A 57671-nucleotide genomic window follows, 5' to 3' on the forward strand; every position below is an offset into this window, starting at 1 on the left:
GCTAGGGTAAAACCGCTGGCGGAGTTCATTTCTATTCGGAATCGCTCACTTTAGGTAAAACCATAAAGCAGAATTTAAACATAAAGAAGTTCTTCGGAACATCCAGAAATGCTGTGATGACTCAGATATGGATCGCATTGATTGCATTCTTGTTGCTCCAACAATTGAAAATGCTGTCTACCAGAACATGGACTCATTTTTCGCTTATGAAATTGATTCCGACTATTCTGAACTCCCGAAAAGATATATGGACTATTCTTAATAAACCACCACCAAAGGGTAGAGTAACAAAATCTGTCAATCTTCAGATGGTGATGTTATGATTGTTTTGGACAGCTATGATGTGAGAGATATCTATTATGATTGGGACGCGCCATATAACGAGGACATTGGAGACCGAACAGATACTGGAGACTGGCCGGCATGGTTTACTGATACAACAATTCAGGGCAACGGAGAAACCCAGCGAGACAACATAATGAACGCTGTTTACACCACAGCAAACAAGAATGCGACGTATACGGCTATCGCCGATCCAGGTGGGGAGAATGACATCATAATGTTCAAGTCCTGTTATCCGTTAAGCGAAGTCGGTTCAAGTATTGACGATGAGAAGGCTATATACAATGAGATATTGAGCTACTTTGAGCTAAGACAGGATAAACTGTTCATACTCGTAACTCCTCCCGGAGAGACTGTAGTTTCAAGCTATGTACTTACTCGTGAACTGTGTGAATGGCTGGTGGACGAAGAGAATGGCTGGCTCTCAGGTTACTCTGGAAATAACGTTGGTGTATTCGATTTCTACTGTGTCCTCTCGGAAACGGGTTCCCATCATACCATTGAGGATGGAGAGCTGGTCTACACCTACGCACCTGACTACGATGGAACATCGCCGTATCATGACGGAAATAATCATCCTAACAGCACAGGGAACCAGAAATCGACTGACGAGTTTGTTCCTCTGCTGAACTACTATTACAACAGATGGAAATGTAATTAGTTTGGAAAAATAAAAGGCGGCCCGGAATTAAATCAAAAAATGTTAAGCGATGTATCGTTGGCGTTGTGTTCTTTTTTTTCACTCTCCAACTCTTCACCGATACCTCCGAACTCTCCCTTGGAGCTGGCATCAGCATTGACGTAGCTCCTTACGGTATCGAACAGACATTCATTACTATCTATTCAACCTATAGGCCGGGGAATGCTCCCTGGTTAATGGCAAAAGCATCTTTTTCGTTTAACCGTTCTGCAGTAATTGCAGGATTTCCTCTCTGCCTGATTGTTCCTCTGAGTAATGGTGATGACAATCCGGGCTTGGAAGCCTGGATGGGTGGGGGATTTGAATACTTCCACAGCCGGGAACTATCTGCCTTTTTACCTCTATTATCCGCTGGAGGCAGGCTGATGCTCAGAAACGTTTTTTTCGATATACTTGTAGAATCTGTATTCCGGACAGATAAAAATGACATCGATTCAAGCATCGGGTTTTCCGCAGGATATCTTCTCAGTTTTTAATTCCAAAATGAATTACACTGAGATACACTATACCTATTCGGCTGGTGTAAACCGGATCCAGTCAATCTGATAAATACACTCCACATCCGCTTCCGGTGGACCATTGATCCAGTTTTCCTTGCTCCAGACGTTGAGCTTTAACTGGTAGGGTTCAGTGATGTTTATATCACCTTCACTATACGTATAGGTTCGAAGAGTAATATCATCGACAAACCAACGGATAAACTCAGGAGTAATTTCAAATCCCCAAGTGTGAAAATCATCGGATGGATTGAAATCAAGGGCAATGTCCGGTACTGACTCATAACTGTTATATCCCTCTGCGTGTACTGCATAATGCACTCTTCCAAAATCTTCTGCGAATGTATAGGTCAAGAATTCGATGTCGATTTCCTGTTTGGTTCCATCACTGGTTGAAGAAGAAGTACTCATATCGTCCCAGTCAATTGTGAAGAAAGAGTTGAGAACACCAGGAACGGAGGAAGGTTTAAGACTAGCCTCCCAGGTTCCGTAGAGGTATTCCTCTCTGGTTTGCAGTGCAGCATTCAAGTACCCATCTACGCTGTCATTGATGAATATCATATTGAGCTTGCCATCCTCAACAAAACACCGATCATAACCGGTTTGGCCACCATGTTCACTCCAAGTGGCGACCTGCCATACTGAAGTGTCCAGGGTGTCAAAGGTTTCTAAGAATACATTTGGATTAGATTCTCCCTCATTTTCTTCCTCAGCTTCGTCTTGTTCTGTAAGCTGTTCATTCTCATCTACAGCATCAACTGGAAGGTCAAGTGCACATCCAATAGTTCCAATCGAAACGATTAATATAATCGTAGCAATGAGGAGTAATGTATGTTTAGTCATACTACCACCTTGATATAAAAGATATTAATACAAAGCAAAAAGTATGCCAGAATGAATTATTTTAGGAAAGAAAATATAATTCTTAACAATATAAGTATTTATCTATCAAACAATCTTTTTCAAATATAAATATGTGCACAAAATCATACATATTTATTATTGTATCCATTTATAATAGTCCAATAAATCCATTTTCGCGCATTTCAATGCCATGTAGTTCGCTTTGGCACAGACAGGATGTTGGGATACCTATTGCATTGCGGCTGGATTTGTTCTAATATCTTCCCCCATACAAGCCATTTCAAGGTAATGAGGAAGAAGATGCCAACCTATGATTATGAGTGCCAGTCCTGCGGACACGTTTTTGAGTATTTTCAGAGCATGTCCGACGACCCCCTCAAGGAATGTCCAAAGTGCGGCAAAGAGGTAAAACGCCTTATCGGCGGCGGCATGGGCATAATCTTCAAGGGGAGCGGTTTCTATGTTACCGATAACCGCTCGGGTTCCAGCGGCTCCGGGGGCGGGGCTAAAAAGTCCTCGTCCGGCGGCGGAGACTCAAAGTCTTCCGATCCTTCGTCGGCCGGAAGCCCCGCCGGGGATAAAAAAAGCGGTAACAGCAAGGAGAGCGCCTGATTCACCATCGGGCGCTTTTTTTTTTGCTCTTTTGCTTCCTGCCCGCTATTCGTTCTCCGGGTACGGCGGAATGTAAATCCGCTCACTCTCCTCATAGGCTTCGGTCAGCTCGTTTTCAAGTCCTGCCTGCCGGTATATCCCCAGGATTTTGCTGAAATTCGGCGATGTCAGGGGGTGTTTCGGCGAGAATATTGTGCAGCAGTCCTCGTAGGGCAGTATGGAGGTCTCATAGGTTCCGATTCTCTCTGCCGTGCGGATAATCTCTTCCTTGTCCATGCCGATAAGGGGCCGGAACACAGGGTAATCCGTTACGCTCCCGGTAAAGCGCATGCTGCCTGCTGTCTGGCTGGCAACCTGGCTCAAGGCCTCACCGCTTACAAGGGCGCCGGCTCCACGCTCTTCCGCGGCCATATGGGCTACCTGCATCATTCCCGCCCGCATTATCAGGGTAACCGCCTCCTTGGGGACCCTCTCCTTTATTTTAAGCTGAGTTTTCGTAAAGGGTACCACAAAAAGGTTCATTCCCCCATTCCAGGGGGCCAGGATGCGGGCCAGCTGCACAACCTTTTCCTTTGCCTCGTCGGAGGTGTAGGGGTAGGCATGAAAATAGACAGCATCCAGCTTTAATCCCCGCTTGGCCATCATCCAGCCAGCCACGGGTGAGTCGATTCCCCCGGAAAGGAGCAGTATTCCCTTGCCGGCGCAGCTTACAGGGAGTCCCCCGGGTCCCGCGGACTGGGGACCCCAGATGTACACCTTGTCCCGGACCTCGATCTGAAGGGATACATCCGGATTCTTAACATCCACCGTCAATCCGGGTATGTCACGGGTAAGCCTGTCTCCGAGCTCCACGGCAATCTGGTAGGAGTTCAGAGGAAAACTCTTGTCTGTCCGTTTGGCGTTTATCTTGAAGCTGAGTGTTCCCGAGGCCGAAGCCCTTACTTCTTTCTGTAAAAGCTCTGCCGCGGTAGCCCTGATTGCTTCCATATCCTTTTCGCTGACACGAACCCGGGCAAAGGCGACGATACCGAAGGTTGATGCAAGTACCTCCTCAGCAACCGCCGGATTGCCGGAAAACAATTCCAGAAAAAAGCGTCCCCGTCCGCCGGTAACCCGTGCCTCAAGTCCTTTAAGGCGGCGCTTTATGTTTTCCTTGAGCTGCTGTTCGAACATCCTGCGGTTGTTGCCCTTGAGTCCGATTTCTCCAACCCGGATCAGGTAGTGGGCAGTTAGCTCCCTGTTCATCCCAGCTGCTCCTTGATGGTTCCGATTTCCCTTGTGGCTGTTTCTACAAAGGCTTCGATTTCTTCATCCCGTGTCGCCGGACCCAGAGAAATCCGAATTGAGGATTCGGCAGCCTGCGGGCTGACTCCAAGGACCTTCAATACCCGGTTGATCTTCTCTTTTTTCCGTCCCCTGTCTGCGCTGCTGGAACAGGCCGATCCGGTGGATACGGCGTAGCCGCAGTCGCTTAAGACTCGCTGCAGTACCTCTCCCGGTACGGGAGGAAAGGAGCACTTCAATATAAAAGGCGATATATGCGAATCTGTGCCCGCAGCCTGTTCAGGAATAAAAAGTACTCCTGGTATTTCCGAAAGCCCCTCCATAAGACGGGTCTTTTGTCGGCGGGCCTGTTCCCGATGCTCCTCTATTAAGGGAAGGCGTTTTTCCATGACCCTGGCAAGGGCCGCTATTCCGGGAAGGTTTTCCGTCCCGGGGCGGACGCCTTTCTCCTGTCCGCCACCTTTAAAAAGTCCCTGAATGGGGCGTCTCAGGTAAAGTATACCGATGCCCCTGGGGGCGCCTATTTTATGGCCGGAAAAAGAGGCCGAATCCACCCCCAGATCTTCAAGATCGATCTTCTCTTTTCCCAGGGCCTGAACGGCGTCGGTATGAATATGGGGCGGTTTTTTCCCCCCGCGGGCATCCCGTAAGGCTGCGGCAATGCTTTTTACGTCCTGGACAATTCCTGTCTCATTGTTAAGGAGCATTATGCTTATAAGCTCTGTTTCAGAGCTAAAAGCGTGCAGGGCCACATCCGGACTGATGCGTCCGTCCTTTCCCGGTTTTACCTCGTGTACCGGATAGCCGAGTTCGGAATAGACTCTGGCCGTTTCCCATACCGAGGGGTGTTCCGTGGCGCCAATCAGAATCGATCCCTTCCTTACGCTTAATAGGAGCTGGGAAAAAACGATGGAGGTCGACTCGCTTCCTCCTGAGGTAAAATAAATCTGCTCCGGTTTGCAGTTCAGCAGTTCTGCGATTCTTTTTCGGGATTCAGCGAGGAGTTCCGCGGCTTTTTTCCCGTAAGAATGCAGGGATGAGGGGTTTCCGAAGTATTCCAGGGCCACCTGCCGCGCGTAATCCAATGCATCCGGATCTGGTGGGGCGGTGGCTGCCCAGTCCAGGTAAGTAGAAATCATTCTGCCATAATAAGAATTAGCCCATTATTACTCAAGGGCACAGAAATGTTACGGATTATGGAATCGTTATATATGAAATCAATACTTGATTTTGATTCCCTTCTAGGTGTACAGTTGCCTAACATGAATCAAGCAACCTGTTGTCCAGATTCTCTGATTGAGTCCTATGCCGAACGTCTCAAGGTCTGCGGGCATCCGGTACGGCTGAAGATACTCTGTCTTATAGAAAAAGAGAACGCCTGCGTAAGCGAACTCTGGCAGTGTCTTCAACAGTCCCAGCCGGTTATCTCCCAGCATCTCGCGGTGCTGAAAAACAAGGGGATAGTCAGCTCCGCCGTCGACGGTAATCGGCGGATCTATTCAATCAGCGATGATTTTGTAAAGGCTATTATTAAGAGTTTTCCCCATCAGGTGTAGGGTGGATCGATCTTTTACCCTTGGTCTTCGCAGAACTCGGGTCCGGTCTTTCGACTCCGGGAGTATCGATCCGGATAATCTGCCTTCGAGTAGGGCAGCACTCTGGGTCTGCGACGAGGCAACCCGACAGTTCCTCCCTTCCGGGGCTGATCCTGTGCTTGTGCTTTCCCGGGGGGAGGCCGCCAAGAACTGGGACTCTGTGTTAAAGATCATCGATGCCGCTCTTTCCGTACCCCTCGGCCGGGATGATCTGGTCATCGCCCTGGGCGGCGGTGTCGTCTGTGATACCGCGGCTTTCGCAGCTTCCATCTACATGCGGGGTTGCGGACTGGTTCTGATTCCTTCCACCCTTCTTTCCATGATCGATGCCTCCCTGGGCGGAAAAACCGGTATCGATTACGGCACTTACAAGAATATAATAGGCAGCTTCTATCCCGCCGGTGAAATCCTCATCTATCCATTCCTGCTCAAGAGCCTTCCGGAATCCGAGTATCTCTCCGGCCTGGCGGAGGTGTTAAAGCACGCCCTTCTGGAAGACAGCGATCTGTTTTCAGACCTCTCTGCCCGGAAGAGTGATGTGCTGTCACGGGACGTTCGGGTGTTGAACGATCTTATTCCCCGTTCCCTGGCGGTTAAGGGCAGAATCGTCGAGGCGGATCCCACCGAAGAGGGTATCCGGGCGCAGTTGAATCTGGGACACACCTTTGGTCATGCTCTGGAGAGTCTTCTGGGTCTGGGGGTCCTGCCCCACGGTCATGCCGTCGCCTGGGGGATCGCTCGGGCAATGGAGGCCGGAGTGTCTCTGGGAGCGACGGATCCTGACTACGCTGCGGAAGTAAAGAAGTTTTTCACATCCTACGGTTACGATCTTGGCTACCGTATTCCCGACCTTGGCGTCTACCTGGATGTCCTCGAGCGGGACAAGAAGCGGAAAAACGGGGAGGTCCATTTTGTCCTTCAGCACCGCAGGGGCGACACCTTCTTTACTCCTCTTTCTGAGGAACTCCTCAAACAAGTGCTTGCCCCTTTTTCTGACGGCTAATCTTTATTACTGTCCCGAATCGTGGGGATGGATAGCAATTAAGGCTGCTTGCTCAAAGGAATTATCCAACCCGATGTTACATATTGCGGGGAATTTTCCATTGTATCGGTAACATCCGGCTGCATGGTACTTATATCCCCACGATTCGGAACAGTATGCAACTGGGATCCCGTCTTACTCCTCGTAGAGCCTGGATAAAAAGCGGTAGCGGTCGTTCACCGTCTTGGCGTACTTCTTGTTGGCTTTGGGGTCAAGTTCGTCTATAAGGACCTCCAGGCTTGCCAGGCTCATCTCTACGGCGGTGCTGAAGCGTTTGGCGGGTTTGAGCCAGTAGTTTCCTTCGCCGTTGGTATAGAGGGCCAGAAAGCCCAGGACGGAGCTGTTCTTTTTTGACGGCGCCAGCAGAAGGAGCTTCTCCAGTATTCCCGCCAGTTCTTCCATTCCCTGATAAGAGTTGAAGGTCTTTCCCTGGGGCCAGTCGCTGGTCAGCATCTGGGGAAGCTCTATGTGCTTCATCCAGCGGACGATCTTGCGGAGCTTCTCTCCGTTCAAAAACTCCCGGCCTTCGTAGACGACTACTCCTCGCAGGTTTCCCAGGTTGCTGCCGGAAAGGTCTCCCCGGCTGCGCTTTATGGCTTTTTTCAGGTCCTGGTAGGGGAGGAGAGCCAGTTTCTTCTTTCCTTTTCCCTTGCCTGAGCCCTGTTTCAGCATGAAGGTAACCCCGGCAATCTGGACCTCCCAGGTGGTGTCCCGCTGTTTTTCCCGGGTGCTCCGTTCCTCCTTGCCGCCCTTTCCCGGGGCAAGTCCCTTGGCCAGCAGGGGAGATATCCGGGCGAGCCACTCCTTCTTCAGGGGAGAGACGGAGCGGGCAAAGGTCCGGGAGGTTTTGACGATCTCTCCCGCGACGATGTACTGGGGGTTCTCACGGAACATCACCGATCCGGGATGAATCTGGATCTGCTCCGCCGTCAGGCTGTGGTAGACCCCGCGGCCTGAGCGGGCGCAGACAAACTGGATAAGTCCGGTGGATACGGCGCAGAGGTAGTCCTCCATGCTGCCGCCGGAGGATATGGGGACTCCCATGTCGCTGACGATCTGGGAGAGCTGCTGCTGGATATTGACTATCTCGTGGACGATCCGCTCGTCCAGGTAGTGGTGTTCGCAGAAACGTTTTTTGTTCTTTGAGGCTGTAAAGGCCCGGAAGAGCTTCAGGTAGGAGACGAAGTCTCCTGCAGCGTCGGCGAACTGATGGTGCGCCCGTCGGGCTTCCATCTCTTCCCCCTGGGGCAGCAGGAAGGGGGTGTTGGCGGAAAGAAAGGCCGCGGCGATCAGTATCTCCTCCAGGACATCGGGATGGCGCATGATTCCTTCGACGATCATCCGGGAGTGCCGGGGGAGCAGGGGGAACTGGACCATCATTTCTCCCACCCGGGAAAGATGACGTTCACCGTCCAGGGCTTCCAGGGTGTAGAGGGTCTCCACGGCGGATCGAATTCCCTGGATTCCCGGGGAAGAGATAAAATCGAACTCCTCGAAGTCGCTTATTCCCAGTTCCGCCATCCTCAGGACTACCTCGGAGAGGTCTGTGCGGTAGATCTCTTCCATGGTAAAAAGGGGCCGCTCCCGGAAGTCTTTTTTCGAGTAGAGACGGAAGCAGGTTCCCGGCTGGGTTCGTCCGGCCCGACCTTTTCGCTGGTTGCAGGAGGCCTGGGAAATGGGGTTCTCCACCAGGGAGGACGTAAAAGTTTTTGGATTGTAGTAGTTGATCTTGGCAAGTCCCGAATCGATCACCGTGGTTATCCCGTCGATGGTTACGCTGGTTTCGGCAATGTTCGTAGCCACAACGACCTTGTATTTTCCTTCCGGGGTTTCATCGAATACCCGCTCCTGTTCCTCCTTGCTCAGGCGCCCGTAGAGGGGCAGAACCTTGAGCCTCGGGGAAAAAGAGGAGCTCTCCAGGGCGTTGACGCACTCCTTGATGTTCCGTTCTCCCTGCAGAAAGATCAGTACGTCCCCCGGGCTCTTCTGCTGGATCTTTTTCCGTACGATATCCACGATGGTCTGAACCAGGGTCTCTTCAGAGGAGCGTTCCGGCAAAGGTTCATAGATCTCCTTGATGGGATAGATCCGGGTGTCGATATGAATGATCGGAGCACCGCTGAAGTACTCGGAAAAGACCACCGGATTTATGGTTGCCGAGGAGACCACCACCTTGAAGTCCTTTCTGGCTTCCAGCACCTGCTTGAGGAGGCCCAGGATAAAGTCGATATTGAGGCTCCGTTCGTGGGCCTCGTCGACGATAATCGCCGAGTAGCGGCTCAGGTAGCGGTCCGCCTTCATCTCCTGAAGCAGAATGCCGTCGGTCATGATCTTGATGCGGGTCTCCGGCAGGGTCTGGTCGTCAAAGCGCATCTTGTAGCCCACCTCGCCGGGGATCTCCGATCCGATCTGTTTGGCGATGTAGTCGCTCACCGACAGGGCCGCGATGCGCCGCGGCTGGGTTACCCCAATGGTTCCCCCGTCGGAGTATCCCGCTCGATGGAGAATCAGGGGAAGCTGTGTCGTCTTTCCCGATCCCGTGGGACTTTCCACTATGATCACCTGGTTCTCTTTGAGGGCGTCCAGGATTTTCTCTTTCTGCTGGTAAACCGGCAGGTTTTCCGGGCTTATACGCAAATCAGTTCCGTTCCTTTTTTGTCAGTTCTCTGACCAGTTTAATGGCTTCCTCGGGAGAAAGACCCCCGTGGTTTTTTCTGGCGGCCAGGTCTTTTACGGTTACCGTTCCCGCCTTTCTCTCTTCCTCTCCCAGAAGAACCGCCGCCAGGGCCCCTTTCTTTTCCGCAAAACTGAACTGGGCTCCCAGCTTGCGGGGATCCGGATACACCTCGGCACGGATACCTGCGGCACGCAGTCTGCGGGCTAAGGCGTGGAAGTCGCCGGTACCCTCTTCATCCATACAGAGCACCATGGCTTCCACCGGGGCCTCTTTCCGTCCGGAGCTTCCGATCTCCTCCAGGGCGGCCATCAGCCGGTCCAGTCCGATGGAGGCTCCCACTCCGGGCAGTTCCTGCTTTGTGTAGAGGGATGCCAGGTTGTTGTAGCGCCCGCCGGAGCAGACCGAGCCGATCTGGGGAAGCTCATCCAGAAAAGTCTCAAAGACCACCCCGGTATAGTAATCCAGGCCCCGGGTTATGGAGGGGTCGAGCACAAAGCTTTCCTGGATTCCGCACCTTGCCATCGCCGCCTTCAGATCCTTGAGGCGGCGGGTATCCTCGTCTTCCCCGCCTGCAAGATCCTCCATCTTTTCCAGAACCGCCGAAAAATCCCCCTCCGCGCCGATGAAATCCAGAATTGCCCTGGCATTCTCCTTCCCGGATAGCTCCTCAAGGAGTTCCAGCACCGCGTCGGAACCGATCTTGGAGAGCTTGTCCACGGTCCTGAGAATCTCCGCCGAATCCTTCGCAATGCCCCGGTGGGCAAGAAAGCGGTTGAATATTCCACGATGAGAGAGGCGGATCGTAACACCTGATACCCCCAGGGCGTGGAAAGAGTCGTGCATCATGGTCAGGATCTCGAAATCCGCCGAAGCGGTATCTGTCCCGACGATGTCGAAATCGCACTGCATGAACTCCCGGTAACGTCCCCGCTGGGTGTTCTCGCCGCGGAATACTTTTGCCATGTGGTAGCGCTTGAAAGGAAGGTAGAGTTCGTTTACATGGGCGGCCATGAAACGGGCAAAGGGAACGGTAAGGTCGAAGCGCATGGCCACATCCCGGCCGCCGTGGTCTTCAAAGCGGTAGACCTGCTTGTCCGTCTCTCCGCCTCCCTTGCCTAAAAGAACCTCGGTGTATTCCAGTATGGGGGTATCGATGGGAACAAAACCGAAAAGACGGAACTGCTCCTCCAGTATCTTTACAATGCCCCGGCGCTGGATTTCCGTTTCCGGCAGAAAATCACGGAAGCCTTTCAGGACCCGGGGTTGGATTATGGACGCCATTGGAGTACCTCGCTTGCAGAAGTATAGTGCTGCTTCTACTATGAACTACTGGGCTTTCATTTTCAAGCGTTCATACGGTGCTTGAAATTAAGTATAAAACACGTTATATCTAAGAGTTGTACACAAAAACAAACAATGCATTTTCGTAAGCAGGTACACCATTGCTGATCCGGTACGGTATTGACAAAGCAGGAAAGCGCTATGAACGCGCCCGCATCTACACGCTTGAAGAACACAGAATTTCACGACAAAAGATAGACAAAGAGGCCCTCATTATAACCGATCGTCTCCAGCGGGAGGGCTATCACGCCTATATCGTCGGCGGGGCAGTCCGGGACCTTCTGATCGGGAAAACCCCCAAGGATTTTGATATTACCACCGACGCACAACCTAAAAAGGTGCGCAGGCTCTTCTGGAATTCCCGGATAATCGGCCGCCGCTTCCGGCTGGTGCACGTTCATTTCAAGGATGGAAAGATTATCGAGGTTTCCACCTTTCGTTCCAACGAACCCGGTGCGGACAATAATGATTTCGGTACCCTGGAAGAGGATGTGGAGCGCCGGGATTTTTCCATTAACGCCCTTTATTACGATCCCAAAAAAGAGTACGTCTACGATTTTGTCTCTGCCATGAAGGATGTACGCAGTAAACGCATGCGTTCACTGCTGCCTTTGGAGACGACCTTTCAGGATGATCCGGTCCGGATGATCCGGGCGGTAAAATACGCTGCCGCCGGCCAGTTTTCCATTCCCTTCGGCTTGAGAAAGGCCATCAGGAAAAACGCAGGAGAGCTGGAGAACATATCCAGTTCCAGGATGACCGAAGAGGTCTTCAAGGTTCTGGAGGGCGGGTCCTCCGCGGCGATTATACGACTGGCGGAGCAGTACGGCCTGCTTTCTTTCATGATCCCCTCCCTTCTTGAGGAGATCAGCGGAATCGGAGGTAAAAAGGCATTCCGTGAGTTTCTCAGTCTTCTCGATGAACTGGATAAAAGAATCGCCGGGGCCGGGGAACCCTTGAGCAGGGGCGAGCTTATCCAGCGGATCTTTGGTCCTTACCTGCGTCTTCCCGGAGACGAGGGGTATGATCAGCTCTTCAAAACAGCCTTCCGCGGTTTCAAGGGGCTTCTCTCGCCTCTGACACCCCCCAATCTGGACGTCGAAAACGCCGTCAAACTGCTTTTTGATGAGCGGGGGATTGTCAAGGAAAAGAAGAAGAAAAAGAAGCGCCGCCGTCGGAAACGTACAAAAAAGGCCCCCTCCGAAGAGGGGACCAGGTTACAGGAGGAGTCTGTTCAGGCTCCTGCATCGGGTTCTGATTCATCGGATACGGGGTCATCAGGTTCCTCGGGGTCCTGAACCGCTTCTTCCCCGTCGGGAGCTGTTTTCTCTGGCTCATCCGTTTCCAGTCTGGTCAGGAGCTCCCGGGCCTTTACGCCGTAGCCTTCGGGGTCTTCTTCTATTACATAGCTGAGCAGCTCTTTTGCCTCATCGTCCCTGCGGGCGGAGTAGGCGGTAATGCCCCTGGCATAATAAATGAGTCCCGCAGCCCCGCCTCTGTCCATGGCGAGCTGGTAGTAGTTATCGGAGGCGCTGTAATCCTGCCGGGCGTATTCAATAAGCCCCAGGTAGTAGTAGGGGATGTAATGGTTCTGTCTGAGTTCCAGGGAACGGGTGAAGAGTTCTTCCGCTGTTGTGTAATCCTCACGGTTATAGGCGACAATTCCTTCCTGAACCAGCTCCGGAAATGTCTTTATGTTCCGTACGTACTCCTCGAAGTCTTCAAGAAAACGGTCCTTGTCCACCCAGCCGAAGCCCTTCTCAATAACGATGGTCTCGTTCTCCTGGCGGCTTGCGTCCTTTTTGAGGGATGAGAGGGTATCCCAGATAATACGGTTATACTCTTTATCACCGCTGTTCAAAAGAAAATGGATGAGTCCCCAGCTCTGGGCATAGAAGCTTTCTATCCGGCTGTTGGCGGCCGCCACGTCCATGGTAAGCAGAATCGAGACGGGGATCACTTCGCTTTCGAGGGCAATATAGGTCTTCAGGCTTTTAAGCCATGCCAGGTTCTCCCGGTATTCAGCGCGATCCTGCTCGGGCACATAACGGGAGTTTTCCAGGTAGATCGCCATGCCCTTTTGGAGCCAGAGGGGAGGGTGGGGAACAAAACTCTTGAGATACTGGATAAAGGAGTGGTGCACCAGGGAGCTTTCGAAGCCCGGACCGGTTTCATAGCCCACCAGTTCATTCATGCCCGGATCGCTGTACTGGAGATACACAAAGGAGTCCCTGGGCTCGCCGATGATCTTTTCGAGATAGCCGGCATAGCTCTCCCGGTCGGAGAAAATTCTCACCTTCAGTTTTTCCTTTAATCCTGTTCGTTCAAAATGGAGATACTCTTCAAAGAGCTCCCCGTAGGCGTCCAGCTGGCGTGCAAGATTCTGAGCTCTGGATACCGGCCCGGTGTAGAATGCCCGGTAGTAATCGCTCCCGGCCTGGGAAAACTCCGGGGCCTGGGCGAGCAGAGTTCCCGCTGTCAGCAGTAAGCTTATTATCAGAGCCGTCTTTGCGACTCCGCTGTGTGTGACCCGCTTCATCTGTCCTGATCCCTCCTTCCTGTTACTTCCCATATTATCTATCGACAGGCACCCCTATAATCTCAAATTCTCCTCATTTCCCGGGAACTGAAGTCCTCGATGATCACATTTACCTTCTGGATCATGATTCCGGCGTAGCGTTCCAGGTTGTCGATGAGGTACTCCTGAAAGCCGTGGAGGTTTCCCGAGAGCTGCACCCCGTAGGGAACATGGATGTGCAGGGTCAGAATATAGCCGTGGGAGTCGATACGGGCATGGACCTTTTTCAGGGTGATGGTGGAGTCGTATTCCTCCGCACAGTGGAGCACCATCTGGGTAAGGGCGGCCTTGGAGATGGAAACCCTTCCCCGTTTGGAGAATTCCGGCCGTACAACGGTTTTTTCAAAAACCTGCTGCCTGCTGGAGGTCAGAAAGGGGAGCTTGTTTTTCAGGAATATCTTGACTGAATCATAGACAATGTGGGAGTAGTTGCGGGCTATTTCCACCGAGGGGACGGGTATTATATGCTTTCCTTCGATCTTTCGGGATCGGATGGCCGTCTCGATCTCGTCGGTGGTGGCGATGTCCTCTATCTTGATCATCTTCGAGATTGACGGCAGGCGCAGCCGCTTGCAGATCTTCTCCACCATCCGTTCACTGGTGCCTATAAGGAGTATGCGCTTGAACTTTGTTTCGTGCAGGGCTGACAGAACCTCCGCCCGGTGTTCGTGATCGTCAAAGAGGGCGGTTTTAATGGCTCCCAGGTAGGCCTTCTCTTTCTTTGCCGATTTTCCGGCGATGATCTTCTGGTCATGTATAAGGAGACCGTCGTCGATTATGAGCTCTATGCCGTACTTCTGGGCCACGAGTTTTGCCCTGAAGCTTTTTCCGGTACCGCTGCGTCCCACCAGGGCAAATACCTTGATCCCTTTAAGGAGGAACTGGATGTGGTTGAATATGCGTTTCACATCCAAACTATACTCTTTTCGTCCTGCCTTGACAAATGGCGGGGAGGCGGGGAAAATACCTTCAGCATGATCGCCTGCGGGGTAAGTTAAGTGTATCGCCTTCTCAGTCATCCAGTTTTTTTATCGGCGATCTTCGGCTGGTTTATGGCTCAGTTCGTCAAGGCCGCCGTTGAATTGTTCAAACCCCGTTCCCTCAAATCCCGGGATGTAGTCTACAGTCTTCTGTGGCGTACCGGAGGGATGCCTTCGAGCCACTCCTCGACGACTGCTGCGCTGACCACCTCCCTCGGATTCATCGAGGGAATGGATTCCCCGATTTTCATTTCCATGCTCTTCTTTTCCATGCTTGTCATCCGCGACGCCCTTGGTGTGCGCCGTTCGGCGGGGCTGCAGGCCAGAGCCCTGAACAATCTTGGTGCGGAGCTGCAGAAACGCTATAAAATCCCCTTTCATCCGGTAAAAGAGGTTCACGGACACACCCCGGCGGAGGTTTTTATCGGGGCGCTTCTCGGCTTCTTTATCGCAGTTGCGTTCTGCAAACTGTAAGGGGTGGTGCTTCCCATGAAGCTGTTTGTTCGTGCGGGATTATTTGTTCTCCTCTATCTGGCTGTCTGTATCATGCTGGCAGCGGGAAAACCCGCCGAAGGTCCCCTGAAGATCTGGCCCGACTGGTATACCCTGGTTGCCAGAAACGGCAGGGATGTACAGGAACGGCTTTCTCCGGAGCTGGATATACTCTCTCCCCGCACCCTTGAGGTGGACATCAACGGTTTTTCTTCAATGCTGCAGATTCCCCTGGATCAGGTGGAAACCAGTCTTTCGCCCCTGGATCCGCGGATCGATCCCTTTATCCGGACCCTGCCTTTTCTTTTCCGGGCCGACTGGCAGGGAGAAGAGGCGGACGTGCTGTATATTCCCCGGAGTCTTCCTCCCCGTGATGTGGAAGTCCTGCTTCGGGAAAAGGGTATCGGCTCCGAAGATGCCCTCCTTGTGGATACGAGTCGTCCCTCTAATCTGCCCCTGGTGCTTACCTTTCTGTTGGTCGCTCTGCCTGTACTTATCCTGCAGCCTTCCCGGCGTCTGCTGTCCGCTCTTATGCTGCTCCCCTGGGGTATCGGCATACTTTTTTCCGGCAGGGACGCCGCTTTTCTGGCCCTCCTGGCCCTCTTTGTCATTCCCCGGCTGCTTTCCCTGGTTCTGCCTTTTCTGCTTCGCCGGTATCACGACAGGGAGACGGCTCTGGAACCGGCTTTTCGCTTCGAAGCAGCCCTGCTGGCCCTCGGGCTCTTTACCGGTATGGCCATGTACGGGGCCTTTGTCTCCTTTGCCGATTTTCTGCGTTTTCCCTTTTCCGCGGCCCTTGCAGCCCTTGCCCTGCTGCGCTTCAGGCTGCTGATCGAGGAACACCGGCAGAAGCAGCTTCTGCATTCCCTCTTTGTACCGGTCTCTCTGGGGAGCCCGCGGGAGAAGGGCGGAAAGATGACCCTCCAGGCAGCGGCTGCGGCCTGCGGGATGTTGATAGTACTTCTGCTGCCAGCGGGGCTGGAAGAGACGGATCTCAAGCTGCCCGTCCCGGTGGAACTTGCCCTTCCTGCGAAGGACCTTGACCGGAGTCTTGCCGCCCTGGAGGAGCTTGGGCGGAAACAGGACGCCCCGTCGCTGCCCCTCTACCTGACCCACCGGTATTTCCAGGAGAATTACCTTTACCATCCGGATTTTTCCCTTCCAAAATTGAACGGCGAGCTTGCCATCGAGAACTATCGGGAGGCCGAGGGCCGGATTCTCTCGGAAAGAAATACTGTATGGCGGTTTACATATACTTGGTATACAGATATAATCAGTGACGATACCGACCGAATAAAAGATTTTTTCATTCACGAAGGCATACCGAAAGGTATTCTGCGCACTACGATTACCTTCGGCCGAACTCCTGTCTATGGCGTCTATACGGGCTTCGGACTCCTGTTCTCCTTTGCAGCCATACGTCTGTTCCAGGGCGCAAGGGGAAGAAGGCGATTAATCGGCTGCAGCACTAGAAGATTCGAATCAAGGAGAATGAGCCAAACTGCATGAAAACAATAAACGAAAATAAGACCGTTTTTACCTTCACCAGGGGGGGGATCCATCCTCCGGATAACAAGCATTACAGCGAGGGCATCGCCATCACGGACGCGCCGGTCCCCGAACTCTTCATCGTACCCCTCTCTCAGCACCTGGGAAGCCCCGCGGAGCCGGTGGTTGAAGCGGGTGATACCGTGGCCTACGGCGATCTTCTGGCAAAATCCAGCGGGTTTATCTCCGCGAATATACACAGCCCCTGTGCGGGGGAGGTGAAGGAGTTTACCGAGATATTTCTGCCCCATGGCGGAAGATCCAAAGCTGTGGTAATCGCCTCCGACGGTTCCGCTCCTCCGGATTTTCCCGAGACCGATGACTGGAAGTCCATGGGCAAGGAGGACATCCTCAAGGCCATAGCAGACTACGGTATCGTCGGAATGGGCGGAGCGACCTTTCCTGCCCATGTAAAGTTTTCCCTTCCCAAAGGGTACAGTGCCGAATACCTGGTAATAAACGGAACAGAGTGCGAACCCTATCTGACCTCCGACCACCGTCTGATGCTGGAGAAAACCGAGGAGCTTTTCAAGGGGATGAGGATCCTCCATTCCGTGCTGGAACCGAAGGAGGTCCGCATCGGCATAGAGAAGAACAAACCCGACGCCATCGCACGCATGCAGGAGTTCGCCGCTAAAGCCGATTTTCCGGTCCGGGTCTTCCCCCTGAAGGTAAAATACCCCCAGGGAGATGAAAAGCAGCTTTTGAAGGCGGTAATCAACAGGGAGGTCCCGTCAGGAGCACTCCCCATTGAAGTCGGTGCCGTGGTTGCCAACATCGGAACGGTAAACGCCGTATACGAAGCAGTTGCCTGTAAAAAGGCCCTCTACGAACGGATTGTCACCGTATCCGGCGGCGGTATTAAAAAGCCGGTGAACCTGAAGGCGAGGGTAGGTACTCCCGTGAGCATGCTGATCGAGGAGGCAGGCGGAACCGTTGATGAAACCGTCAAGCTCGTAGCCGGCGGCCCCATGATGGGTTTTGCCTTCTTTGATCCCGAAACCCCGGTAACCAAGGGTACATCGGGCATCCTGGCCCTTACGGAAAAGGAGCTGCGCCGCAGCAGGGAGACCGCCTGTATTTCCTGCGGCCGCTGTGTAGCCGCCTGTCCCATGGGACTGAATCCCAGTCGGCTCTTCAAGTTTCTGGACCATCAGGAATATGAAGAGGCCATGGCCATCGGTCTTCTGGACTGCAAGGAGTGCGGCTGCTGCGGTTTTTCCTGTCCCGCCCATATACCCCTCGTTCAGGGCATGAAGGGCGGTAAGTACGAACTGCGGCGACGCAAAGCGCGCAAGGATGCGGCGGCCAGGGCATGAGGCCCCTGGTTGATGCATGAACTCCATATAGATATGAGGTTAGGATGAACACCGATTCCCTTATAATCACGACATCGCCCCACATCCATCACCGGGACACCACCGCATCGATCATGTGGCGTGTCTCCGCCGCCCTTGCACCGGCGGCACTGTGGGGAGTATACCAGTTCGGGCTTTCGAGCCTGACGGTACTGCTGGTTTCCATTGCAAGTTGTCTGCTCTTTGAATACTTTGCCGGACGCGCGACCGGTCGTTTTACCCTGAACGACGGCAGCGCCTTCCTTACCGGGCTTCTGGTGGGAATGAACATGCCCGGCACCATTCCCCTCTTTATTCCGGTTATCGCATCGGCCTTTGCCATCCTGGTGGTCAAGTGGACCTTCGGCGGGCTCGGCCGCAACTGGATGAATCCGGCCCTGGCGGGGCGGGTTTTCGTCTTTTTCTCCTGGACCGGAGATATGACCACCTGGCCGGTCCCCAGGGCCCTGCGTCTTGACGCCGTGACCATGTCGACCCCCTTGAGCAGCATAAAAACGGGCCTCCTGGAGCTGACGGAGCCTGTATCCGGCCCCATGGCCCTGCTGCGGGATCTCGGGTTTCCGGTGAGCGATCTGGATATGAACCTGACAGCCTCTTTCCGGGGTATCTTCCCCGGCCTGGAGAACGGCTATTTTGATCTCTTTCTCGGGAACATTCCCGGCTGCATAGGCGAGGCCTCGGCCCTGCTGCTCCTTGCAGGCGGCATTTACCTGATGCTGGTCAAGATCGTCAACTGGGAGATTGTCGCCTCCTACGCGGCGAGTTTTGTCGTCCTCATCTTTCTCTTTGCGGGAATCCCTTTTGGCTCCGGTCTTTTTGCCGGAGACGTGCTGTTCCATATCCTTTCCGGGGGCTTCATGCTGGGACTCCTTTTTATGGCCACCGATATGGTCTCTTCGCCCCTTACGAAGAAGGGCATGCTGATCTACGGAGCAGGTATCGGTTTCCTGACCTTCCTCATCCGCATTTTCGGTTCCTTCCCGGAAGGGGTTTCCCTGGCGATTATCCTTATGAACATCTTTGTTCCCATGATCAACCGCTATACCCAGCCGAAGCTTTTCGGTGAAGTCCGCGAGGAGGCCGCCAAATGAAGACTATTACAGTAATCGGCGGTAAGCTCGCCCTGATCTGCGCTGTGGCCGCCTTCAGTCTCGGACTTGTCAATGCCGTAACTGCACCGCGCATAGAGGAATTGAGGCGCGCACGCCTTCAGGCAGCCCTGGCTGCTGTCGTTCCCGAAGGCTCCGCCGGAGAGTACGAAGAGGTTGCCGAAAGCGGCGTTGTCCGGGGGTACTATCCGGTAACCAGCGCCTCGGGTGAAAAGGTCGGTTATGTCCTGCGCCTGGTCGGCTCAGGCTACGGCGGCGACCTTAACATGATCGCCAGCTACCTCAAGGACGGTACGGTGCACTCCGCTGTTCTTATGGACAACCAGGAGACCCCCGGGCTGGGAAAAGAGGCGGAGAAGCCTGAATACATGCGCATGTTCAAAGGAACCGGCGGAGAAAAAGAGGTTCCCTACCGTAAGAGCCAGCTTCCGCAGGACCAGGCGGATGCCATCTCCGGCGCAACCATAACATTCAGCGGCATTGGCAAGGCCCTTAATACGGGCAGCGAGTTCGCCGCTGAAATGGGAGGAACAGAATGATACGCGAGTTTACCAAGGGACTCTTCAAGGAGAATCCCATATTTGTAGTCCTTCTCGGACTCTGCCCCGCCCTTGGGGTCTCCACAAAAGTCATAAACGCCCTGGGTATGGGAGCGGGCACCCTCTTTGTACTCGTCGGGTCAAACATCTTTGTCTCCCTTCTTAAAGGCTTTATCCCCGAGAAGGTCCGCATCCCGGCCTACATTGTAATAATCGCCTCCTTTGTTACCATCGTGGAGATGGTCATGCAGGCCTACGCTCCTGACCTGTACAACAGTCTCGGGGTTTTTGTTCCCCTTATAGTTGTCAACTGTATTATTCTCGGCCGTGCGGAGGCCTTCGCCAGCAAGAACAGGCTGCTTCCTTCGGTCATGGATGCCCTGGGGATGGGACTGGGATTTACCCTTGGTCTTTCGGCGATCTCCCTGGTGCGCGAGTTCTTCGGTAACGGTACCATTACCATTTTCCCGATTGCACCTTTGGGATTCGACGGTATCATCAGGATTCCCCTGATTTACCAGTCCCCCGCCAGAATTATGACCCTGGCCGCCGGGGCCCTCCTGGTAATCGGCTATCTGAAGGCTCTTCTCAACTACTACGAAGAAAAGAAGAAAGATGCGCCGAAAAGCGAAAAAGCTGTAAAGGAGGCCGCTTTAGCGGAATAGTCCATGATCTACATCGGAATATTTATAACCTTTGTTTTTATCAATAATTTCATTCTGACCCAGTTCCTGGGTATCTGTCCCTTTATCGGGGTCTCGAAAAACGTCGAATCCGCTGTGGGAATGGGTTTCGCGGTCATCTTTGTCATGTCCATCGCCACCCTGGCAACCTGGATCATCTATCACTGGATTCTGGTTCCCCTGGATCTTACTTTCTTGAGGACCATCTCCTTTATCCTGGTGATTGCCTCCCTGGTTCAGCTGGTGGAGATGGTGATTCAGAAGGTCTCTCCCGCTCTGTATAAGGCCCTGGGTATCTATCTACCCCTGATAACCACCAACTGCGCCGTAATGGGTATGGCGGTTATCGCGGTACAGAACAACTATAATGCCCTGGAAAGCTTTATCGCCGGTTTCTCCGCGGGGGTGGGCTTCCTGCTCGCCATCGTGCTGATGTCCACGATACGGGAAAAGCTGGATAGCGAATGGATTCCCAAACCCTTTCAGGGAGTCTCCATCGCTTTTATTACCGGCGGGCTGATGGCAATGGCCTTCATGGCCTTCGATAAAACCCTCCTGAACAACCTGTTCCCCGGACTATAGGAAGTAAGCATGAGTATTATTTCTGCATTGTATGCATTAGCTGTTGTCGGAGTTCTCGGACTGCTGTTTGGGGCAGGTCTCGCTGTGGCTTCACGGGTTCTGTCGGTTGAAAAGGACCGGCGAATCGAAGAGGTTGAAGCTGTACTCCCGGGAATCAACTGCGGCGCCTGCGGTTTCGCCGGATGCGCAGCCTATGCTGAGGGCATGGTCAAACAGGATGCCGAAATCAGCCTCTGTTCTCCCGGTGGTCAGGAAGTCATGGTTGCTCTGGGAAAAATTCTCGGCAAAGAGGTCGATCTTACAAAGGAAAAGATGGTAGCCCAGGTACACTGCAGGGGCAACCGTGAAAGATCAGTGTACAAGTATGACTATAAGGGCGTGGAAGACTGTGTCAGTGCCCATATACTCTACGGTGGCGACAAGGTATGCCCCTACGGCTGCCTGGGACTCGGCAGCTGCATAAAGATCTGTCCGGTAGACGCGATCTCCTATGACGAGGATAACTGCGTCTGGGTGGACAAGGACAAGTGCATCTCCTGCGGCAAATGTGTCGATATATGCCCCACCGGTGTTATCCGGATGATTCCCTATTCGGCAGACAGGATTGTCGCCTGTAATTCCACCGACAAGGGTGGAGTTACAAAGAAATACTGTACAGTCGGGTGTATCGGGTGTAAGCTATGCGAGAAGAAGTCTCCTGAAGGGGGATTTCAGGTGGAGAATTTCCTGGCTAAAATCGACTATGCCCACAAGGGTGAACGTGAGGAGGCCGCCAAGGCCTGTCCTCCGAAGTGTATAATAGCCGCGGATAAAAAATAAAAAAAGGAAAAACTATTTCTGTAATGCCGATTCAAAAGTTGGTGCTTGGAATACGAAACAGTCTTCCTGTCGGAACATCGGAGGAGGAGTTCGAAGAGAATTATCAGAAGGTCCTGAAACCCTTCATGACTCTCCTCTACAACCATCCGGGAGTGTATCTCTGGAATTACTTCTCAGGGAACCTCCTGGAGTGGCTTGAAGAGCGGCACCCCGAGTTCATAATGCTTTTGAATGACATGTCCAAGCGAAAACAGATCGAGCTTTTGGGGGGGGTGCATTACGAGGCGTTCCTTCCCCTGATACCGAGTCCTGACCGCCTGGGGCAGATTGAATATCTTACAACCTTCATACGAAAGCGCTTTGGCCGTCGTCCCAGAGGAGGGGTCCTTCCCGGAGACGTATGGGAACCCTCCCTGGCGAGTACCCTCAAGAGCGCCGGTTTCGACTACATCCTGCTGCCTGACAGCTACTTCGCCAATGCCGGGTGCCGGGGAAAAGAGCTCTATATGCCCTGTTATACCGAGGATCTGGGAAAGAACCTGATTGTCTATCCCGTATCCACCGGGCTTTCCGGACGTATCGGTACCATCGACCCGGGCACTTTTATCGATGAGCTCTCTCTTATCTATCGGAATACCGGCACCGAGGTTATCTGTCTCTATCTGAATCCTCTGGGGCTTCAGGACTGGTACGACGAGTTTTTCAGCCTCCTTGAAGAGCGCAGCAATGAGATGTCCACGTTCAGACCTGTCCGTTGTACACGGAATCTGGAGAACCTCGGTAAACGGTACTTTTCCAGCGTCACCTTTCAGAGCATGATGCGCTGGATCGAACGCCGACCTGCAGGAAAGGACCAGGAAGATCTGGATGCCTCGGTCCTGCCCGCCGGATCCTACCGTCATTTTCTTACCCGTTACCCGGAAGGAAACGCTCTCTACAGCAAAATGATGTATACCAGCCTTCTGGTAAACCAGATCCGTGGCGACCGCTCACGGAAAAAGACCGCCCGGGAGGAACTCTGGAAGGCCCAGTGCCACTCCGCCTACTGGCACGGAAGGGATGGTGGAATCTATCGCCGTGCTTTCCGTCAGGCCGCCTATTACTCCCTCCTGGAATCAGAGAAGGTCACCAAGGAACGGGGAATCTTCAAGCCCTCGATCTTTACCACTGATTTTGATATGGACGGCAACCAGGAGTACCTGTATCGCGGAACCAATATAAACGCCTATGTCCACCGCTTTGGCGGGGGACTCATCGAGCTTGATTATTTCCCCGCCTCCTGGAATTACTGCGCCACCATGGCCCGGCACGAAGAACTGTACCTCAACGATGAGCTGCCCACCGACAGCGTTCCCAGGTACTCCTTTCTTGATCACATAAGCGACAGAGCCCTGGTTCAGGAAGATCTGAAACATGGGGTGGTCCCGGATATCGCTGATCTGTCCAGGAAGGTGTACGAACAGGATGCTTTCCACCGCGAAACCCGGGAAGTCAAACTCAAGGTGGACGGCAGCATCAAGACAGAAGAGGGCGAGCTGCCTGTAGTTCTCCATAAACAGTACAGCTTCAAAAAGAATATCTTCATGGTTGGCTATCACCTGTCAACCGGTGCCCCCAACAGCAGGGAGTTCTATTTCAATACGGAATTGAATTTCGCGTTTACTTCTCCGGGGAACCTCCGGATCCAGCTGAATGAAAATTCTGCCGAGGGAATGACACTGCTGCTGGAAGACCGGGGCATCAACAGCCGAATAAGCCTGAGCTGTCAGACTCCCTTTACATGGCACAGCCTTCCCATGAATATTCCCTACCTTACGGAAGGTGGAATCGTGGAAGAGTATCAGCAGCACATGCTGGTCCTGGGCTGGAAGATTCTCCCGGATATGGAGATCCCCTGGACGGTCGAGGTCCAGGTAAAGCTGGACAAGATATAGGGTTTTTTTAAAAGCTGCTGTTTCCTGTTTGACCATGGGACACCGGGTTTTAGAGGTGTCCAGGGCTGGCTACGACAGGAACGTTTCCTAGGGGGAAGTCGCAAGACGCGGATAGATCCTGTCGATCCACGGCTGGGATTCGGCGTAATAATCCTCTTCAGCCGTCAGGAACTGATAAAGGGCCTCCCGATAATTACCGGTAAAGTAGTATGCCTGTCCCAAGTAAAAACGGGCTGCATGATCCACTGAATCTTCCCGTCTGATGGAAAGGAATTCCTCCAGGGCCGCCGCCGTTTCCTCGTATTCTCCTTTGGAAAAACGTTCCCTCAGAATGAGCGAGAGGGTATAGGCCGCACCGCTGAAATCACCGTGAAGGTGGGACGGGAGAATTTCCGCTTCGGCGGGCTTCTCGTGCTTCTCGGGAATATCGGCAAGCAGCTGGTCCACAACGGCCGCGGCTGCCGCTCCCATGGGACGCGGGGCCGGACTTATCTGGTTCAGGGAAGGAGCGAGCTGGTCTCCTGAGACTACGCTGCGCTGGAGCATCAGCCTGGGAAGGGGCGGGGAGCGGAGGCTTATACTTGGAGCAGCCAGGCCTGTGCGCCGGGCTTCCTCTCCTATTTTAACCGGCTGCACGCTGATATTCTGACCGGGATTGAAAACAAAGGTACCGGTCTGGATCAGCTTGGTATCGAAAATGCCGTAATAGTAGGGGATCCCCGGAATGGGATAATCGGTAAATGTGGTCTGATCGCTTTCGATCATGCCGATGCTGCTGGCACCCAGCAGCCCGTCCACGTCGGCGATGGGGTCGGTATGCCGGTAGATTGTCAGGCTCCGGTCTTTCCTGTCTGCCTGGAAGCGAAGCTGAATTCCCTCTCCCCGGACTTCCGCTTTCAGCCCGGTGACCGAGGCGGCAAGCTCTTTTTCGGAGACCACCGGGAGAGCCGATACGGGGTATACCGTCTTGTTTCGAAAGGGAATAAAGAGTTCGAAGAGTCCTCCGTCGGGATCCTCCAGGAGAACGGCATAATAATATTCCTGCCTGTCTCCGGGATAATCGACAAAGGTGGAAATCCCGGGAGGAACGGCAGCTATCTCCTTCGCATCGCTGAAATTCCCTTCCTCTATCTCGGTGCTGTGGCGGAAAATATGATAGGTTCCCAGAACGTCCGGGGAATCCCTCCAGGTAAGGCGGATTCCTTCGCCTGCTTCCACGGCCCGCAGGCTGGATGGAAAAGGGGAGAAGATGGTTCCGGACTGTGAGTACAGCGGAAGGCTGTACAGGAAGAGACCCATAACTGCAATTGTCAGGGGAAATCGAAAACCTTTCATATGCCTACCAGTATTATCGGAAAACGCTGGTATAATCCATAGTCCTTTCCCTCTTCTGTAGGTCCATCAGTGTATATCTGCTTGCCCAGAAAGGCTTTTTCCCTGTACACTGACTTCAATGTTTGTTGCCGTTGCCTGTGATTTTGCCAATGACGATCATTCCCGGGAGGTAATCAAGCTGCTTGGCTGGTACGGATTCGAAAAGGTCCAGGAAGGAGTGTGGGAGACCGCCTCGATTCCGGAGAACACCCTGGCTCGTTTAAAACGCGATATCGATCGCAACTGCGATTCCTTCGATTCCATCCGGTTTTACCAGTTCCCCATGGAAGAGACCATGGTCATTACCTCGTTAAAGGGAAAACGCTGGCGGCGTATTATTCTTGAATAGCTGATTGAAAAGGAGAACATGAACATGCTGAGTGAACTTGACGATGCAATACAGTCCCTGAACACCGAAATCCTCGAAATCTGGAGGGGTCTTTGACCCGGAACGGATAGAACACCAGATTCGTGAAAAAGAGGCGGTGACGGCGGAACCGGATTTCTGGAACGACCGTGAGGGAGCGGAAAAGCTCATGTCGGAGATTACCGCACTGAAACGCTCCTACGAGCCCTGGAAGGATCTCAAAGGGAAGATCGAAGATCTTTCGGAGCTGTACAGCCTGGCTCTCGAGGAGGGAGATGACTCTGTCGAAACTGAGCTGAAGTCGGGGATCGATGAACTCGGCGCCGAGCTTCAACAGCTGCGGCTGATGGACATGCTCTCCGACGAGTTCGACCGTAATCCGGTCTTCCTGACCATCCACTCCGGGGCCGGCGGAACCGAAGCCTGCGACTGGGTCAGTATGCTGTACCGGATGTACAGCCGCTGGATAGAACGGCGGGGGTTCAAGTCGGAGATTCTGGATCTGCAGGAGGCCGAGGGGGGCATAAAATCGGTAACCCTTCAGGTAAAGGGAGATTATGCCCACGGCTATCTCAAATGTGAAACCGGCATTCACCGGCTGGTACGGATCTCACCTTTCGACTCCTCGAGCCGAAGGCATACCTCCTTTGCTTCGGTCTATGTCTCTCCGGTTATCGAGGATGATATCGAGGTTGATATCAGGCCCGAAGACCTGAGGGTCGATACCTATCGTGCCCAGGGGGCCGGAGGTCAGCACGTAAACAAGACGGATTCAGCAGTGCGAATGACCCACCTGGCTACCGGAATTGTCGTGCAGTGTCAGAACGAACGGAGCCAGCACAAAAACCGGGACATGGCCATGAAGATGCTGAAATCCCGGTTGTACGAATACTACAAGGCTGAGAAAGAGGCGGAAAAGGAGAAGAGTGCCCAGGAAAAAAAGGATATCTCCTGGGGTAACCAGATCCGGTCCTATGTTTTTCATCCCTACAACATGGTCAAGGACCACAGAACGAAGCACGAAACAGGGAATGTCCAGGCTGTCATGGACGGAGATCTGGATCCCTTCATCGAAAGTTATCTCAATTTTATGTGGAAACAGAAGAAGGAATGAACGGGGTCCTCATCGTCGACGATCTGGAGTTTATGCGAACCGCGCTGCGGGAGATACTCGATAAAGCAGGAATTCCTGTTGTCGGCGAGGCCTGTAACGGCATCCAGGGGGTGGAGTTCTACTCCCGGCTGAATCCCGAGGTTGTCCTTCTTGATATAACCATGCCGGAGATGGACGGTCTCGCTGCCCTCAGGAGAATCCGAAAGGATGACCCTTCCGCCCGGATTATCATGTGCTCAGCCCTGGGGCAGGAGTCCACTATTCTCAAGGCTATCCGCTACGGGGCCAGGGATTTTGTTGTCAAACCCTTCAAGCCTGAACGGATCGTCTCCGCCGTCAAAAAGGCACTGCCCGGATAAAAATGAAACGAGGAGCACTGTCCGGAGGGATTTTCCCGGTACTGCTTAATCTCCTGCTCCTGATTCCGCAGTATGCAGGTGCTGCCGAGGATCCCCGGGAGGAGTACAGGATCGCCCTTACCGGTTTTACCGCCCTCGGTCTGCCCCGGGAACATGCGTATCTGGCCCAGGCCCTTCCGCGCCTTATGCTGCATACCCTTGCGGGACTGGATTCCCGCTATATCAGCGATAAGGAGAAGTCTGCTTATATCTGGAGAATCGAGAGGGAAGTCCGGCGGGAAGCTGCGCTCAAGTCGGCGAAAGCCAGAGAGGAGAACTCCTTCGACGCGATAAAAAGCGGGAGTCTTGAGAGCCGGCTCAATGACGAGACTGCCGAAACCGAGGAGGAACTCCTTCCTGCGGAAATTCAGGACTATAAACGGATAGAACTCTTCAATGGTCCGGGAGAGATTCCGGATCTTCCGGTTGATCCTGCGCAGTACTGCAGGAAGAATAACCTGGACATGCTGATATCCGGCCGGATAGAATCGATCGGCGAGCTGGTTTACTTTTCCCTGGAGGCCTACACCTTTGCAGAGGCCCGCTGGGATGAGTTCTTCTTTTCCGCTTCCGGATTCACCACCCTGGAGGATGCCCTTCTTCAGGCCCGGGGAGCCCTCAGAGAAAAGGTCCTGGGAAGACCCTGGAGTTCCCTCTCTATTATCACCCGGCGGGATGCCTGGATCTATCTGGACGGGGAACTCCGAGGTGTCGGGGGGCTGAATAATCTGATTCTCTCTCCGGGCGGGCACAGGATCCGAATCGAGGCGGAGGCTGCTGAAACCCTGGAAGAATCAGTATTCCTTAAAGCCGGGGAAGAACAGCGTCTTGAGTTCAGCCTGACCGAATCCCCGGTGCCGGAGGTGGAAATCGTCAGTGATCCTGAGGGCGCTGAAGTATATCTTTCCTCCCTGTGGGCAGGAACGACCCCTCTGCTTCTTCCGGATACCGGGCGCAGCGGAACCCTCAGACTTGTGCTGGAGGGCTACAGGGATGTTCTTGTTCCCGCAGCGGAGCTTGAAACCGGGAAAAACAGTTTTATCCTGGAGCGGCAGCTCTACGATCCTGACCTTCGGCTCAGGGCAAAGCGGGACCGTCTGTATACGGCGGTGGGGCTTTTTACCCTTTCTCTGCCGGTGACCATGTTCAGCTATTCCCTGTACCGGGATTACTGGAACCAGGCGGCCCTGTACAATGACAGCGGTTTTTCCGACCGTTCCTTTTTGTACAACGGCGCTTTTTATGGTAGTCTTTTCGGGTCTTCCATGCTGTTTGTACATATGGTACGGTCCCTTATCGATTACCGGGTTGCCGGCGCGGAGACATTTTAATCACACATAAATAAGGAAACAGACAAGATGCGGGGAATAGGCGCAAGGCTCAAGAGTATTTTTTCCGGGAACCGGATAGACGACGAGACCTTTGAGGATATAGAGGACCTGCTGGTGGAAGCCGATATCGGCGCCGCTGCGGCCATGGAGACGGTGGATCAGCTGAGGAAGGAACGGGGAGTAAAAAGCCGGGAGGAACTTGTTCTCATTCTGCGGAACAGACTGAAGGCCTATCTCCTGGAGGGAGAACTTGCCCTGGAGCCGGATAAACTCAATGTCGTGCTGGTTCTTGGTGTAAACGGTGTGGGAAAAACCACCAGTATCGCCAAGATGGCCTCCCTGCTGCACAAAGAGCAGGGGATTGAACCGATGCTGGCGGCGGGAGATACCTTCCGTGCTGCTGCCATTGACCAGCTGATGCTTCATGGTGAGCGTCTCGGCTTCAAGGTTGTACACCAGCACCCGGGAGCGGATCCCGGCGCAGTGGTCTGGGATGCCATTGAGAGCGCCCAGGCAAAAGGCTGCTCCCTGGTTCTGGCGGACACCGCCGGACGAATGCACAACAAGCAGAACCTGGTAAACGAGCTGAAAAAGATCGACGGAATAGTGCAGAAACGTAAGGTCAACGGGGCCTATCGAAAGGTGCTGGTTATTGACGCTACAACCGGACAGAACGGTCTCAGACAGGCGGAGATTTTCCACGAAGCCGTCGGACTTGACGGGGTTATCCTGACCAAGTTCGACTCCGCTGCCAAGGGGGGAATAATCCTTTCGGTCTGCCGGAACCTGAAGATACCCTTTCTGTACCTCTGCGACGGCGAGTCCTATGACAGTATCCGACCCTTCCGGACAGATGAATTCCTGGATGCCCTTCTGGCGGAGAATTGATGCGTCGATATTTCCTTTTGCTATGCTTTTTTCCCCTGCTTGTTCCGGAACTTACCGCCGACTGGTACCGGTCCGATGCCCTGGGAAGACCCGCGGAATTCCTGCAGGAGGGAGATCGTATTGATGAGAGCCTGAAGGAGAATGAGGAGTACCTCCTTTACCGCAACGAAAGCCCGGAAGGATTCAGGGAAGAACTCTATCGGTACGGTATTCCAGTAAGGGAAAAGACTGTCCGTAATCTTTCCGCAGGCAGAAGGGAAGAGACGGTACTGGAGGGTTCTGAACGCCGGATAAGCCTCTACGAAGGCAGCCTCCCTGTCCGGGAGGAGATCTACCTCGAGGATACCCTCGAGCGGGTCCTCGTTTACGGCTGGGAGGGGATACAGCTGAAATTTCTCGAAGCAGGCAACGGCGCAGAGCTCCTCTATCGTCAGGAATATTTCCGTGACCCCCGGGGCCGACTGCGTACCCTGCTGCGTCATATAGCCGGGGATAAAGATCCGGAGGCTGAAGGAGTCAGGGTTATTCAGTACGGCTATCGGGAGGGAAGTCTTGCAGAGACCTGGGTCGGAGATTACAACGAAGGGGTTCGGACCCGCTTTGCAGGGCTTCAGGCGCTGGAGGAGACCAGAATGTCCGGGACATCGGTTGTCGGCCGGATAGAACGGGAGACCCTGGGGGAGAACCAGGTGGAACGCAGTTACGCCCTTGACGGATCCCTGGTTTCAATGACAATCCGGGGCCCCGGGGGAAGAACCCTAATGGAGACTATCTACCTCGATGGCGGCAGGGTACGGGAAAGGGAGTACCGTTATAGGGGAGATCTTCTGATGGAGATGGTTATTCGCGAACCCGAGAGGCTCGAGCGCCGGGTCTATACCTATCAGAATGATACACTCCGGAAGGAGGAGGTCTTTGTGAACCGCCGGCTGGTCAAGGTATCCATGTTTGAAGGAGACCGGAGACTGGAGGAGTTTTATCGGCGGGGCGAGGTGATTACACGCCGCCGCTACGAAGGGGATAGCCTGGTCTCAGAGGAGAGTTATGAATAGGATTGGCTGGGTACTTTTTGTTGCCCGTAGGTACCGCAGGGAACGGCGCTCGGGTAAGGCCAGCGCGGCGGGTTTTCTCTCCACCGCCGGCATCGCCCTGGGGGTCATAACCCTGGTGGTGGTAATCGGAGTCATGAACGGTTTTCAGCTGGGCTTTATTGAGGACATTCTGGAGATCCGTTCCTTTGATCTTCAGGTGTCGTCCCTGGATATGGATACCGCTCTGCGGGCCGCTGATTCGGCCAGGACGCTCTCTTCTGTCCGGACAGCACTCCCCTTCCTGGAGACCCAGACCCTGGTGCAGGGGCGTTTCAGCGAGTTCGAAGCCGTGGTTCTGCGGGGACTTCCATCAGATACCGAAGAGCTGGATCCCGGACTGGTATCCCAGCTTTCCATGGACCGGGGGGAGTTTGATCTTGCCGGGGGACTCGTTCTTGGCGGGGAGCTCGCACGGGCGCTGGGGGTTCGCATCGGGGACACCGTTACCCTGGCCGCCCTTACGGGCGATGGCTTCGCAGGGCTGGTTCCCGCCTCCCGCGAGCTTCCGGTAACAGGGACATTTACCAGCGGTTTTTATGAATACGACCGTGGTCTGGCTTTTACCTCCCTGGATCGTATACAGGAATTTGCCTCCGTGAACGACAGGCCCGCTCTGGGGATCAAGCTCAGGAACAGGTACCGGATCGACACGGCCCTTGCGGCACTCAATGCGGAGTTTTCCTCACTGCCTGGGTTCCGGAGCGGGGATGCTGAGATTGTCTCCTGGCGGGAGAGCAATCGTGCCTTTTTTGGCGCTCTTCGTATGGAAAAACTCATGATGTCCCTGCTGATCGGTGTCATGTTTCTGGTAACCGCCGGCAATATTTATCACTCCCTGCGCCGGGGGGTGCAGGAAAAACGCTCCGCCATTGCAGTGCTCCGGGCCCTGGGTGGAGGGCAGCGGGAGATTCAGCTGGTTTTCGTTCTGGAAGGCGGTCTCATGGGGCTTACCGGGACCTTCTGGGGACTTTCTTTGGGACTCCTTCTGGTGAATCATATAAACAGCCTGTTCTCCTTTCTGGAACTCCTTTCCGGCTGGACTGCCGCTTTTCTGAACAGCCTTTTCGGGGTCCAGTCCCTGGGAGGGCTCGCCATAACCCCGGCGGCTTTTTATCTCTCCGAGGTTCCGGTGCGAATCCTTCCCATGGAGATTTTTCTGATCGCCTTTTTCGCGATCTCCGTCTCCCTGCTTTCCGCCTGGGGGGCATCACGGGATGTTTCCGGAATGAATCCAAGTACAATACTGAGGTATGAATAATGGAACTGCTGCGATTGGAGGGACTCACAAAACGTTATGTCTCCGGGACGGAGGTTCTGACTATACTGGACAAGGTCGATCTTTCCATTCCCGCCGGCAGTGTTACTGTCTTTACCGGTGAGAGCGGCTCGGGAAAAAGCACCCTGCTCAACATAATCGGGGCCCTGGACAATCCGGATTCCGGGCAGATCCAGGTGGACGGTATCCGGGTTGATCAGCTCTCTGAGACAGAAACCAACAGGTACCGGTCAGAGACCGTGGGCTTTGTCTTTCAGTTCCATTATCTCCTCGAGGGCTTCAGCGCACTGGAAAACACCATGCTTCCCGCCTATATGCGCGGACTTCCTCTGACCGAAGCCCGGGAACGGGCCCGGACCCTGCTGTCCCGGGTCGGTCTTGAAAAGCGGCTGGATCACACCCCGGCCATGCTGTCGGGAGGGGAACGGCAGCGGGTTGCCCTTGCCAGGGCCCTGATAAACGATCCCAAACTGCTGCTTGCCGACGAACCCACGGGTAACCTGGACGAAGGAAACACCCGGAGGGTCAAGGAGCTGCTTTTTTCCCTTGTCCGGGACACCGGCAGGACCCTGCTGCTGGTTACTCATGAGAGCGCCTTTATCCCTGAAGGAGACCGGGCTTACCGGCTTCATGCCGGCGGACTGGAGACCCTGTAATGTTCTCAGCGCCCCTCATGATAGCCCGCCGGCTCGTATTCCGTCGTGAACGACGCATAAGCTCCCACCTGAAGGGCACCGTTCTGGGGATATCCCTTTCTCTGATTCCCCTGATACTGGTAATGATTGTCTCTTCAGGAATGATAAAGGGAATTACCGCCCGCTTCCTTGAACTGGGAACCTTTCATCTCCAGGCACGCAGCTATAATCAGGATGTCCCCTGGCAGGACATCGGGAACCAGCTGGCTGAGGAGCACGGAATCAAAGCTGCTTTTCCCGTTATTCAGGGACTGGGCATGCTCTATTCCCCCCGGGGAAGGGTGGGGGTTACCCTCAAGGGGTTTACCCCCGATATGTGGGAAAAGGATCAGGGGTTCCGGGATTTCATGATTGTAGAGGCCGGGGAGTTCGATCTTTCCGATCCTGAGGGAATAGTCGTGACCTCCGGGGTCGCCGAGTCCCTGGGGGTGGAAGTCGGGGACCGGGTCAAGCTGCTGACCTCCCGGACATCCTCATCCGGGGCGCTTTTCCTGAGGCCGAGCTTTTTTACCCTGAAGGGGATCTGTTCCACCGGCTATTACGAACTGGATGCATTGACCGCCTACATTCCCTATACCCGGGCAGATTCGATTTTGCGGGGACAGGGGACACACTATATCGGCATGAAGATTGAGGAGCCTTTTTCAGGAATCCGGGAAATCAAGGGACGGCTGGCAGGTGATCTTGGAATGGACTGGTATATCCTGGACTGGCAGGAGCTGCAGCGTCCGATGTACAGTTCCTTTGAGACCTCCCGAAATCTTATCCTGCTTATCATGGCCCTTATTGTTCTGGTGGCTACCCTGAATATATCCGCCACCCTGGGCATGCTGGTGTTGGAAAACCAGGAACAGATAGCCATACTGAAGGCCACAGGAAGTTCCGGCTTTCAGGTAGGTCTTGTGTTTATTATCGCGGGACTCCTTACCGGACTCGCCGGGGTGCTCCCGGGACTTGCCTTCGGACTCCTTCTGGCGGTGAATATAAACGGTATCATCTTTGCCCTTGAAAGCACCCTGAACTTTACCGTTCTTATAATAAGCCGCCTGTCTCCCCTTTCCGGTGCTCCTGTTTCACTGGACCTTTTCGATTCCAGTTATTATCTTGAGACGATACCGGTAGAGCTTGATCCTGTCTCCCTCTGGCTGGCAGTCCTCTTTACCCTATCCGTTTCCTGTGCTGCTGCTATAATCCCCGCCCTGCGGGCAGCATCTGTCCAGCCCATGGAGATTCTCCGGCGGCGTTGAAGCAGCTCTTCTAAAAACTGAAATACTGTAGAAATTATGAGAAAAATCGCTATACTATTATTGGAAGCATACGATGGGAGGGTGACGGTATGAAATGCGAACTGTGCAATGAAAATGACGCTGTTATCCATATTCAGCAGATTGTCGGCAATGAAGCCAAAGAGATACACCTGTGTGAGAAATGCGCTCACGAGAACGGTATCTCCTCCAACAGCGACAAGATAGAACTGTCCCTGAACGAGCTTCTCAACGGACTGATTGACTTCTCCTCCCGGCCCAGACGACAGGACACCTGTCCGACCTGCGGGGGACGACTGAAGGATTTCAGGAAAAGCGGTATGGTCGGCTGTGCCGACTGTTATACCACCTTTCGGGACGAGATCGTCAGTTATCTGGAGGAGTCCGTGGGGACCGTCAAACACGCCGGAAAATACCCGAAAAAACTGCAGGCCTACAAGACCCTTCTGGTGGACAAAGAGATCCTGAAAAAACGGCTGGAAGAGGCCGTGGCCGGTGAGGATTACGAAACCGCGGCAGGCATCCGGGATCGCATACAATCCATCGAGGCTGCGGAAGGAGGGGAGGGGTGATTTCCTTTGAGAGCACCGTCGACTCTCCGGGCTGGTATTCCCAGTCGGGTCCGGAAAACGATGTGGTGGTATCCACCCGTTTGCGCCTCTCCCGGAATCTTTCGGGATACCAGTTTGCTTCGAATCTGGACGCCCGGGAGGGCGAGGCGGTACAGACGGGTATACGGAATGCCTTCTCCGGTATGGGCAAGGAGTACCACTACTGCCCCATGTCGGATCTTGCCCCGGTTGAGCGTCGAATGCTTCTGGAGCGGAACCTGATTTCCCAGGATTTCAGCCTGCAGACTGCGAAAGCGGCGGTTCTCCGGGAGGATTTCAGGTTCTGCGCCATGGTTAATGAGATCGACCATCTGCGGATGGGGCTGATTTATGCAGGATCCTCATTTTCCGAACTCTGGAAGGAGCTGAACAGCATCGACAGCCGGCTTGAGGACTCCCTGGATTACGCGGTTTCCCTGGAGTGGGGCTATCTTACCGCTGATGTGAGCAACGTCGGAACCGGACTGAAAGCCTCGGCCATGGTGCATCTGCCGGCCCTGGTGGAGACCGGAATGATAGACAAGGCCCTCAAGGCTGTCGTGCAGCTGGGATACTCGGTAAAAGGCTTCTTTTCCGATACGGAGAACAGCCTCGGATATCTGTATCAGATTGCGAATCCTGTATCCACCGGGGAAAGCGAAGAGGATTTACTGGGAAAACTTGATGGTGTGGTCAATCAATTGGTACATTATGAGAGGACGGCACGGGAAGAAGTTCTCAAAAAGGAACGTCTGGCCACGGAAGACAAGATTTTCCGGGCCCTGGGAACACTTCTTCATTGCCGGATTATTGAATCCAAGGAGGCTATCGATGCCCTGAACCTTGTACGGTTCGGCATCGAATGCGGTATGATTTCTTTACCAATACCTGCGGTAACGTCGCTACTTTTTCTCAGCCAGAAGTCTCATGTACAGGGGCTGATGGAGAGGGAGAAAATACAGGATACACCCGTGGACGCCTATCGCGCCAGAATGATACGGGAAACACTCAGCAGTAAAATGGCAGGAGGATGGAATGTTTAAAGGCTTGACCCAGCGGGCCCAGCGTTTATTGACAATCTTCGCCCAGGAAGAGGCAAAACGGTTTCATTCCGACAAGCTTCTGCCGGAACATATTATTCTTGCCCTTCTGAAGGATGGTGAAGGGGTCGGTTACAAGGCCCTGAAAGAGTTAAAGGTAGACCCGGTGGAACTGCAGCTTGAGATCGAAAAGAGTATTCCCAAGCGGCATACGGGTTTTATTCTCGGGGATGTTCCCCCGTCAAAGCGGGGCAAAAAGATGCTCGAAGACAGTGCCGAAGAGGCCCGTAATCTGGGCCATGAGTATATCGGTACTGAGCATCTTTTGCTTGCCGCGGCCAGGGAAACCGGCAGTGTCGTCGCCCGTACCCTGGCAAAGTATAATGTTAACGTGGAAGCCCTGCGTTCCGCGATCACCGATCTCTCCGGTTCCAGCGCCGCCCAGCAGGCCCAGGCACGCAAGAGTGCTTCATCCGCTGGGCAGCAGAAACGGACCCAGCAGCATCCTAAAAAGGCGACCCCGACCCTGGATGAGTTTTCCAGAGACCTGACGGACTACGCCGTACAGAAGAAGCTGGACCCGGTTATCGGCAGGGAAGACGAGATCGAGCGGGTCATCCAGATCCTCGCCCGGCGCACCAAGAACAATCCGGTGCTCATCGGAGAGCCCGGGGTAGGAAAGACCGCCATAGTCGAAGGGCTTGCCCAGAGGATAACCGACGGAACCGCCCCGGAAGTCCTGATAGACAAACGGGTGGTGACCCTGGATCTTGCCTCGCTGATTGCCGGTACAAAGTACCGGGGAGAGTTCGAAGACCGTCTGAAGCGTGTCATGAAGGAGATCCTCAGCGCCGGTAACGTGGTCCTCTTTATCGATGAGCTCCACACCATAATCGGGGCGGGAGGCGCGGAGGGGGCAATTGATGCCTCCAACATGCTCAAACCGGCTCTCTCCCGGGGAGAGCTCCAGTGTATCGGTGCGACTACCCTGAACGAGTACAAGAAATACATCGAGAAGGACGCGGCCCTGGAACGCCGCTTTCAGAGCATCTACGTCAAGGAACCCTCGGTGGACGAGACCATTGAAATTCTGAAGGGAATAAAACGGCAGTACGAGGACCATCATAACGTAATCTATACCGACAAGGCCATTGAAGCCGCCGTCAGCCTGTCTCACCGCTACATAATAGAGCGTTTTCTTCCGGACAAGGCCATCGACCTGCTGGACGAAGCGGGAAGTCATAAACGCATCCGCAACAGTGTACGGCCGTCGGAGCTCTCGGAGCTGGAGCTCGAGATCGAGCGTCTGACGCAGGAAAAGATCAACCTGGTGAACAACCAGGACTATGAGCGGGCCGCCGCGTTGCGGGACACGGTCCGACAGCTGAAAGGGCAGGTCGAGGACCTCAAAAAGGGCTGGAAGGACAGCCTGAGGTCCGAGCGCAACATTGTAGATGCCGAGGATATCCACACCATAATAGCCCGCATTACGGGAATTCCGGTATCCCGGCTGGCCCAGAGCGAGTCGGAAAAGCTGCTGGATATCGAAGCTGAACTCCACAAGACCGTCATCGGGCAGGACGATGCCATCAAGGTCATTGCGTCGGCCATACGAAGATCCAGGACGGGCTTGAGCTCACCGAAACGCCCTCTGGGATCCTTTATCTTCCTCGGCCCTACGGGGGTGGGAAAATCCCTGCTGGCCAAGACCCTGGCGGTATTCCTTTTCGGAGACGAGAACTCCCTGATCCGCATAGATATGTCGGACTTCATGGAAAAGCACAACGTTTCCCGCCTGGTTGGAGCTCCTCCGGGCTACGTGGGTTACGAGGAGGGAGGTATCCTTACCGAGAAGATAAGGCGCCGTCCCTACAGTGTCATTCTGCTGGATGAGATCGAGAAGGCCCATCCTGATGTCTTCAATATCCTGCTTCAGGTGCTGGAGGAGGGTGAACTCCAGGACAACCTGGGGCACAAGGTCTCCTTCCGTAATACTGTCCTGATAATGACATCCAACGCCGGGGCCAGGGAGATTACCCGTGACTCGAGCCTCGGATTCCGGGCGGACGATGGCATACTGGATCACTCGGAGATCAAATCCTCCGCCATGAACGAGCTCAAGCGCTTTTTCCGTCCCGAGTTTATCAACCGGGTGGACGAGATTGTTGTCTTCCACAGTCTGAGCCGCGATCAGGTTTCCACCATTTTCGACATCCTGGTCGACGAAGTGCGCCTCCGGCTTCTGGAGATGAATATTTTTCTGGAGATCAGCAAAAAGGCCAAAGACCTGCTGCTTGACAAGGGTTACGATGTCAAGTTCGGAGCCCGTCCAATGCGCAGGATCATCCAGAAAGAGCTGGAGGATCCCCTCTCCATGGAGATTCTCAAGGGTAAATGCGCTTCCGGAAATGTTATTCAGGTAAGCGTGCGAAACGACAGGATATCCTTCAGGGTAAAAACCCAGAAGAAACTTCCTGCTCCTGCGGAAGTTGTCAATTGATTGTCACCTTCACGGGTCAGGAGTAGGTACTGATGGAGGGTTTTCTCGATTTCTACAGTCCCAGGCAGGAGGAGCTTCCCTATGGGGAGGCTCTCTTCTGTGCTCTCGACTTTGAAACCACCGGTCTGTATCCCGGTTCCGACTCGATTATAGAAGCCGGTGCAGTCCTGTACCGGGGAGGACAGGAGATCGATTCCTTTTCATCCTTTATCCGTCCCGCAGGGGAAATCCCGGCTGCTGCAACGGCCGTACACGGAATAGATGCCGGTATGGTGGAGGATGCTCCGGAACTGGAGGAGGTTTTTCCCTCCCTTCTTATCTTTCTGGAAGGGGCGATTCTTGTGGGGCACAATATCAATTTCGACCTCGCTTTTCTCGATGCGGGGTGCCGCAAAAGCGGCAGGCCCATGCCCTCAGCGCCGGGTATCGATACCTGCAGTTTTGCCCGGTCTGTCCTCAAAGGGGAGCCCAGCTACAGTCTTGAAAACCTGAGCAGGCGTTATGGGCTGGGGAATGGAAACCATCACCGGGCTCTGGATGATGCCCGCTCTGCCATGGGTCTTCTGTCGCTTATTGTTTCCCGCATTCCCGACGACGGCGAACTGAAAGCTTCCGATATCATACGCCGATCCAGGACTCGTCCGTATAATCCCCGCTGAATTCTTTATGTCTCTTCTCACTGGCCCCCTTTTATGGTAGGTTCATGCCTGCTATGAATCTTGAAGCTTTTGTACTGGGAAGCGGCGGTATGATGCCCCTGCCTTCCCGCCATTTAACATCTGTATTGTTACGAAAAGACGGCGATCTGTTTCTGTTCGATTGCGGGGAGGGAACCCAGGTTTCCCTGCGAAAGCTGAACCTGCGCTGGAAGAAGATCTCCGCGATTTTTATTTCCCATACCCATGCTGATCATGTTACCGGCCTGCCGGGAATCCTGATGCTCTCTTCCCAGGTCGACCGGGACGAACCCCTCTACATCTATGGCCCTCCGAAAATCCGGGACTATGTCGAGGCAAACCGGCGGGTCCTCGATATGTATATTAACTACGAAATACGGGTTATCGAGTTTACCGAGGGGGGGACTGTATTTGAGGGTAAGGATTTTTCCGTATCCAGTTTTCCCCTGGAGCACACGAAACCCTGTTTCGGCTATACCCTGGTGGAAAATCCGAGACCGGGAGTCTTCTACCCTGAAAAGGCCAGGGAGCTCGACGTCCCGGTGGGGCCGCTGTGGGCGACCCTCCAGGAGGGGAAACCGGTGCAAAACGCGAAGGGTGATCTGGTGGAACCCTCTCAGGTGATGGGAGAGCCGAGGAAGGGCAGAAAGTTCAGCTATGTGACCGACACTGTATATCGGGATGATATCGCCCCAAGGGTCAGCGGATCCGATCTGCTGATCTGTGAAGGGATGTTCGCTTCTGATCTTGAAGAGAGCGCGCGGGAAAAGAAACACCTTACCGCAAAACAGGCTGCAGGGATTGCCAGGGACGCCGGAGGAGTCAAGCGTCTGGGACTTATCCACTTCAGCCCCCGATATGGAAAACGGGAGCTCAAGAAATTAAAGGAAGAGGCAAGGGAGATATTTCCCGAAACCTTTCTGACCCGGGACCAGCAGGTACTGGAAATACCCAACGAGGATTAGGCCGGGCACGGGATTCAGACTGTTTCGGCCAGGCGGGCCCGGTACTTCTCGGGATCTGCCCGGAATCCGAAGACGGCACGGTCCGGATCCTGTCTGGATTTCCGGAGGGCCGATACAGCTTCGGTTAAAAGAAGATCCGGGTCAATGAGCCGGCCGCTTCGTGAGCTCAAGCCTCCCCAGGCGCTGATGTGGGGAAAGTTCTTTTCCAGTTGTTTACGGAAATCCCTGACCGTGCGAATCCCGTCATCGAGTTCCGTATTCGGCAGGATCAGGCATGCCCGCTCCGCGCCGTATTCATAACAGAGATCGCGGAAAACAAAGAATTGACGTATCTCCGGTGATACCTCCTTCAGTTTCAGGAGCGGATCAAGGCCATCAAAGACTATCACGGCAATTGTAAGGTCCTGGTCGAAGGAAGCCGCCCGCTTCAGTTCCGATTCAAGACGCATGGATAGATACTCGCTGGACATGAGACCCGAATCATGATCGGATTCAGTGTCTGCGGGTGCACTCAGGGCCCGAATTTCCACCCTTTCCACTGGTCTGGAACGGGGTAAAAAGGCCAGAATCAGGCCTGAGAGGAGCACCGCCGCGCTCGCGGTATACAGCAGAATTCGCAGCCGGGGAAGAAGTTCAGCCCGGTCGATAAGGGAACTCCGTATTCGAAGCAGGGTATCCGGCCGGCTGGCATCAAGGGAATACTCGTAGGTTCCATTTACAAGGGAAAGAAGGGACGATGAGAGGGCCTTCGAACGGTACAATACCCGCTCAGATTCCCCCTGTACAAGGTCGATGCGCAAAATGTCCTGCAGCTCCTCGCTGCCGGGGGTTCCCCCGCTGCGAATCAGCATCGCCAGTTCCATGACCTTTTCACGATTATTCTCGTAATTGTTTCGGGAGAGTCGTGAAAGATCGTACAGGACATAGGTTGATGCCGAGACAAGAATAAGTACAATCAATGCGGCATAGGTTTGCACAACAACCTTATTCATAGGCCTATTATACGGTAAATACCGGAAAAGTGAATCGATTTATTCTGGTTTTTTCCCTTTTGTCATGGCACAATGGAATGGATGAGAGAAGGAATTCATAATCCTGGTCTCCCTTCCGGCTGGTACCCCCGCAGTATGGAGAAAATACGTTCTTTCCTTGGTGAGCTCGACAGGGGCGACGCCATTCCCCATGGCTGCGCCTGTATCGTACCCCACGCAGGATGGACTTTCTCCGGCAGAACAGCTGCCAGAGCCATTGCCTCCCTGGAAGCCTGCGATGTTATCGTTCTCGTGGGCGGTCATCTTGGTCCCGGGGAAAAGCTTCATTGTCTCCCTTTCAGAGCTTACAACACCCCGGCGGGTTTTATCGAGACCGACGGGAAACTCGTCTCCCTGATAGATTCCCGCTTTGATCTTCATTATTCCGGCGGAGTTGACAACACAACGGAAGTACAGCTTCCTCTTATCGCGTTTTATCATCCGGATACGCCGGTTGTCGTGCTTCGTGCTCCCCCTTCCGGGCTTGCGTCTGAACTCGGTCAGATGCTTGCGGAATATGAAAAAGAAAAGAGCGTAAAGATCGGGGTGATCGGATCCACCGATCTGACCCACTATGGTCCCGGCTACGGTTTTACTCCCAGGGGCCCTGTTGGAGAGGCCTATGCCTGGATCCGGGAGGTCAACGACCATCGCTTTATTCAGGCTGCCATGAAGGGGGATGTGCAGCAGCTTCTGCGACTCGGCCTGGCTGAACGCTCGGCCTGTTCTCCCGGTGCGGCTGCAGCCGCGGTCTCCTTCGCATTTTCCTCGGGGTGCTCAAGAAGCCAACTCCTTGAGTATACCACCAGTTACGATATGATGCCCTCGGAAAACCTGGTTGGATACGCTGCGGTTCTCTATTCCCCTGCATAGAGGGAAACGAATTTCAGAAAGAGGCTGCGGGCTTCCTCGATAATTTCGCCGGTTACTGCGACGGAGGATTCACGCTGCTTTCTCAGAAATGAAATGAGGGGGTAGAGCAGCTGCACGGTACCGGGAGCGTTGTTTCTGAGTTCCTCCGAGATCTCACGGAGAAGCACGGAGGGTTTCGGGGTTTCCTCCGTCGGAAGGACCTGAAGGGCCTGTGCCCCGGACGATGGGGTACTTCCCGTTGCCAGAAGCGGGGCGGAAACGCCGTGGATCTTCAGCTTCCCGGAACACGTTTTCAGGTAGGCTGCCATGTTATCCCGGTATCGGTCAAGGCGAGGGCAGGGGTAAAGTCGGTTGTACTCGGGGATCTCCTGTCCCCTGCGTCCTTCGAAGGTAAATCCCAGGGACTGTGCAAGAAAGGGCGAAGTTCTTGTCTCCCTGAGGCGGAACCAGCGGTCCACGTAGGTTGCCGGAGCGTAGGGAATCCCTCCGGGCTGGGAATAATCAACGCCGAAGACTGTCAGCTCTTCCATCCCTGCGGAAAGCGCCAGCGAAAGGGCCGCCTGCAGAACGTTTCCTCCTCCGGTATCCATGATCGGAAGGCCGGTCTTCCGGGCCAGCGCAAGCTCCAAAGGAATCCCGCCGGCAAAGACGAAGGGTTTTTTGAGACTGCGAAGCAGTGCCGGCGGCGCGGAGAGGGTGACGGCCCAGGGGATGTCCAGACTTCCCGGCTGCATGGCATGAAGAAGGGTATAGTACTGGCTGTCGATGCTGACAACCAGGTCCGGTTTCAGATCCAGCTGCTGAAGAAAGGGAAGGGCGGTGTCCACTGCAATAAGCATGGAGTCCGCGGCCGTCCGCAGTAACAGCTCACGGTCTTCCCGCAGGCTCGGTCCGGCTCCCACAAGGATGGCCTTTTTTATCGATTTTTCAAAAAGAGAAAGATAATCCGATGCTGCGGGAAAGTCCTGAAGATAAGCAAGGTTGGCAATGCAGTTGCGGCTCCACAGAAGTCCGAAGTGGGCCTGCACTGAAAAGTCGTTCCTGATCTGGTTCAGGGCAAGATCAGCGGCACGTTTAAGCTGCTCATAGCGTTCCCGCCGGCGGATGGAGAGGGCCGGCAGACAGATAAAGCTGAAGCCGCCGTGAAGACCCGGCAGGTAGTTGTGCACCAGGTGATCAGTAAGCTCCTCGGGACCGGGATCGAGAAGCATTTTGAAACGCGGGTGTTCCAGGATTTTCCGGTAATCTCGTCCGCTGAGAAAACTCCTGAGGCGTCCCGGCCCGTCAATGATGAGAAGGACCTCCCTGTCGTTCAGGTTCAGAAACTCTTCCAGGTGCCACGCTGCACCAAGGCCGTAGACGACGGTGAACCCGGAATTTCCAGCGGTCTGAAGGAGGCGACGAGCCTCACGGGAAGGGTCTATCGTTGAATGCAGAGGATACTCCCGCTCTCCAAAGGTTTCGTACACAATCTGCAGGCCGTTTTTTGACGATGAGAAGCGGATGTACGGCTCCGGATCCGCCGCCAAAACCCGGCGGGCTATCTCCGGAAAGCGGCGTCCAAGGATGCTCAGGTTTGCTTCCAGAAGCTTCACGTTTCCTCCATGGAGGAAACGATTTCCCGCAGCTCCAGGATCTTCCCCGCTGTGTATTCGTCCGGATCCGCCTCGATTCCGGGAGGACATAATTTCAGCCGGAGCTCTCTGAAAAGGGGAGAGGAGGGATCCCGTGAAGCCATCCGACGGCTGTCGTCAAGGAGTTGTAACAAACGATCCTTTCTGAGACTGAAGGACGGGACGGAAATTCCCTGGAACGAGAGTCGCCCCTCGCTGCCTGAAATCTCTTCAGGATGTGGTGCCTGGACCGGAGGAAAAGGAAGGCCAATCCTGGATGGATTAAGCCGGAGAATTCTGTGCGCTGTCTCCTCCCCGAGGCCTGCGAACCAGTCGCTGTAGGTCCGGAGAGACGGAGACTGGCCCTGCTCCGGGGCTGTGTCCCGGGAGTAGCGGTATTTCCGGGAATAGAGAGGATGCGTACGGCAGACGTCTTTTGAAAAAGCAGGGTCAAAGCTGTGGGGCCGCACATGGGGATGTATATCGTCATAGCAAAGGTCGAGGCCGGCAATTATTACCGGTTCCCTGCTCAGGCCGAGGGAAAAGAATATGGCGCTTGCGGCGACGGTACCCATGGCAGGAATATTCAGGGGTTCGATATCAAGCAGGGACCAGAGGGCCTCCTCAAAAGGTTCACCGCAGCTTACGGGAAGAACCGGGCCCATGTGGCGGCGGATGCCGGTATCTGTAAAAAGCGGAGCCGCCAGAGGGACCTTCATGCCCTGAGCTTCTGAGAGATGCAGAGAGGCGTAGTACCCGGGATCTGTCTGGATAATGATGTCCGGAATACGCCCCAGGTTTCTGAGAAAGCTGAGGCTTGAGGGCAGGGCGATAAGGGCGGCCCTGCTGTTTCGAATATACTCCTCGTCGCGATTAAGGCTCGGACCTGATGCCGCAATCAGAAAGGGCCCCCGGGATTCTGAAATCCGGCAGAAATTCTGCGGGAAAAGGAAGTTGGATATACTGTTCCGTATCCAGCGGAAGCCGAAGGCTTTTATGGTGGTTATGTTACCGTTCAGAATGCGTATCCGCCGCTGGATTTTCGCGAGTACCTCCGAGGCTGTATCGGAAAATGCATTGATCGACGGCTGCCATTCCAGAAGAGCAAAACCCTGGACAAGGAGGATCTCTTCGTCAATGCAGCCCGTGAGGATTGCATCCAGAGGGTCCGAGGCCGGGGACCAGTATATTTCCCTTGCACCTCCGGAGAGATTCTCCGTCATCAGGTCGGAATGAAGAGACAGACTGACTATTCTTGTTTCGGGAAAGGTTCTGCGGACAGCCCCGGCAAGATACCCCAGCAGGTCACCGACAATAAGGACAGTCCCGGAGGCCTTAAAGGAACCGTGTATGCTGGAACGGACAAAACGTTCAGCTTCTCTGGAAGGATCAAACCGGGATATCAGGGCCCTGCCGTCCATGAGGGGAATGATATCTCCTGTTCGGCTTGCTTCAAAGCTCAGCATCGGCTAAGGCTGCTTCTCCGGCGGATACTGGGCAATAAGTTCCTCCAGGGAATCAAATGCGGCGGGAGGAGGTGCCAGGTGAAAATCTATCCCGGCCTCATTATCGGAAAAAAAGTTCTGCAGGGCAAGGCGAACCTGATGCTGCAGAAGCTTCGGATTCGGACGCTGCCGGGTTCCCAGCAGCAGGAGATACTCCTCGTCCTTCAGCGGAACAATCCGGGAGCTGCCCTCGAAGAGGGTTTCGATGATCCGCAGGCTGTCTCTCCTGGCTCTGAAAAGATCTACATCCGCGGAGAGGGCGGCAAGATGTATCAGCAGTCTGTTGAGGGAAAACCTTATTGCCGTCAATTCCTTTTTCCGGGAGTCAATCTTTCTCAGAAAATCTTTGATCTCCGAAACGCTGCCGGAGCTGCCTGTTCCCGGACTGCTCAAGCGGAGCAGTTTGTTTCGCCGGAGATAATTGCCCAGAGAAAGCTGCAGGGCCTCTATCTGATCTTCCGCCAGCGAAATGTAGTCCAGTTCGTTCGGCTCTTCGCCGAAAAGAAGGATCATTCCCGCCGGTTCATCATCGACACGGATCGCCAGCATGCGCAGATCTTCCAGGAGTTCATATTCCCTTGAAGAGAGAAAGGGCTCAAGAAAGGAGTAATCGTCAAAGGAGAGCCACGTCCCCTTCCGGGGGCTGCTGAAGGCATCTGCCGGAAAGCGGAGGCGGTTCCGGCTGGTAACATCCAGTCCGGTCTGTGCCCTGGGCAGAAAAAAACGCTCGTCCCTGTTTTTTGTGAGAAAAGCGCCTTTTTTTATGGAAAAAAGTTGTTTGACGTCTTCGAAAAGCTCCACGATCCCTTCCAGGGAGGGTGCCAGACTGTCGATCTTATCGCAGAGCTCCGTCAGCCCGGCCGCTGTGTCGGCCAGGTTTTTTTTTTTGCCCGGATCCCTGCCCGATTCGCCGCTTTTATTATCAGCCGGAGAGCTGTGGTCTTTGTACTCCTCAGCTCGGGCCCGCAAACCGCTTTTTGGCAGATTGCGGCGGGCCGAGGCTTTCTCAAGCAATCCCATTAGGACGATATCCCCAGTTCATCAAACAGTTTCTGATATACCTTGAAATGCTCGGATCTGGCAAACTCTTCAATCTTCTCTTCCGGCAGAGCCTCAAGAAGCTGGTCCATATAGGAGAGAACAGACTTTATCTCACTCTGCAGCGCAGGATTAAGGTCCAGAGACTCTGCGGAAGCTGCAGCATCTTCCCCGGTATACTCGGGTTCCGTGGCGGAATCTTCATACTCTTCTGCAGAAAGCTCATCAGCTTCGATTTCTTCAAAGTCATCAACAGAATCCCCGGCTTCAAGGCCGATTTCCTCTTCGCTCAGGTCGAGAATTTCATTCTCGGGAAATTCCGCCTCTTCTTCTGATGCTTCGATAATCTCTTCCATCTCCTGGGAGTCCTCGGGAGATATTTCCAGCTCTATTTCTTCCTCCAGATCTTCCAGTTCATTCCCGGTATCTTCGCCTTCAGTTTCCTCTTCTGCTTCGAGGGAAAGCTCTTCTTCCAGTTCTGAATCTTCCGATCCAAGTTCCAGATCTTCCAGATCGAGGTCTGCAAAATCCGGCTCTTCTGACTCTTCTCCAAACTCATCTTCGCTGAGGCTGAACTCATCACCTGCTTCAGTCTCCGGCTCTTCGGTACGTTCTTCCGCCGGGTACAGTTCTTCTTCCTCGATATCGAGGATGTCTTCGCCATCAAGAAGATCATCCGATCCAAGGTGTTCTTCAGGATTGTCCAGAAGTTCCAGTTCATCCTCGTCAAGGGTGTCAGCTGCTTCCGGGCTTTCGTCCAGATCCTCAAAATCATCCATGGCGGTGATGTCGAGTTCTTCCACTGCCTCGGATTCGGAAATATCGAAGTCTTCATCGTCTGCCCCGATTTCAGGCAGGCTTATCTCCTCTGCAGTTGCTTCCTCTTCCTCTTCAGGAATTCCCAGATCCGAAAGATCAAGCTCCTCCCCGGTATCCAGATCGGAAAGCTCGAGTTCATCCTCTTCGGTATCCGGCTCCGAGAGGTCTATTTCCTCTTCATGTTCCTCTTCCGGGCTTTCCAGTCCTGAAAGATCAAGCTCTTCAGTTTCTGACTCTTCCGTGCTTTCTTCGGCGGGGGAGAAGTCGATGGCCTCCGCAAGGCTGCTGTCCATGCTGGAGATGTTGATGTCGAGTTCCTCTTCGGGACCTTCGGAAGCTTTTCCCGCCTCTTCCGTAACATCCGCAGTATTCAGAATGTTGTCGAGCTCATCACCGGTCAGCGCGATGGTTTCATCCTCGTCTTCCTCGAAAAAGCCGGGCAGGCGCTCTTCGTCTTCCTCCTGATCCCGGTCCGCCGCTTCCCTTTCGGCGCCTGCGGGGGAAAGCTTCAGGCTGCTGAGCTCACTCTTGAGGGAGGCAAGTTCATCGCGAATTGAATGCAGTTCATCTTCAATTTTCCTCAGAACTTCGGATTTTTCCTCTATGGCCGTGTCCAGTTCTGAAGAGACGATGTTCTCCTCCACAAGGTTCTCCACGGAAAGTTCCGGCAGATCCTCTTCTTCGTCCTGTCCCAGGTCATCCAGGCTTATCTCCTCGGGTTCTTCGGAGAAAACGGAAGTATCGGAGAGTCCGGATTCTTCGGAATCCTTCTCCAGAGACATGGCTTCAAACTCTTCCTCATCAAAGGAGGGAAGTTCTTCCTGTCCGGCTTCCTCCGTATCCGCTTCCAGATTATCCAGGTCTAAATCGAAAAAGTCCTCTTCCTCGGATTCCCGGATTTCGTCTGCAGCTTCTTCTTCCTTATCCGGTGCTTCATATTCTGGTTCAAACAACTCGTCTTCCTCGTGCTGAGAGGTCTCTTCTTCCGAAGCCGGTTCGGAAAAAGAATCCTCCGGGGTGTCGATGGTGAAGATGTCTTCGTCGAGGGAGAACTCTTCCTCCGAAGGACTTTCCTGCTCTTCGGCTTCTTCCTCTTCGATGGAGTCAAAATCACTCATATCATCCAGGTCCTCCAGGCTGAAATCTTCCTCTATTGAATCATCCTCGCCGAATTCAGTCATCTCCGGGGCCTGCTCTGAAGTCGTATCGTCATTATTGTCTTCTTCTTCGGAGCCGCCTGTTTCAAGGTCTCCGAGAAGAGACTCCTCTTCCTCGGTCAGGAATGATGTGGCCCCTTCTATCTCGGGCAGATTCTCAAGGGAAAATGAGTCGCCGTCCGTTGTTTCGTCAATGTCTTCAGGGCCGGATTTTACCCAGACTCCGTACTCCTCAAGGGTCCCCCCCGTTGAATCGAGTTGTTCTGATGTATCCAGCGTATCAAAATCCTTTTCAACACCCATGGCCGTCTCCCGGATTATAGTTCACAGTACTCAATATATCGGCAAGAATCAATCATCCATTGAACAGAAATCTGATGCCCACTGTATAGTCAGAAATATATGCAGGAAACCCGGTATATACAGGTACTATCCAAGGGCTACCTCGTAACGCTGCCCTTATTCCATATCCTGTGTCCTCAGGTTTTTCCGCGATCCTCAACTCTGTATCAGCACGAGAGTTTGCGGGCACTGCAGGACCTGTCCTTCCTGATCAGGATAAAAAATACCATGGTTTTGGAGGCGCCCCAATATAAAGTTTAACCCTAGTTGGCCGTTATTTAAAGTATGAAGATTGGTACCCGTCTGCTTTTCTCGTTATATATCGGCTTTATGGCTGCCTCGCTTGTCTACTACCTGTACAGTCCAACGGGATTATTTGCTTATCGTCAGCTTCAGGGTGAGATTGTACGCCTTGAAAATAATCTTCAGGACCTGAAGGATCTTCACAGGGAGCTTTCCGGAGAATTCGACTCCCTGCGACGATCTTCCGAGACGGTAATTCTTCGGGCGCGGGACCTGGGCTATGCCCGGAGCGGTGAAACATTCCTGATGCTAGAGGATTTTAAGCCCAGACCGGGAAACTACTATTCCGTCGGACGGATTATAACTCCTGGAGCGGCTGAAGCGAATCGTAATGCAGCCTCCCTTCTGACTGGCATTGTTTCCATGGCTGCGGCTTTTCTGCTTATCGCAATTTTTACCAATCCCAGGGGAAGGGCAGACGGTTCTGCCCACAGTTAATGATGAAAACTCCTGACGGGATTCTGCTCAATCTTCAACCCTTTCCGCCCCGGGGAGAAATAATGCGGGACCTGCTCCTTGTCCTTAAGGAGCGGGATATACATACCTTCTATATCGACCCCGACAGACAGTTCTGCTGGAGTTTCGATCCAGCCCTGAAGGATTCCGCTGCCTACCCGGAAGAGTTCTTCCGGGGACTGCTTGCGACCGCAGAATCCCTCGGGCTCACACTGATTCCCGTTCTCTCCACCCGACGGATCTTTGAATTCATTCATGCCCATCCCGGAACAAAGAGCTCTGTATTGCCCGAAAAAGGAGCGCCCCAGATAAGTATCATTCAGCATCTTGTTGAAGACATGGTGGAGGATCTGCTCTCCGTGTTTGCCATGTCTCCCTGCATCGCAGTCACTGATTGCGGCCTGGAAGATGCGGAGGGCTCCGAAACCATGATTCCCGGGATATCCGAAATCCTGGAAGGGGTAGCTGAAGCCTTTGAGGAGAATCTTATTTCAATTGAACCCGGGGAGTGCTCATATGTCGAGGCAGAGGAAATCCGCGCCGGGTTTTCCGGCATTGTAAGGGTCCGTTCCAGACGTTTTTCGGGATTTTCCCTGCCGTCTCCCCCGGCATGGCTGGAACTGCTTCCGGAACCCCTGGTTTCTCGGGTCGCGGAGTTCACGGATTCCTATGCTCGAACAGACACACTTTTCAACGAGGCCTGGCACCTTCTGCGCCTCAGGTGGGAGAGAAGAACGGGAAGTGCGGCTCCCTTCATGGCAAGGCTGCGGGAGATCCGGAAGTTCGCTTCTCCTTTAAGGGAGCAGGGGAAAAGGCTTTTTCATTCGGAATGGTTCGAAAATGAACAGAGACGATGGCATTACTCCCTTTACGAGGCTGCTCTCCACCAGTTTGCAGTCCGGCCGGGATCCCAGGAGGAACTCTCCTCTGTCCGCGCACTGCTGGATCCGGTATCTGGAGTCAAGAGGTAGATATGAGCTCAATTCCGGTTATTTCGACGGCAAAAAACATCAACTCCCGTATAAGAGAGTATGTTTCCCGGCAGTTCTCCGGGGATGAACCGATTTTCCTCACAAAAAGGGAGGATGTCCTCGCGTATCTGAAATATGAGCTGCCCGAACTGGTGATTTATAATCTGAGCGACGGGCAGATCAACATCCGCGGAGTACTGGACGAGGTATTGAAGGATCCCTGGATTCTTTACGGAGGAATAATCGGCATATACAAAGGAAGTCTGGACCCGGAGTTTGAAGCCTACCTCAAACAGTTCAACTGCATATCTCTTATTCCTGAGTATGACCTTGATTTCAGCTTTCCCAGGGCCTTGAGAATAATCCGTCAGAACAGGAACATTCTGTTTCACCGGGACCTGTACAATAAGCTCTTCGACTCAATAAACGGTGCCTTCGTTATCGACAACGATCCCTTCGATATAAAAACCTATGCCAATCTTTTAACCAACTATCTGTTCAATTCAGATTTTATCAATAAAGACTCCAGGGACAGGCTTCAGGTTTCCCTTATGGAGCTTCTCATGAACGCCATCGAGCATGGAAACTGCCGTATTTCCTACGAAGAAAAGAGCAGCTGGCTCAAGGATCACAATGATATCTTTGAACTGATCCGGGAGAAGAACAGAAATCCCGAAATTGCCCGGCGAAAAGTCCGGTTCAATTATCATATAACAACCGACCACAGCAGTTTCTCCATCTGTGACGAGGGTGAGGGCTTTGACTGGCAATCGGTAATATGCAACAGTGACAGCAGGGTCAATCTGGGAAAACACGGTCATGGTATACGGATGTCCAATTACTACATGGGCGGGCTTGAATACAACGAGGCCGGCAACTGCGTCTCCTTTCGGATCATGCATCAGAAGGACGAGGTCAACATTGTCCCCGGAATCCTGCGGGGGCAGAAGGAACGGATATTCAATGACGGAGAGGTGGTTTTTACCGAGAACGAGGACTCGAATTACCTCTATTATATTGTCAGCGGAACCTTTGACGTTACCTCCAAGGGCAAACATCTCTCCACTCTGACGACTGCGGATATGTTTCTCGGGGAGATGTCCTTTCTGATCAATAACCGGCGTTCCGCCACGGTCACCTCCAGGGGAAGGTCGATTCTCCTGAAAATTTCCAAGGTTGATTTTGTAAATCTGATACGCCGGAATCCACACTACGGTCTCTTCCTTGCACGGCTTCTGGCTCAGCGCCTGTCCAGGTTAAATGAATATATAGCAAAAATGTAATTTCCCGGGTCCCTCCACGAAAATCCCCCAAGGCAGATGCTCCTTTCTATTGATGATTCTTCCGGTTTACTGATACATTAGACGCACACGACTGGCGCTGCTTTGAAGGCGGAATCGACCGCCGGGAAGTTATCCGCCGTTGTCCCGCGCGCCTGGGGACGCGACGCATATTTAGGAGGATTTATGAACATCACCAAGGAGTATCTCTCCGCCAATCCGAATCCCGATGCCGGCGCGCTGGCGTATGTAGCCTCACTGGAGTCGGTCCATTCCGTTGCCCCGGAAATTGCCGACAAGATTGTGCAGGAACTCGCGGACCAGCGGACGAACCTGAAGCTTATCGCCAGCGAAAACTACTGTTCCCTGCCGACCCAGCTGGCGATGGGAAACCTGTTAACCGACAAGTATTCCGAGGGTTTCCCCTACCACCGCTTCTACGCCGGCTGCGATAACGTCGATGCCGTCGAGAGCAGGGCGGCGCAGATTGCCTGTGAGATTTTCGGCGCCGATTACGCCTATGTTCAGCCTCATTCGGGAGCCGATGCCAACCTGATCGCCTACTGGGCCATATTGAACCAGCGCATAGAGGTTCCGGGCCTGGAGGAGATTGGCGAGTCCAATCCCTCGAACCTTTCCCGGGAGGACTGGGACAGACTGCGGGAACGTCTCGGAAACCAGCGGCTCCTGGGCCTGGATTACTATTCCGGCGGACACCTGACCCACGGATACCGCCACAATGTTTCCGCCCAGATGTTTGATTCCTACACCTATACGGTTGACCGTGAGACGGGACTTCTCGACTATGACGCCATCGAGGCCCAGGCCGAGGAGATCAAACCCCTGATTCTGCTGGCCGGTTACAGCGCCTATCCCCGGAAGATCGATTTCAAACGTATGCGCCGGATCGCCGACAAGGTCGGGGCGGTGCTTATGGTGGACATGGCCCACTTTGCCGGTCTTGTCGCCGGAGGTGTCTTCAGCGGAGATTTCGATCCCGTGGCCCACGCCCATGTAGTCACCACTACCACCCACAAGACCCTCAGGGGACCCCGGGGCGGAATGATTCTCTGCACGGAGGAGTTCGCCGAAGCCGTCAACAAAGGATGCCCCATGGTAATCGGCGGGCCGCTGCCCCACATCATGGCCGCCAAGGCGGTAGCCTTTACCGAAGCGGCCAAGCCGGAGTTCAGGGAATATGCAGCCAGGATTGTAGATAACTGTCAGACCCTTGCTGCGGACTGCCAGGCCGAGGGAATGACTATCGCCACCGGCGGGACGGACAATCACCTGTTTCTTATCGATGTGCGGGGTTTCGGGCTAACCGGCCGTCAGGCGGAGAGCGTGCTTCGGGAATGCGGTATTACCCTGAACCGGAACTCCCTTCCCTTTGATCCCAACGGTGCCTGGTATACCTCGGGTCTGCGTGTAGGTACCGCCGCCGTTACCACCCTGGGAATGGGAAAAGGCGAGATGAAAGAGATTGCCTCAATCATCGGTACTGTACTCGGCAATACCCGCCCCGCCACCGTTACGAAGGGAAAGAACGCAGGAAAGTCCAGCAAAGCCAGGTATGAAATATCTGAAGAGGTGGCAGCGGCAGCAAAGCAGAGGGTAAGGGATCTTCTGTCGAGGTTCCCTGTATACCCGGAACTGGACCTTAACTTTATGCAGGAGCATTTTCAGGACTAATTCGAGGAGAAAACCCATGGCAAATACAACAAAACCTGCGCGGACACTGCGCAGCACCACTACGACCTTCGGCCGCAGGATGGCGGGGGCCAGAAGCCTGTGGCGGGCAAACGGCATGAAGGAGGAACAGTTCGGTAAGCCGATAATAGGCATTGCCAACTCTTTTACCCAGTTTGTTCCCGGCCATGTGCATCTGCACAGCATAGGACAGCAGGTGAAGGAATGGATCGAGGAGCAGGGCTGTTTCGCGGCGGAGTTCAACACCATCGCCATCGACGACGGTATTGCCATGGGACACGACGGCATGCTCTACAGTCTGCCGTCCCGGGACCTTATCGCCGACAGTGTCGAATACATGGTCAATGCCCACAAGGTGGACGCCCTGGTCTGCATCTCCAACTGCGACAAGATCACCCCGGGCATGCTGATCGCAGCCATGCGCCTGAATATTCCCACAATCTTTGTCTCCGGCGGTCCCATGGAAGCCGGCCGGGTAGGGGAGAACCGCTACGATCTTATAGACGCCATGGTCATGGCCGCCGACTCCAAGGTCGACGACGAGACATTGACCCAGGTGGAACAGAACGCCTGTCCTACCTGCGGTTCCTGTTCAGGCATGTTTACCGCCAACTCCATGAACTGTCTGGCCGAGGCAATCGGACTGGCACTGCCGGGGAACGGCACCATAGTGGCGACCAATGAAAAGCGTATCGATCTTTTCAGGTCAGCGGCGAAACGCATTGTTGAAATGGCCGAGGCCTACTACTTCAAGGGCGATGAATCCGTTCTGCCGCGATCGGTGGCGAATCGCCAGGCCTTCCTGAACGCCATGAGCCTCGATATCGCCATGGGCGGATCTACCAATACCATCCTGCATCTTCTTGCCATCGCCCTGGCCGGGGAGGTCGATTTTACCATCGACGATATAGACAGGCTTTCCCGCAGGGTTCCCTGCCTCTGCAAGGTTGCCCCCAGTTCTTCCTACCACGTGGAAGATGTAAACCGGGCTGGAGGAATCCTCGGCATCATGGCAGAGCTCGACAGAGCCGGTCTACTGGATACCTCCGCAGGACGGGTTGACGGTCTCAGTCTGAAAGAGGCTTTAGCCCTCTACGATGTGAAGGCGTCTACAATCAGCGAAGAGGCCGATTCTGTCTACCGGGCGGCCCCCGGGGGCGGCCGCAATCTGGTTATGGGCAGCCAAAGGGCCCGCTTCAGAGAGCTGGACCTGGACCGGGAGAAAGGGTGTATACGGGATGTTTCCCATGCCTATTACGACGACGGCGGCCTTGCCGTGCTCTACGGAAACATCTGCTCCCGGGGAGGTATTGTCAAAACCGCCGGTGTGGATCCCTCAATATTCCATTTTGAAGGCAGGGCCAGGGTGTTCTATTCCCAGGACCAGGCTGTTGAGGGGATTCTCGAAGGAAAGGTCGAGCCCGGCGACGTGGTCGTAATACTCTACGAAGGCCCAAAGGGCGGACCGGGAATGCAGGAGATGCTCTACCCGACATCCTACCTCAAGTCCATGGGGCTGGGAAAAAGCTGTGCACTGATTACGGACGGCCGTTTTTCCGGGGGGTCCTCGGGACTCTCCATCGGACACGTTTCTCCCGAGGCCGCCGCCGGCGGAGAGATTGCCCTGGTCCGGGAAGGGGATACGATTCTTATCGATATTCCGAACCGTAAGCTGGAACTTGTAATCAGCGATGAGGAAATGAATAACAGGAAGGCGGAAATGGAAGCTAAAGGTCCCGATGCCTATAAGCCGACCGGCCGGGAACGGGAAGTCTCGACAGCGCTGAAGATCTACTCCATATTTGCCTCTTCCGCGGACACGGGTGCGGCCCGAATGCTGCCGGAATAATGGAAGGCAGCTCTAAAAACGTGGTATTTTTACCATAGTCAAGGAGGAAAGATTTTGTAGCGCCCGCAAACTCTTGTGGTAACAAGTGGTGAGGACCGCGGGAAATCTTGACGACGCCGGATATGGGGAAAAGAGTAGTTTTTAGAGGTGTCCTGGAAAAATAGACAGTGTCAGGGCGCGGCTCCTTCCGGGGTCGCGCCTTTTTTTTCTGTTTTACGAACGAGACTCCGGAAAAAAAGCCCCTACAGGGACATCAGGATAACATAGCCCGCAAAAGAGAGAATCGTATAATAGATCAGGAGCTCGCTGAAGAAGGAGATCTCCTCATGGTGATCCTCTTTAATAAACAGGGGAAGTATGAATGGCGGGGGCAGCAGGATGAAGGCGTAAAAAGCCAGCTGAAAAAAATCATCCACCCCCGGAAGTCCCTCCATGAGATGCACAAGGGCTATACCGATAACGAGGACCGCAATCCAGCGGCTTGTCAGAAGTGCCAGGGATTTTGCAAGGGGGATCCTTCTGAAGCTGATTGAATAGCCTATAATGAAAAGAATAAGGGGTGCTATAAGGGCGCTGATCATCTCGAGGCTCTTCAGGAAAGCCCTGCCAGCGATTACGCCGGAAATTTCCGGATAGATGTGAAGCACATTGACAAGGAAGCCCAGGGCAATGGAGATGGTGGTGGGGGTTTTGAAAAAATCTTTCAGTATCCGGGTGATTTCAATCTTTCCGGTTTTTCTGGAGCTGAGGATCGGAACATATACGAACCAGATAAAAATCTCGTGACCGAAGGCGATCATGGCAATGGTGGGCAGTTTCTCCATGCCCCAGATAGCCGTAAAAAGGCCTATTCCGATCATGCCGAACTCAAAACCGGTAAAATAAGCGTTTGTGTACTCCTCGGGAAAAAGTCGGGGCAGGGTTTTATGGAGAATGCCGCCTGTGAGATAGAGGATTCCACAAAAAAGGAAGACCATAAGAAATATCCAGGTCTTTTCTATTCTCATGTCCGCCTGGGCAAAGGCCAGAAACAGGGCACTCGGGAGGGCTATCTTTATGATAATTGTCTTGAGGCCGTCCACGGCCTCTCTGCCGAGAATGGAAAACCTGCGAATGAGTACACCGGTTCCCAGAAGAAGAAAAACAGGAAGAAGACTGACGATCATTTGATTCATGCTGCCTGGTCCTTGTTCAATGAAATACTGAAGATGATGTTATAGTTACCCGAGGCCGTCGGGATATAATTGTAGCTCCCGCCGATCTGGGAGCAGAGGTTTCGTATCAGGATTACCCCCAGCTGTTTTTCAAGTACCTCTTTTGTCGATTCCGTGATTCCGGGACCCGTGTCGAAGACCCTGATTGTGTACGCTGTGTTCCCGGCAGAATCCATCGCCGTGTCAGGTGCAAGTTCAATATTCAATTCTCCGGAGCCGTCGGAAAAGGCGTAGGAATAAAGGAGGCTGATAACTTCGTTGACAATCAGGGCAAGGGGGGTAGCCAGGTCAACCCCGCAAAAAAGCTGATTTTCATTCATCCTGTAGTTGATTCTGACCCCGGGTTTTTTTACGGAGTAGTATGCGTCGGCCGCAATATACCGCAGCAGCTCAGCGATTTGGACCTTCAGCAGAATACCGGAGTGCAGCATCCGTTCGTATACCTGGGCCATTACCTGTATCCTGCGTCCTGTTTCGGAAAAATTGGCTGCTTCAGAGGGCAGCAGGGCGGAGTTTCGTCCCAGGTTAAGAAGACTTGATATAATCTGGAAGTTGTTTTTTACACGATGATGGACCTCTTCCAGAAGAATGCTTTTTTCTTCCACCAGGTTCTCCAGTTCTTTCTCCCGTTCCTCCAGGGTATGGACCGTCTCGATGAGTTTTGCCCGTTCCTCCTTCAGCTCCCGGATATTCTCAAGCAGTTGAGGATAATAGCTCTTTCTTGCCGAGCTTTCACCCAGGCCGATTATCTTGTCCCGTATTTTCTTATTGCTGTTACTCATTTTTGTATTTTTCGGTGGAGGATTTTTTCATAGATTTTTATAAGATCGTCTGTATCCGCATCTTTCGGGTTTGTTACCGTACACGGATCGTTCAGGGCCCGGTAGGCCAGCTTGTTCACCGTTGTCTCATCGATCGCTCCGGCATCGAGGGAGTTCCCCAGGAACAAAAGTTCCCGCAGGTCCTTCAGGGCTTCCTTCAGGACATGAGGGGTGCTTTGCAGCGGTATATCCTCCAATGCCCTGCGGGAAAGAACTGCAGCAACCCGGCGGTACCTTTCCGGTTCAGCGTCAAAATTAAACAGAGATACATGCTCCAGCAGCAGGGAGTTGCAGAGTCCGTGGGGCAGATCGAGCAATCCCCCCAGGGAATGGGCCATGGCATGGACGAGGCCCAGGCTTGCATTGGAAAAGGCGAGTCCCGCAAGAAGACTTCCCATCATGATTCCCGACCGTACCGTACTGTCCCGGGGTTTATTGATAACCCGGGGCAGATACAGGGCGAGGTACTCCATGGCTCTGAGGGCGTGCATATCCGTAACCGGGCTTGAGGCATTGGATACAAACGCCTCCACCGCGTGGGTCAGGGCGTCCATTCCGGTTTCCGCGCTGAGGGCCATGTCCATGGTTTTAGTTGTTTCCGGATCAATCAGACTTATATCGGGGACAACCCCTTTGCTGACGATGGCAATCTTGTTGGAATTTCCGGTATCCAGAATGATAGCGAACTGGGAAACATCCGCCGAGGTACCTGCAGTGGTGGGTATGCAGATAAGGGGAGGCATGGGTACGGGAACATTGTCTACGCCTTCAAAGGAGAGTATGCTCCTGTCATTGGAAACGACGATCCCGATTCCCTTGGCGCAGTCAATGGGACTCCCCCCGCCGACAACCAGTATCATGCTGCAGTCGTTCTGCAGATAGAACTCCGCGCCTTTCATGACCTCGGTATCCCGGGGATTCGGGCTGACGGAGTCATACAGGGCATAGGGTATCCGGTTCTGCCGGAGGAGCGCTGCAATCTCTTCCGTCCAGCCTGCATCTTCCACACCCGGGTCGGACACAAGCAGTACCTTGCCGCCTCCGAAGGTCCGGATATAATCGGGACAGCGTTTTCGGGCGCCGATGCCGAAAATAAACTCCGGGGCTACAAACTTTCTCATTTCCGTCAGGCCGTGATCAACCTGCATTCAGGATATCGCCTTCCTTAAAATATAAGCTTCTGAAACGGGAACTGCAGTTCTAATATAATAATATGATCCGTGGTCGGCCTTTGCAACAGGAAGCAAATCCTTATCCAATAAAACAAAAGCGGTATCCGCCAGAAAGGCTGTGTCCGGGCCTAGGAACTCTATTCTGTCTTCCGCCAGGATCTGGTTTTTAACGTTCAGTTCCCAGGTGCCCGGATGTTCAGGGTGCTGTTTTCCCAAACTCCCGAGAAACATGTAGCGCCGCTGGTAGCTTGTCCGGGTGGGCTCCTCTATATCCGTTTTACTGAAGTAGAAGCCCGTGGAGTACTCCCGGTGGCTTACGTTAAAAAGCTCCTCTCTGTAGGCGGAAAAATCCGGATCAGCCTCTCCCTCC

At 53.8% G+C, this 57671-nt stretch carries 52 protein-coding genes (1 of these 52 running past the window's edge); 35 read left to right on the top strand and 17 right to left on the bottom strand.

From position 1 onward, the window contains the following. Positions 1-319 precede the first annotated feature (319 nt). Together B4O97_RS12300 and B4O97_RS19340 are read left to right on the top strand one after the other, a co-directional pair. Positions 320-1003, top strand: a complete 684-nt coding sequence (locus tag B4O97_RS12300; protein ID WP_083051219.1) for a hypothetical protein — start codon at positions 320-322, stop codon at positions 1001-1003. 65 nt (positions 1004-1068) lie between these two features. Then, a complete protein-coding gene (locus B4O97_RS19340) occupies positions 1069-1518 on the top strand; it encodes a hypothetical protein (RefSeq protein ID WP_143305676.1) in 450 nt (149 codons plus the stop codon). Positions 1519-1551: 33 nt separating this feature from the next. On the opposite strand, the gene B4O97_RS12305 is transcribed toward B4O97_RS19340, so the two are convergent. After that, positions 1552-2382, bottom strand: coding sequence for a glycoside hydrolase family 16 protein (locus B4O97_RS12305; RefSeq protein WP_083051221.1), 831 nt, complete (start codon positions 2380-2382; stop codon positions 1552-1554). A gap of 321 nt (positions 2383-2703) precedes the next feature. Between B4O97_RS12305 and B4O97_RS12310 the strand changes: the two genes are divergently transcribed. After that, positions 2704-3015 (top strand): FmdB family zinc ribbon protein, encoded by a 312-nt coding sequence (locus B4O97_RS12310; RefSeq protein WP_083051223.1) that lies wholly within the window; start codon positions 2704-2706, stop codon positions 3013-3015. A gap of 45 nt (positions 3016-3060) precedes the next feature. On the opposite strand, the gene thiI is transcribed toward B4O97_RS12310, so the two are convergent. After that, positions 3061-4260, bottom strand: coding sequence for a tRNA uracil 4-sulfurtransferase ThiI (thiI, locus tag B4O97_RS12315; RefSeq protein WP_083051224.1), 1200 nt, complete (start codon positions 4258-4260; stop codon positions 3061-3063). Beyond that, complete coding sequence (locus B4O97_RS12320; protein WP_083051226.1) at positions 4257-5438, bottom strand: cysteine desulfurase family protein; 1182 nt, start codon at positions 5436-5438, stop codon at positions 4257-4259. Before B4O97_RS12320 ends, thiI begins: the two co-directional genes overlap by 4 nt. Positions 5439-5561: 123 nt before the next feature. On the opposite strand from B4O97_RS12320, the gene B4O97_RS12325 reads away from it, so the two are divergent. Both B4O97_RS12325 and B4O97_RS12330 read left to right on the top strand, forming a co-directional pair. Continuing rightward, on the top strand, positions 5562-5855 hold the full coding sequence (locus tag B4O97_RS12325) for an ArsR/SmtB family transcription factor (RefSeq protein ID WP_083051395.1): 294 nt from the start codon (positions 5562-5564) through the stop codon (positions 5853-5855). A 1-nt stretch (position 5856) separates the two neighbouring features. Then, the gene (locus tag B4O97_RS12330) at positions 5857-6897 is read left to right on the top strand and encodes a 3-dehydroquinate synthase (protein WP_158084278.1); all 1041 of its coding nucleotides are present in this window, start codon (positions 5857-5859) and stop codon (positions 6895-6897) included. A gap of 174 nt (positions 6898-7071) precedes the next feature. Here the strand turns inward: B4O97_RS12330 and B4O97_RS12335 are convergent, their stop codons facing one another. After that, complete coding sequence (locus B4O97_RS12335) at positions 7072-9573, bottom strand: ATP-dependent RNA helicase (protein ID WP_332890574.1); 2502 nt, start codon at positions 9571-9573, stop codon at positions 7072-7074. A gap of 1 nt (position 9574) precedes the next feature. Beyond that, complete coding sequence (gene hisS / locus B4O97_RS12340) at positions 9575-10894, bottom strand: histidine--tRNA ligase (RefSeq protein WP_198947077.1); 1320 nt, start codon at positions 10892-10894, stop codon at positions 9575-9577. 161 nt (positions 10895-11055) lie between these two features. Here hisS and B4O97_RS12345 point away from each other — a divergent pair, with 161 nt between their 5' ends. Then, a complete protein-coding gene (locus B4O97_RS12345) occupies positions 11056-12252 on the top strand; it encodes a hypothetical protein (protein ID WP_083051230.1) in 1197 nt (398 codons plus the stop codon). Here the strand turns inward: B4O97_RS12345 and B4O97_RS12350 are convergent. Both B4O97_RS12350 and B4O97_RS12355 read right to left on the bottom strand, forming a co-directional pair. Next, positions 12189-13493, bottom strand: a complete 1305-nt coding sequence (locus B4O97_RS12350) for a tetratricopeptide repeat protein (protein WP_083051231.1) — start codon at positions 13491-13493, stop codon at positions 12189-12191. The two genes, B4O97_RS12345 and B4O97_RS12350, sit on opposite strands and share 64 nt — an antisense overlap. 62 nt (positions 13494-13555) lie before the next feature. Next, on the bottom strand, positions 13556-14440 hold the full coding sequence (locus B4O97_RS12355; protein WP_083051400.1) for a hypothetical protein: 885 nt from the start codon (positions 14438-14440) through the stop codon (positions 13556-13558). Positions 14441-14530: 90 nt separating this feature from the next. On the opposite strand from B4O97_RS12355, the gene B4O97_RS12360 reads away from it, so the two are divergent. Genes B4O97_RS12360 through B4O97_RS12400 form a run of 9 tightly spaced genes read left to right on the top strand, consistent with a single transcriptional unit; the run spans position 14531 to position 23576 of the window. Further along, on the top strand, positions 14531-14986 hold the full coding sequence (locus B4O97_RS12360; protein ID WP_269844561.1) for a divergent PAP2 family protein: 456 nt from the start codon (positions 14531-14533) through the stop codon (positions 14984-14986). 15 nt (positions 14987-15001) lie between these two features. Next, positions 15002-16513: a hypothetical protein gene (locus B4O97_RS12365; RefSeq protein ID WP_083051233.1), complete on the top strand. Its 1512-nt coding sequence runs from the start codon at positions 15002-15004 to the stop codon at positions 16511-16513. Next, positions 16510-17871 carry an electron transport complex subunit RsxC gene (gene rsxC, locus B4O97_RS12370; RefSeq protein WP_083051234.1) on the top strand — a complete coding sequence of 454 codons (1362 nt, stop codon included), beginning with the start codon at positions 16510-16512 and terminating at the stop codon, positions 17869-17871. The genes B4O97_RS12365 and rsxC overlap by 4 nt, the downstream gene beginning before the upstream one ends. A gap of 44 nt (positions 17872-17915) precedes the next feature. Continuing rightward, positions 17916-19001, top strand: a complete 1086-nt coding sequence (locus B4O97_RS12375) for an RnfABCDGE type electron transport complex subunit D (RefSeq protein WP_083051236.1) — start codon at positions 17916-17918, stop codon at positions 18999-19001. Continuing rightward, a complete protein-coding gene (locus B4O97_RS12380) occupies positions 18998-19558 on the top strand; it encodes an FMN-binding protein (protein WP_083051238.1) in 561 nt (186 codons plus the stop codon). The genes B4O97_RS12375 and B4O97_RS12380 overlap by 4 nt, the downstream gene beginning before the upstream one ends. Continuing rightward, on the top strand, positions 19555-20223 hold the full coding sequence (gene rsxE / locus B4O97_RS12385) for an electron transport complex subunit RsxE (RefSeq protein WP_083051240.1): 669 nt from the start codon (positions 19555-19557) through the stop codon (positions 20221-20223). The genes B4O97_RS12380 and rsxE overlap by 4 nt, the downstream gene beginning before the upstream one ends. A gap of 3 nt (positions 20224-20226) precedes the next feature. Next, positions 20227-20823: an electron transport complex subunit RsxA gene (gene rsxA / locus B4O97_RS12390; RefSeq protein WP_083051242.1), complete on the top strand. Its 597-nt coding sequence runs from the start codon at positions 20227-20229 to the stop codon at positions 20821-20823. 9 nt (positions 20824-20832) lie between these two features. Beyond that, entirely contained in the window at positions 20833-21642 is an 810-nt protein-coding gene (locus B4O97_RS12395) for an RnfABCDGE type electron transport complex subunit B (RefSeq protein ID WP_083051243.1), read from the top strand. Positions 21643-21665: 23 nt separating this feature from the next. Then, positions 21666-23576, top strand: coding sequence for an alpha-amylase/4-alpha-glucanotransferase domain-containing protein (locus tag B4O97_RS12400; protein ID WP_083051245.1), 1911 nt, complete (start codon positions 21666-21668; stop codon positions 23574-23576). A gap of 87 nt (positions 23577-23663) precedes the next feature. On the opposite strand, the gene B4O97_RS12405 is transcribed toward B4O97_RS12400, so the two are convergent. Next, entirely contained in the window at positions 23664-24911 is a 1248-nt protein-coding gene (locus B4O97_RS12405; RefSeq protein ID WP_083051246.1) for a tetratricopeptide repeat protein, read from the bottom strand. A gap of 118 nt (positions 24912-25029) precedes the next feature. Between B4O97_RS12405 and cas2 the strand changes: the two genes are divergently transcribed. The 14 genes from cas2 to B4O97_RS12475 all read left to right on the top strand — a co-directional run bounded on the left by cas2 (position 25030) and on the right by B4O97_RS12475 (position 39147). Further along, positions 25030-25299, top strand: a complete 270-nt coding sequence (cas2, locus tag B4O97_RS12410; protein WP_083051248.1) for a CRISPR-associated endonuclease Cas2 — start codon at positions 25030-25032, stop codon at positions 25297-25299. A gap of 24 nt (positions 25300-25323) precedes the next feature. Continuing rightward, positions 25324-26431 (top strand): peptide chain release factor 2 gene (gene prfB / locus B4O97_RS12415; protein ID WP_143305678.1). Its coding sequence is split into 2 segments (ribosomal slippage): positions 25324-25383 and positions 25385-26431, totalling 1107 coding nucleotides; the frame shifts between segments, so codons are not numbered across the junction. Further along, entirely contained in the window at positions 26428-26790 is a 363-nt protein-coding gene (locus B4O97_RS12420) for a response regulator (RefSeq protein ID WP_083051251.1), read from the top strand. The genes prfB and B4O97_RS12420 overlap by 4 nt, the downstream gene beginning before the upstream one ends. 2 nt (positions 26791-26792) lie before the next feature. Further along, a complete protein-coding gene (locus B4O97_RS12425) occupies positions 26793-28160 on the top strand; it encodes a PEGA domain-containing protein (protein ID WP_083051252.1) in 1368 nt (455 codons plus the stop codon). Positions 28161-28187: 27 nt separating this feature from the next. After that, complete coding sequence (gene ftsY, locus B4O97_RS12430; RefSeq protein WP_083051254.1) at positions 28188-29048, top strand: signal recognition particle-docking protein FtsY; 861 nt, start codon at positions 28188-28190, stop codon at positions 29046-29048. After that, positions 29048-30100, top strand: a complete 1053-nt coding sequence (locus B4O97_RS12435; protein WP_083051256.1) for a hypothetical protein — start codon at positions 29048-29050, stop codon at positions 30098-30100. Before ftsY ends, B4O97_RS12435 begins: the two co-directional genes overlap by 1 nt. Continuing rightward, entirely contained in the window at positions 30093-31397 is a 1305-nt protein-coding gene (locus B4O97_RS12440) for an ABC transporter permease (RefSeq protein WP_083051257.1), read from the top strand. Before B4O97_RS12435 ends, B4O97_RS12440 begins: the two co-directional genes overlap by 8 nt. Further along, complete coding sequence (locus tag B4O97_RS12445) at positions 31397-32071, top strand: ABC transporter ATP-binding protein (RefSeq protein WP_083051259.1); 675 nt, start codon at positions 31397-31399, stop codon at positions 32069-32071. The genes B4O97_RS12440 and B4O97_RS12445 overlap by 1 nt, the downstream gene beginning before the upstream one ends. Then, positions 32071-33357 carry an ABC transporter permease gene (locus B4O97_RS12450; RefSeq protein WP_083051261.1) on the top strand — a complete coding sequence of 429 codons (1287 nt, stop codon included), beginning with the start codon at positions 32071-32073 and terminating at the stop codon, positions 33355-33357. The genes B4O97_RS12445 and B4O97_RS12450 overlap by 1 nt, the downstream gene beginning before the upstream one ends. 89 nt (positions 33358-33446) lie before the next feature. Further along, a complete protein-coding gene (locus B4O97_RS12455; protein ID WP_083051262.1) occupies positions 33447-33947 on the top strand; it encodes a UvrB/UvrC motif-containing protein in 501 nt (166 codons plus the stop codon). Further along, positions 33944-35008 carry a hypothetical protein gene (locus B4O97_RS12460; RefSeq protein ID WP_158084279.1) on the top strand — a complete coding sequence of 355 codons (1065 nt, stop codon included), beginning with the start codon at positions 33944-33946 and terminating at the stop codon, positions 35006-35008. The genes B4O97_RS12455 and B4O97_RS12460 overlap by 4 nt, the downstream gene beginning before the upstream one ends. Beyond that, positions 35001-37505 carry an ATP-dependent Clp protease ATP-binding subunit gene (locus B4O97_RS12465; RefSeq protein ID WP_083051266.1) on the top strand — a complete coding sequence of 835 codons (2505 nt, stop codon included), beginning with the start codon at positions 35001-35003 and terminating at the stop codon, positions 37503-37505. Before B4O97_RS12460 ends, B4O97_RS12465 begins: the two co-directional genes overlap by 8 nt. 32 nt (positions 37506-37537) lie before the next feature. Next, the gene (locus B4O97_RS12470) at positions 37538-38164 is read left to right on the top strand and encodes a 3'-5' exonuclease (RefSeq protein ID WP_083051270.1); all 627 of its coding nucleotides are present in this window, start codon (positions 37538-37540) and stop codon (positions 38162-38164) included. A 53-nt stretch (positions 38165-38217) separates the two neighbouring features. Beyond that, entirely contained in the window at positions 38218-39147 is a 930-nt protein-coding gene (locus tag B4O97_RS12475; RefSeq protein ID WP_083051271.1) for a ribonuclease Z, read from the top strand. Positions 39148-39161: 14 nt separating this feature from the next. On the opposite strand, the gene B4O97_RS12480 is transcribed toward B4O97_RS12475, so the two are convergent. Then, positions 39162-40139: a nucleotidyl cyclase domain-containing protein gene (locus tag B4O97_RS12480; protein WP_083051273.1), complete on the bottom strand. Its 978-nt coding sequence runs from the start codon at positions 40137-40139 to the stop codon at positions 39162-39164. Positions 40140-40220: 81 nt separating this feature from the next. Here B4O97_RS12480 and amrB point away from each other — a divergent pair, with 81 nt between their 5' ends. Next, positions 40221-41051, top strand: a complete 831-nt coding sequence (amrB, locus tag B4O97_RS12485; RefSeq protein WP_269844562.1) for an AmmeMemoRadiSam system protein B — start codon at positions 40221-40223, stop codon at positions 41049-41051. Here amrB and B4O97_RS12490 read toward each other — a convergent pair. From B4O97_RS12490 to B4O97_RS12505, 4 genes are read right to left on the bottom strand one after another with little or no spacing between them, the layout of a single operon-like run. After that, positions 41036-42646 carry a motility associated factor glycosyltransferase family protein gene (locus B4O97_RS12490; protein ID WP_158084281.1) on the bottom strand — a complete coding sequence of 537 codons (1611 nt, stop codon included), beginning with the start codon at positions 42644-42646 and terminating at the stop codon, positions 41036-41038. The genes amrB and B4O97_RS12490 overlap by 16 nt on opposite strands. Continuing rightward, positions 42643-44130 carry a 6-hydroxymethylpterin diphosphokinase MptE-like protein gene (locus tag B4O97_RS12495; RefSeq protein ID WP_083051278.1) on the bottom strand — a complete coding sequence of 496 codons (1488 nt, stop codon included), beginning with the start codon at positions 44128-44130 and terminating at the stop codon, positions 42643-42645. The genes B4O97_RS12490 and B4O97_RS12495 overlap by 4 nt, the downstream gene beginning before the upstream one ends. A gap of 3 nt (positions 44131-44133) precedes the next feature. After that, the gene (locus B4O97_RS12500) at positions 44134-45189 is read right to left on the bottom strand and encodes a hypothetical protein (RefSeq protein WP_083051279.1); all 1056 of its coding nucleotides are present in this window, start codon (positions 45187-45189) and stop codon (positions 44134-44136) included. Continuing rightward, a complete protein-coding gene (locus B4O97_RS12505; protein ID WP_083051281.1) occupies positions 45189-47486 on the bottom strand; it encodes a midas domain-containing protein in 2298 nt (765 codons plus the stop codon). Before B4O97_RS12505 ends, B4O97_RS12500 begins: the two co-directional genes overlap by 1 nt. 324 nt (positions 47487-47810) lie before the next feature. Between B4O97_RS12505 and B4O97_RS12510 the strand changes: the two genes are divergently transcribed. The 5 genes from B4O97_RS12510 (at position 47811) to ilvD (ending at position 54094) form a co-directional block, all read left to right on the top strand. Continuing rightward, on the top strand, positions 47811-48266 hold the full coding sequence (locus tag B4O97_RS12510; protein WP_083051282.1) for an FtsB family cell division protein: 456 nt from the start codon (positions 47811-47813) through the stop codon (positions 48264-48266). Then, positions 48266-49255, top strand: a complete 990-nt coding sequence (locus tag B4O97_RS19345; protein ID WP_143305680.1) for a hypothetical protein — start codon at positions 48266-48268, stop codon at positions 49253-49255. Before B4O97_RS12510 ends, B4O97_RS19345 begins: the two co-directional genes overlap by 1 nt. Positions 49256-49257: 2 nt before the next feature. After that, positions 49258-50538: a cyclic nucleotide-binding domain-containing protein gene (locus B4O97_RS12515; RefSeq protein WP_158084282.1), complete on the top strand. Its 1281-nt coding sequence runs from the start codon at positions 49258-49260 to the stop codon at positions 50536-50538. Between the two features lie 183 nt (positions 50539-50721). Beyond that, complete coding sequence (locus B4O97_RS12520; protein WP_083051285.1) at positions 50722-52227, top strand: glycine hydroxymethyltransferase; 1506 nt, start codon at positions 50722-50724, stop codon at positions 52225-52227. A 16-nt stretch (positions 52228-52243) separates the two neighbouring features. Then, positions 52244-54094, top strand: a complete 1851-nt coding sequence (ilvD, locus tag B4O97_RS12525) for a dihydroxy-acid dehydratase (RefSeq protein WP_083051287.1) — start codon at positions 52244-52246, stop codon at positions 54092-54094. Positions 54095-54336: 242 nt separating this feature from the next. Here the strand turns inward: ilvD and B4O97_RS12530 are convergent, their stop codons facing one another. The 4 genes in view from B4O97_RS12530 to B4O97_RS12545 are tightly spaced (each overlapping or abutting the next) and all read right to left on the bottom strand, a layout consistent with a single transcriptional unit that may run on beyond the window. Then, the gene (locus B4O97_RS12530) at positions 54337-55269 is read right to left on the bottom strand and encodes an AEC family transporter (protein WP_083051288.1); all 933 of its coding nucleotides are present in this window, start codon (positions 55267-55269) and stop codon (positions 54337-54339) included. Further along, a complete protein-coding gene (locus tag B4O97_RS12535) occupies positions 55266-56090 on the bottom strand; it encodes a sensor histidine kinase (protein WP_083051290.1) in 825 nt (274 codons plus the stop codon). Before B4O97_RS12535 ends, B4O97_RS12530 begins: the two co-directional genes overlap by 4 nt. Next, entirely contained in the window at positions 56087-57277 is a 1191-nt protein-coding gene (ercA, locus tag B4O97_RS12540) for an alcohol dehydrogenase-like regulatory protein ErcA (protein WP_083051291.1), read from the bottom strand. Before ercA ends, B4O97_RS12535 begins: the two co-directional genes overlap by 4 nt. Continuing rightward, positions 57278-57671 carry the final stretch of a U32 family peptidase C-terminal domain-containing protein gene (locus B4O97_RS12545; RefSeq protein ID WP_083051293.1) on the bottom strand. The gene runs 812 nt beyond the window's last position, so 394 of the gene's 1206 nt are visible here — the last part of the coding sequence; its start codon lies off the right edge, out of view — the gene reads right to left on this strand; the stop codon is at positions 57278-57280. It abuts the gene before it with no gap.

It is taken from the genome of Marispirochaeta aestuarii, from assembly GCF_002087085.1.
GTDB lineage: Bacteria > Spirochaetota > Spirochaetia > JC444 > Marispirochaetaceae > Marispirochaeta > Marispirochaeta aestuarii.

What these genes read in the sequence shown, in the direction of transcription:
- B4O97_RS12450 (WP_083051261.1), top strand. Translation starts at nt 32,071, where the DNA reads ATGTTCTCAGCGCCCCTCATGATAGCCCGCCGGCTCGTATTCCGTCGT.
- amrB (WP_269844562.1), top strand. Translation starts at nt 40,221, where the DNA reads ATGAGAGAAGGAATTCATAATCCTGGTCTCCCTTCCGGCTGGTACCCC.
- B4O97_RS12405 (WP_083051246.1), bottom strand. Translation starts at nt 24,911, where the DNA reads ATGAAAGGTTTTCGATTTCCCCTGACAATTGCAGTTATGGGTCTCTTC.
- B4O97_RS12480 (WP_083051273.1), bottom strand. Translation starts at nt 40,139, where the DNA reads ATGAATAAGGTTGTTGTGCAAACCTATGCCGCATTGATTGTACTTATT.
- B4O97_RS12465 (WP_083051266.1), top strand. Translation starts at nt 35,001, where the DNA reads ATGTTTAAAGGCTTGACCCAGCGGGCCCAGCGTTTATTGACAATCTTC.
- rsxC (WP_083051234.1), top strand. Translation starts at nt 16,510, where the DNA reads ATGAAAACAATAAACGAAAATAAGACCGTTTTTACCTTCACCAGGGGG.
- B4O97_RS12435 (WP_083051256.1), top strand. Translation starts at nt 29,048, where the DNA reads ATGCGTCGATATTTCCTTTTGCTATGCTTTTTTCCCCTGCTTGTTCCG.
- ercA (WP_083051291.1), bottom strand. Translation starts at nt 57,277, where the DNA reads ATGCAGGTTGATCACGGCCTGACGGAAATGAGAAAGTTTGTAGCCCCG.
- B4O97_RS12495 (WP_083051278.1), bottom strand. Translation starts at nt 44,130, where the DNA reads ATGCTGAGCTTTGAAGCAAGCCGAACAGGAGATATCATTCCCCTCATG.
- B4O97_RS12530 (WP_083051288.1), bottom strand. Translation starts at nt 55,269, where the DNA reads ATGAATCAAATGATCGTCAGTCTTCTTCCTGTTTTTCTTCTTCTGGGA.
- hisS (WP_198947077.1), bottom strand. Translation starts at nt 10,894, where the DNA reads ATGGCGTCCATAATCCAACCCCGGGTCCTGAAAGGCTTCCGTGATTTT.
- rsxA (WP_083051242.1), top strand. Translation starts at nt 20,227, where the DNA reads ATGATCTACATCGGAATATTTATAACCTTTGTTTTTATCAATAATTTC.
- B4O97_RS12535 (WP_083051290.1), bottom strand. Translation starts at nt 56,090, where the DNA reads ATGAGTAACAGCAATAAGAAAATACGGGACAAGATAATCGGCCTGGGT.
- B4O97_RS12515 (WP_158084282.1), top strand. Translation starts at nt 49,258, where the DNA reads ATGAGCTCAATTCCGGTTATTTCGACGGCAAAAAACATCAACTCCCGT.
- B4O97_RS19345 (WP_143305680.1), top strand. Translation starts at nt 48,266, where the DNA reads ATGATGAAAACTCCTGACGGGATTCTGCTCAATCTTCAACCCTTTCCG.
- B4O97_RS12325 (WP_083051395.1), top strand. Translation starts at nt 5,562, where the DNA reads ATGAATCAAGCAACCTGTTGTCCAGATTCTCTGATTGAGTCCTATGCC.
- B4O97_RS12510 (WP_083051282.1), top strand. Translation starts at nt 47,811, where the DNA reads ATGAAGATTGGTACCCGTCTGCTTTTCTCGTTATATATCGGCTTTATG.
- B4O97_RS12350 (WP_083051231.1), bottom strand. Translation starts at nt 13,493, where the DNA reads ATGAAGCGGGTCACACACAGCGGAGTCGCAAAGACGGCTCTGATAATA.
- B4O97_RS12455 (WP_083051262.1), top strand. Translation starts at nt 33,447, where the DNA reads ATGAAATGCGAACTGTGCAATGAAAATGACGCTGTTATCCATATTCAG.
- B4O97_RS12505 (WP_083051281.1), bottom strand. Translation starts at nt 47,486, where the DNA reads ATGGGTGTTGAAAAGGATTTTGATACGCTGGATACATCAGAACAACTC.
- B4O97_RS12380 (WP_083051238.1), top strand. Translation starts at nt 18,998, where the DNA reads ATGAAGACTATTACAGTAATCGGCGGTAAGCTCGCCCTGATCTGCGCT.
- B4O97_RS12470 (WP_083051270.1), top strand. Translation starts at nt 37,538, where the DNA reads ATGGAGGGTTTTCTCGATTTCTACAGTCCCAGGCAGGAGGAGCTTCCC.
- B4O97_RS12500 (WP_083051279.1), bottom strand. Translation starts at nt 45,189, where the DNA reads ATGGGATTGCTTGAGAAAGCCTCGGCCCGCCGCAATCTGCCAAAAAGC.
- B4O97_RS12440 (WP_083051257.1), top strand. Translation starts at nt 30,093, where the DNA reads ATGAATAGGATTGGCTGGGTACTTTTTGTTGCCCGTAGGTACCGCAGG.
- B4O97_RS12320 (WP_083051226.1), bottom strand. Translation starts at nt 5,438, where the DNA reads ATGATTTCTACTTACCTGGACTGGGCAGCCACCGCCCCACCAGATCCG.
- ilvD (WP_083051287.1), top strand. Translation starts at nt 52,244, where the DNA reads ATGGCAAATACAACAAAACCTGCGCGGACACTGCGCAGCACCACTACG.
- thiI (WP_083051224.1), bottom strand. Translation starts at nt 4,260, where the DNA reads ATGAACAGGGAGCTAACTGCCCACTACCTGATCCGGGTTGGAGAAATC.
- B4O97_RS12375 (WP_083051236.1), top strand. Translation starts at nt 17,916, where the DNA reads ATGAACACCGATTCCCTTATAATCACGACATCGCCCCACATCCATCAC.
- B4O97_RS12395 (WP_083051243.1), top strand. Translation starts at nt 20,833, where the DNA reads ATGAGTATTATTTCTGCATTGTATGCATTAGCTGTTGTCGGAGTTCTC.
- rsxE (WP_083051240.1), top strand. Translation starts at nt 19,555, where the DNA reads ATGATACGCGAGTTTACCAAGGGACTCTTCAAGGAGAATCCCATATTT.
- B4O97_RS12305 (WP_083051221.1), bottom strand. Translation starts at nt 2,382, where the DNA reads ATGACTAAACATACATTACTCCTCATTGCTACGATTATATTAATCGTT.
- B4O97_RS12300 (WP_083051219.1), top strand. Translation starts at nt 320, where the DNA reads ATGATTGTTTTGGACAGCTATGATGTGAGAGATATCTATTATGATTGG.
- B4O97_RS12520 (WP_083051285.1), top strand. Translation starts at nt 50,722, where the DNA reads ATGAACATCACCAAGGAGTATCTCTCCGCCAATCCGAATCCCGATGCC.
- B4O97_RS12400 (WP_083051245.1), top strand. Translation starts at nt 21,666, where the DNA reads ATGCCGATTCAAAAGTTGGTGCTTGGAATACGAAACAGTCTTCCTGTC.
- B4O97_RS12420 (WP_083051251.1), top strand. Translation starts at nt 26,428, where the DNA reads ATGAACGGGGTCCTCATCGTCGACGATCTGGAGTTTATGCGAACCGCG.
- ftsY (WP_083051254.1), top strand. Translation starts at nt 28,188, where the DNA reads ATGCGGGGAATAGGCGCAAGGCTCAAGAGTATTTTTTCCGGGAACCGG.
- cas2 (WP_083051248.1), top strand. Translation starts at nt 25,030, where the DNA reads ATGTTTGTTGCCGTTGCCTGTGATTTTGCCAATGACGATCATTCCCGG.
- B4O97_RS12365 (WP_083051233.1), top strand. Translation starts at nt 15,002, where the DNA reads ATGAAGCTGTTTGTTCGTGCGGGATTATTTGTTCTCCTCTATCTGGCT.
- B4O97_RS12445 (WP_083051259.1), top strand. Translation starts at nt 31,397, where the DNA reads ATGGAACTGCTGCGATTGGAGGGACTCACAAAACGTTATGTCTCCGGG.
- B4O97_RS12425 (WP_083051252.1), top strand. Translation starts at nt 26,793, where the DNA reads ATGAAACGAGGAGCACTGTCCGGAGGGATTTTCCCGGTACTGCTTAAT.
- B4O97_RS12475 (WP_083051271.1), top strand. Translation starts at nt 38,218, where the DNA reads ATGAATCTTGAAGCTTTTGTACTGGGAAGCGGCGGTATGATGCCCCTG.
- B4O97_RS12310 (WP_083051223.1), top strand. Translation starts at nt 2,704, where the DNA reads ATGCCAACCTATGATTATGAGTGCCAGTCCTGCGGACACGTTTTTGAG.